This window comes from Winogradskyella thalassocola, assembly GCF_900099995.1.
Taxonomy (GTDB): domain Bacteria; phylum Bacteroidota; class Bacteroidia; order Flavobacteriales; family Flavobacteriaceae; genus Winogradskyella; species Winogradskyella thalassocola.
The window spans coordinates 1-57,671 of sequence record NZ_FNCZ01000001.1; the positions used below are offsets into that span (position 1 = coordinate 1).

General features: G+C 34.1%; 43 protein-coding genes (1 of these 43 running past the window's edge). 5 read left to right on the plus strand and 38 right to left on the minus strand.

The window, feature by feature from the left end:
* The coding region (locus BLT80_RS00005; protein ID WP_245710051.1) for a choice-of-anchor L domain-containing protein at window positions 1–2,135 on the minus strand (2,135 nt) is incomplete at its 3' end.
* A 184-nt stretch (window positions 2,136–2,319) separates the two neighbouring features.
* Between BLT80_RS00005 and BLT80_RS00010 the strand changes: the two genes are divergently transcribed.
* The 3 genes from BLT80_RS00010 to BLT80_RS00020 all read left to right on the plus strand — a co-directional run bounded on the left by BLT80_RS00010 (window position 2,320) and on the right by BLT80_RS00020 (window position 4,397).
* Entirely contained in the window at window positions 2,320–3,222 is a 903-nt protein-coding gene (locus BLT80_RS00010; RefSeq protein WP_092465549.1) for a NifU family protein, read from the plus strand.
* Window positions 3,223–3,297: 75 nt separating this feature from the next.
* Window positions 3,298–3,498: a dodecin family protein gene (locus tag BLT80_RS00015; protein WP_020894643.1), complete on the plus strand. Its 201-nt coding sequence runs from the start codon at window positions 3,298–3,300 to the stop codon at window positions 3,496–3,498.
* Between the two features lie 86 nt (window positions 3,499–3,584).
* Window positions 3,585–4,397, plus strand: coding sequence for a mechanosensitive ion channel family protein (locus BLT80_RS00020; RefSeq protein WP_092465550.1), 813 nt, complete (start codon window positions 3,585–3,587; stop codon window positions 4,395–4,397).
* Here BLT80_RS00020 and tsaB read toward each other — a convergent pair.
* The 23 genes from tsaB to BLT80_RS00135 form a co-directional block, all read right to left on the minus strand.
* A complete protein-coding gene (gene tsaB, locus BLT80_RS00025) occupies window positions 4,394–5,065 on the minus strand; it encodes a tRNA (adenosine(37)-N6)-threonylcarbamoyltransferase complex dimerization subunit type 1 TsaB (RefSeq protein ID WP_092465551.1) in 672 nt (223 codons plus the stop codon). The two genes, BLT80_RS00020 and tsaB, sit on opposite strands and share 4 nt — an antisense overlap.
* 15 nt (window positions 5,066–5,080) lie before the next feature.
* Window positions 5,081–6,391 (minus strand): efflux RND transporter periplasmic adaptor subunit, encoded by a 1,311-nt coding sequence (locus tag BLT80_RS00030; protein WP_092465552.1) that lies wholly within the window; start codon window positions 6,389–6,391, stop codon window positions 5,081–5,083.
* A 2-nt stretch (window positions 6,392–6,393) separates the two neighbouring features.
* Window positions 6,394–7,716 carry a TolC family protein gene (locus BLT80_RS00035; protein WP_092465553.1) on the minus strand — a complete coding sequence of 441 codons (1,323 nt, stop codon included), beginning with the start codon at window positions 7,714–7,716 and terminating at the stop codon, window positions 6,394–6,396.
* A gap of 145 nt (window positions 7,717–7,861) precedes the next feature.
* Window positions 7,862–9,019: an efflux RND transporter periplasmic adaptor subunit gene (locus tag BLT80_RS00040; RefSeq protein ID WP_092465554.1), complete on the minus strand. Its 1,158-nt coding sequence runs from the start codon at window positions 9,017–9,019 to the stop codon at window positions 7,862–7,864.
* A 110-nt stretch (window positions 9,020–9,129) separates the two neighbouring features.
* A complete protein-coding gene (locus tag BLT80_RS00045) occupies window positions 9,130–10,389 on the minus strand; it encodes an ABC transporter permease (RefSeq protein ID WP_092465555.1) in 1,260 nt (419 codons plus the stop codon).
* A gap of 1 nt (window position 10,390) precedes the next feature.
* Window positions 10,391–11,635, minus strand: a complete 1,245-nt coding sequence (locus tag BLT80_RS00050) for an ABC transporter permease (RefSeq protein WP_092465556.1) — start codon at window positions 11,633–11,635, stop codon at window positions 10,391–10,393.
* Window positions 11,628–12,329: an ABC transporter ATP-binding protein gene (locus BLT80_RS00055; protein ID WP_092466831.1), complete on the minus strand. Its 702-nt coding sequence runs from the start codon at window positions 12,327–12,329 to the stop codon at window positions 11,628–11,630. The genes BLT80_RS00050 and BLT80_RS00055 overlap by 8 nt, the downstream gene beginning before the upstream one ends.
* A gap of 159 nt (window positions 12,330–12,488) precedes the next feature.
* Window positions 12,489–12,731: a hypothetical protein gene (locus BLT80_RS00060; RefSeq protein ID WP_175455513.1), complete on the minus strand. Its 243-nt coding sequence runs from the start codon at window positions 12,729–12,731 to the stop codon at window positions 12,489–12,491.
* A 2-nt stretch (window positions 12,732–12,733) separates the two neighbouring features.
* Window positions 12,734–13,279, minus strand: a complete 546-nt coding sequence (locus BLT80_RS00065; protein ID WP_092465557.1) for a DUF420 domain-containing protein — start codon at window positions 13,277–13,279, stop codon at window positions 12,734–12,736.
* Between the two features lie 2 nt (window positions 13,280–13,281).
* Window positions 13,282–14,049 carry an SCO family protein gene (locus BLT80_RS00070; RefSeq protein ID WP_092465558.1) on the minus strand — a complete coding sequence of 256 codons (768 nt, stop codon included), beginning with the start codon at window positions 14,047–14,049 and terminating at the stop codon, window positions 13,282–13,284.
* The gene (locus tag BLT80_RS00075) at window positions 14,042–14,761 is read right to left on the minus strand and encodes a hypothetical protein (protein WP_092465559.1); all 720 of its coding nucleotides are present in this window, start codon (window positions 14,759–14,761) and stop codon (window positions 14,042–14,044) included. The genes BLT80_RS00070 and BLT80_RS00075 overlap by 8 nt, the downstream gene beginning before the upstream one ends.
* Before the next feature lie 154 nt (window positions 14,762–14,915).
* The gene (locus tag BLT80_RS00080; RefSeq protein ID WP_092465560.1) at window positions 14,916–15,362 is read right to left on the minus strand and encodes a cytochrome C oxidase subunit IV family protein; all 447 of its coding nucleotides are present in this window, start codon (window positions 15,360–15,362) and stop codon (window positions 14,916–14,918) included.
* A 112-nt stretch (window positions 15,363–15,474) separates the two neighbouring features.
* Window positions 15,475–16,476 (minus strand): cytochrome c oxidase subunit 3, encoded by a 1,002-nt coding sequence (locus tag BLT80_RS00085; RefSeq protein WP_092465561.1) that lies wholly within the window; start codon window positions 16,474–16,476, stop codon window positions 15,475–15,477.
* Between the two features lie 37 nt (window positions 16,477–16,513).
* Window positions 16,514–17,113 carry a cytochrome c oxidase subunit 3 gene (locus tag BLT80_RS00090; RefSeq protein ID WP_092465562.1) on the minus strand — a complete coding sequence of 200 codons (600 nt, stop codon included), beginning with the start codon at window positions 17,111–17,113 and terminating at the stop codon, window positions 16,514–16,516.
* Window positions 17,114–18,007 carry a heme o synthase gene (cyoE, locus tag BLT80_RS00095; protein WP_175455514.1) on the minus strand — a complete coding sequence of 298 codons (894 nt, stop codon included), beginning with the start codon at window positions 18,005–18,007 and terminating at the stop codon, window positions 17,114–17,116.
* Between the two features lie 157 nt (window positions 18,008–18,164).
* A complete protein-coding gene (locus BLT80_RS00100) occupies window positions 18,165–20,273 on the minus strand; it encodes a gliding motility protein RemB (protein WP_092465564.1) in 2,109 nt (702 codons plus the stop codon).
* A gap of 126 nt (window positions 20,274–20,399) precedes the next feature.
* On the minus strand, window positions 20,400–21,197 hold the full coding sequence (locus BLT80_RS00105) for an energy transducer TonB (protein ID WP_092465565.1): 798 nt from the start codon (window positions 21,195–21,197) through the stop codon (window positions 20,400–20,402).
* A 119-nt stretch (window positions 21,198–21,316) separates the two neighbouring features.
* Window positions 21,317–22,045, minus strand: a complete 729-nt coding sequence (locus tag BLT80_RS00110) for an energy transducer TonB (RefSeq protein WP_092465566.1) — start codon at window positions 22,043–22,045, stop codon at window positions 21,317–21,319.
* A gap of 66 nt (window positions 22,046–22,111) precedes the next feature.
* Window positions 22,112–22,462 carry a VanZ family protein gene (locus BLT80_RS00115; protein WP_175455515.1) on the minus strand — a complete coding sequence of 117 codons (351 nt, stop codon included), beginning with the start codon at window positions 22,460–22,462 and terminating at the stop codon, window positions 22,112–22,114.
* Window positions 22,463–22,466: 4 nt separating this feature from the next.
* Window positions 22,467–22,847, minus strand: a complete 381-nt coding sequence (gene gcvH / locus BLT80_RS00120; protein WP_092465568.1) for a glycine cleavage system protein GcvH — start codon at window positions 22,845–22,847, stop codon at window positions 22,467–22,469.
* A 60-nt stretch (window positions 22,848–22,907) separates the two neighbouring features.
* Complete coding sequence (gene sov / locus BLT80_RS00125) at window positions 22,908–30,236, minus strand: T9SS outer membrane translocon Sov/SprA (RefSeq protein ID WP_092465569.1); 7,329 nt, start codon at window positions 30,234–30,236, stop codon at window positions 22,908–22,910.
* The gene (ruvA, locus tag BLT80_RS00130) at window positions 30,236–30,817 is read right to left on the minus strand and encodes a Holliday junction branch migration protein RuvA (protein WP_092465570.1); all 582 of its coding nucleotides are present in this window, start codon (window positions 30,815–30,817) and stop codon (window positions 30,236–30,238) included. Before ruvA ends, sov begins: the two co-directional genes overlap by 1 nt.
* A 153-nt stretch (window positions 30,818–30,970) precedes the next feature.
* A complete protein-coding gene (locus BLT80_RS00135; protein WP_092465571.1) occupies window positions 30,971–33,250 on the minus strand; it encodes an NADP-dependent malic enzyme in 2,280 nt (759 codons plus the stop codon).
* Window positions 33,251–33,409: 159 nt separating this feature from the next.
* On the opposite strand from BLT80_RS00135, the gene BLT80_RS00140 reads away from it, so the two are divergent.
* On the plus strand, window positions 33,410–35,773 hold the full coding sequence (locus tag BLT80_RS00140; protein ID WP_092465572.1) for a DUF5686 family protein: 2,364 nt from the start codon (window positions 33,410–33,412) through the stop codon (window positions 35,771–35,773).
* Between the two features lie 2 nt (window positions 35,774–35,775).
* Here the strand turns inward: BLT80_RS00140 and BLT80_RS00145 are convergent, their stop codons facing one another.
* The 4 genes from BLT80_RS00145 to BLT80_RS00160 form a co-directional block, all read right to left on the minus strand.
* Window positions 35,776–37,515 carry an alpha-amylase family protein gene (locus BLT80_RS00145; RefSeq protein WP_092465573.1) on the minus strand — a complete coding sequence of 580 codons (1,740 nt, stop codon included), beginning with the start codon at window positions 37,513–37,515 and terminating at the stop codon, window positions 35,776–35,778.
* A gap of 12 nt (window positions 37,516–37,527) precedes the next feature.
* Window positions 37,528–38,466 carry a carbohydrate kinase family protein gene (locus BLT80_RS00150; protein WP_245710053.1) on the minus strand — a complete coding sequence of 313 codons (939 nt, stop codon included), beginning with the start codon at window positions 38,464–38,466 and terminating at the stop codon, window positions 37,528–37,530.
* Between the two features lie 14 nt (window positions 38,467–38,480).
* Complete coding sequence (locus BLT80_RS00155) at window positions 38,481–39,815, minus strand: MFS transporter (RefSeq protein WP_092465574.1); 1,335 nt, start codon at window positions 39,813–39,815, stop codon at window positions 38,481–38,483.
* Window positions 39,816–39,966: 151 nt separating this feature from the next.
* Complete coding sequence (locus BLT80_RS00160; protein WP_092465575.1) at window positions 39,967–42,597, minus strand: TonB-dependent receptor; 2,631 nt, start codon at window positions 42,595–42,597, stop codon at window positions 39,967–39,969.
* A gap of 166 nt (window positions 42,598–42,763) precedes the next feature.
* Here BLT80_RS00160 and BLT80_RS00165 point away from each other — a divergent pair, with 166 nt between their 5' ends.
* Window positions 42,764–43,786, plus strand: coding sequence for a LacI family DNA-binding transcriptional regulator (locus BLT80_RS00165; RefSeq protein WP_092465576.1), 1,023 nt, complete (start codon window positions 42,764–42,766; stop codon window positions 43,784–43,786).
* Here BLT80_RS00165 and queG read toward each other — a convergent pair.
* The 10 genes from queG to BLT80_RS00215 form a co-directional block, all read right to left on the minus strand.
* The gene (gene queG, locus BLT80_RS00170; RefSeq protein ID WP_092465577.1) at window positions 43,783–44,709 is read right to left on the minus strand and encodes a tRNA epoxyqueuosine(34) reductase QueG; all 927 of its coding nucleotides are present in this window, start codon (window positions 44,707–44,709) and stop codon (window positions 43,783–43,785) included. The genes BLT80_RS00165 and queG overlap by 4 nt on opposite strands.
* A 2-nt stretch (window positions 44,710–44,711) precedes the next feature.
* The gene (locus BLT80_RS00175) at window positions 44,712–46,043 is read right to left on the minus strand and encodes a cytochrome P450 (RefSeq protein ID WP_092465578.1); all 1,332 of its coding nucleotides are present in this window, start codon (window positions 46,041–46,043) and stop codon (window positions 44,712–44,714) included.
* 64 nt (window positions 46,044–46,107) lie between these two features.
* The gene (gene ruvB, locus BLT80_RS00180) at window positions 46,108–47,130 is read right to left on the minus strand and encodes a Holliday junction branch migration DNA helicase RuvB (protein ID WP_092465579.1); all 1,023 of its coding nucleotides are present in this window, start codon (window positions 47,128–47,130) and stop codon (window positions 46,108–46,110) included.
* Between the two features lie 183 nt (window positions 47,131–47,313).
* Window positions 47,314–49,110 carry a cytochrome c oxidase subunit I gene (locus BLT80_RS00185; protein WP_092465580.1) on the minus strand — a complete coding sequence of 599 codons (1,797 nt, stop codon included), beginning with the start codon at window positions 49,108–49,110 and terminating at the stop codon, window positions 47,314–47,316.
* 30 nt (window positions 49,111–49,140) lie between these two features.
* Window positions 49,141–50,199, minus strand: coding sequence for a cytochrome c oxidase subunit II (locus BLT80_RS00190; protein ID WP_092465581.1), 1,059 nt, complete (start codon window positions 50,197–50,199; stop codon window positions 49,141–49,143).
* Between the two features lie 24 nt (window positions 50,200–50,223).
* Window positions 50,224–51,591, minus strand: a complete 1,368-nt coding sequence (locus BLT80_RS00195) for a quinol:cytochrome C oxidoreductase (protein ID WP_092465582.1) — start codon at window positions 51,589–51,591, stop codon at window positions 50,224–50,226.
* Window positions 51,592–51,613: 22 nt separating this feature from the next.
* On the minus strand, window positions 51,614–52,174 hold the full coding sequence (locus tag BLT80_RS00200; protein WP_175455516.1) for a c-type cytochrome: 561 nt from the start codon (window positions 52,172–52,174) through the stop codon (window positions 51,614–51,616).
* Window position 52,175: 1 nt separating this feature from the next.
* Window positions 52,176–52,715, minus strand: a complete 540-nt coding sequence (locus BLT80_RS00205; RefSeq protein WP_092465583.1) for a DUF3341 domain-containing protein — start codon at window positions 52,713–52,715, stop codon at window positions 52,176–52,178.
* A gap of 8 nt (window positions 52,716–52,723) precedes the next feature.
* Window positions 52,724–54,457 (minus strand): NrfD/PsrC family molybdoenzyme membrane anchor subunit, encoded by a 1,734-nt coding sequence (nrfD, locus tag BLT80_RS00210; protein ID WP_092465584.1) that lies wholly within the window; start codon window positions 54,455–54,457, stop codon window positions 52,724–52,726.
* Between the two features lie 27 nt (window positions 54,458–54,484).
* Window positions 54,485–57,671, minus strand: partial view of a TAT-variant-translocated molybdopterin oxidoreductase gene (locus tag BLT80_RS00215; RefSeq protein ID WP_092465585.1) — the 3' portion only. 65 nt of this gene lie beyond the right edge of the window; only the last 3,187 of its 3,252 coding nucleotides appear in the window; its start codon lies beyond the right edge, outside the window; it ends in the stop codon at window positions 54,485–54,487.

Consider the following 57,671-nt stretch of genomic DNA (forward strand, 5'->3'; position numbering starts at 1 on the left):
AAACTTAAATGGTAAGTGACCGTGAAATCTGTGGCCGATTGTGTTCCTAAAATCGCTAAGGTTTGTGAGCTTAAATCGAAAGTCGCAAAACCATCGTTGCTCTCATCATCACATAACTCTAAATCTGAAACTGGGTTGATAGTGGGTTGAAGAGCTGAAGATAATGAGAATGAGGTTATATCAACACAAATCTGTGAAACATCCGCTAATCGCGCCCAAATTGTTTGAGGACTCGTTACATTGGTATAAAGACTAGGCAGTGCGTTAACATTATCTAAAGCATCTTGTTCTGTAAGGTGATAACTTATCGAAAAAACAGTTGGATCTTGGTCTCCCAATATATCATCATCGTTTACTGATAAATCAAATTCTTCAATCCCAGTAGAACTACAAACAACTAGATTAGGAGCCGGATTAGCAGTTGCGCCAGTTCTGAATTCAACAAGAATAGGTTCCGCAGAACCTGTACAAACACTTTCTAATTCGAAATCCGCGTAATAAACCCCTGGCTCCGTAACTGTAATTGTTGAGGACACTTCACCTGGTATAATCACATCATCTTTATACCAAACATGGGTTGCTAGCTCAAGTCTAGTATCTAAAACAACACCTGATCCATCACATGCTGCCGTACCTGCCTCAATAGTAATATCATCACCTAAACTACCACCTAAGTTAAAACTTCCTGCTTTAATAAAAACGCCAGAATCAAAAGCATTATCTCTATCATCTCCAATAACCAATTTAATAGTATAATTTTCACCAGGGACAACTGCAGATTGTGCTGTAAAAACACTTGTTCTCCCATCAAATGCTATTGGTGATCCATTATTAGGAGTATAAGCTCCAAAATAGCGTTCATTAATCCCACCACAGGTGGCACCATTATCGGGATGAATATTAGTCACCAAAATAGGTGTCGTTGAACCAGGTAATACTGCTAAATTAGAAACATTACCAGCGGCATCAGTTAGTAAAAAAGCAAAAGCATCCGAATAGGTACATTCAAAACCACCCATATCGTATTCTTCAGAAGCCATTAAAAATTCAAAACTTATACTATCCGCCAAAGGTGTAAAATCAAACTGAATATATGTTGCATTATGAGAATCAACACCTAACTCAGAATTTAAATCAGGATCGCCTGGCCAAACACCAGATCCATCACTTAAAGTTCCATTATTATTAGGTCCTCTAGCCTCACTAGCATCTCCACTTGTAAGTAACAACCCATCTTCAAAAGGAAAATCAATTCCATTACTCACAAAATATCCGATACCATTGGGCTCATCAACACTGTAGTTAATACCTGTTACGGCAACAATATTAGATACAGAAGCACATGGACTATCTATTAAAACATCTTCAATTAATTGCTCGGGGGTAAATGTCTCTTGGTCTATTACAACATTTTGCCCCAAAACAAAAACAGTAACTGTTGCTGTCCCTGAACATCCTTGCGGATTCGTATCTGTAACCGTTAATGTCACTGTATAAGTTCCTGCTGCACCAAATATATTAGTAACATTGGCACCTGTCGCTGTATTAGTGTCTCCAAAATCCCAATTATAAGTTGCATCTGTCCCATCTACTGAGAACAGTGCACTAGCAGAAAAATCAACAGATTGAAAAGGTAATATCCCAACAACACCAGCGGCATTGAGTGCAGGTATGGTATTATCTATAGATGCCATAATATCTTGACATGGAGTTGCACATAAGATATCCGCTTCCCAACCATTAATATTACCACTCCCATTAGACACAAATTCTATGGTAAGACACCCAGAAGCATTATCTTCTGTTGCAGAAATATTTCCAGGACCAGCTGTGCCTTGAAAAGTCCCTAATAATGGAGCTGTGACATCATCACCATCATAAATATACATTACGTCTGGTTGCGCACCTAGTTGTGTGGTAAATAGTGTAAAATCGAGAATAATAAACTCATTTGCATTTTGTGGACAAATTGTAGTGACCAAATTCTCATCATCACCATAATTTGCAAACTCACCACCAGAATCATAAAATTTATCTGGAGCACAACGCGTAAAAGTCCCATTTTGCATCAATATGTCTTGAGCAAAACCTATTGTTGAAATGAGGAAAATAATAAGATATAGGGTCTTTTTCATAAGTTAAAGCTTCAATTTATCAGCGCATAAATTCTTAAGTTCAATGTAACAAATAAACGCTTGAGTTTTCTTGAGCACGAAATTTAATGAATAAATATTAATTGACTTAAGATTATAGTTATAAAACATCATCCAATGGATGAACGAATCATGTTGATATTTCATACTTTTGCAAATAAAAAAGATGGCACAGACCAAAATTTCCATAGTCAATACTTCTAACGACAGTATAAAGAAGTTTGAAGCAGATCGATTTTTAACTAATCATAACAGTTTCGAATTTAACAACATAGATGACGCTAAACACTCTCCTTTGGCGCAACAATTATTCTATCTTCCTTTTGTAAAAAAAGTATATATCGCATCTAATTTTGTGGCGATAGAACGTTATAATATAGTAGAATGGAAAGATGTAGAAAATGAAGTTGCACAACAAATTGAAGATTATTTATCTAGAGATGGTGTGGTAGTTAGTGAAGATGCTATTAAACCTAAAGCGGCTGTAACTGTATATGCAGAAAGCACTCCTAATCCTGGTGTATTAAAATTTGTATGTAATAAAGTTTTAGTTCCAAATTTATATGAGTTCACCTCTATTGAAGACGCTAAACCATCACCTTTAGCGACGGCATTATTCCAATTTCCATTTGTGAAGAATATTTACATGGAAAAGAATTTTATTTCTATTACTAAGTTTGATATTATAGAGTGGGAAGACATCACGCTTCAATTGCGAGAGTTTTTAAAATCTTATGTTGAAGACGGAAAAACCATCCTAAACGATGATGCGCCAAAGCAATTGAAAAAAACGGAAGAAGCTATTGAACAAAAATTTGAAGCTTTAGATGATATTTCAAAAAACATTATAAATATTCTTGAAGAATATATAAAACCGGCTGTAGAAAGTGATGGAGGGAATATTGAATTTATTTCTTACGATGACGCAACCAAAAAAGTTGAAGTCTTATTACAAGGAGCTTGTAGTGGTTGTCCATCATCAACCTTTACCCTTAAAAATGGTATTGAGACTATGCTAAAAGACATGTTGAAGGATACCGCTATCACTGTAAATGCTATAAATGGTTAAAATTTTGTACCTTAAGAGTGACCTTATTGAGTTTTTAGTGTCTCAATTAATATAACCCTTAAAACATATACCATTATGGCAGTATTAAAAGTAATTGAAGTCTTATCTAACTCAGATAAAAGTTGGGAAGATGCAACAAAGAAAGCAGTAAAAGAAGCTTCTAAAACTGTGAAAAACATAAAATCTGTTTATGTAAATGAGCAGAGTGCTATCGTTAATGGTGACGACGTTACAGAATTTAGAGTGAATTTAAAATTGACTTTTGAAGTTAAATAAATTCTATTATCGCTAGTATTAACATCTAACTCGGTCTAAAAATTAGTCGAGTTTTTTTATTGAAAATTTAAATTTTAAAAATCAACATGGAAACACAAAAATGGATTGACTCAGGTTACAATTTTATTATTGAGTTTGGCCCTAAAGTTATCGGAGCTATACTTATATGGATTATTGGTAGCTGGGTGATTAAAATGATCGTAAAAGGCGCTTCTAAAGCAATGAATAAAGGCGATTATGACGAAAGCTTAAAAAAATTCTTATTAAATCTTATTAATTGGATTTTAAAAATTCTTCTCATTATTGTTGTCTTAGGCACAATGGGTGTTGAAACAACGTCGTTTGCTGCTATTATTGCTGCTGCTGGTTTAGCCATCGGTTTAGCGTTACAAGGTTCTTTAGGGAACTTTGCTGGTGGAGTTTTAATTATGATTTTTAAGCCTATTAAAATTGGTGATTTAATAGAAGCTCAAGGAGAAATCGGAGTGGTTAAAGAAATTGAAATCTTTACGACCAAATTGATTGGTCTTTCTAATAAAGAAATCATCATCCCTAATGGATCGCTTTCTAACGGAAACATTGTGAATTACACAACACAAGGTACACGAAGAGTCGATTTAGTATTTGGAGTCAGTTATGATGCAGATATCAAACAAACAAAAGATGTATTCAGCAAAGTGTTAGCGGCACATCCTTTAATATTAAAAGATCCTGCACCAACAATTGCTTTATCTGAATTAGCAGATAGCTCAATTAACTTTGTGGTAAGACCTTGGTGTAAAACTGAAGATTACTGGACTGTTTACTTTGAGATTACCGAAAATGTAAAAGAAGCATTAGATGCGGCTGGTATCGAAATACCTTATCCACATCAAGTAGAAATACACAAAGAAGGTTAAGCTTTCTTTTTTAAAGCTACAAAATCCTTTAAATAATAAGGTTCAAAATAAGCGACATCTACGGTGTCGCTTTTTTTATGCTTATTTTCTGCTAACAAAGCCATTTCATTTGCAGAAGGCAATTTTCCATCTATAAATACTGCATTAGGATGCTGAATTAGGCTTTTAGTCTTTTCTACACCACTTCCTACAAAATAAACTTTATGATCTTTAAGAAGCGTGTTAAAACTCTCTTCTGTGAGGATTTCGGCCTGTATTTCTCTATGTAATTCTAGGTTCGAATTATAGATTGCCGAATACACTTCCATACGTCTCGCATCTAACATAGGAATTATAAAACCATCTCTAAATTTAACTTGATGTGCTAAACTTTCTAAAGTTGAAATAGCAATTAATGGTTTATTTAATGCGAAACACAAACCTTTTGCAGAAGACACACCTATGCGTAAGCCTGTATAAGAACCAGGACCTTTACTAACGGCTACTGCATCAATCTCTGAAGGTTTTATTTTTGAAATCTTAAAAACTTCATCTATAAAAAGATGTAATGTTTCGGCATGGGAAAATCCTAAACTATTATCTTCTTTTAAAACTAAAGTCTCTCCATCCTTAGACAGAGAGACTGAACAATTTGTAGTTGCTGTTTCTATATTTAGCACTAATGCCATTAGCTAATGTATTTTTTATTCCTCGCTTTTAGTGTTAGAAGCGTCTAAGGAACTTTTATTTTTTACCTGAATTAAATCTCCTGGATTAAGGTCTTTAGAAACCATGATATATGGTCCTGTAATGATTTCATCATCTTTAGTTAATCCTGAAATGATTTCAATATTAGTATCATCTTGAATACCTGTCTTAACAACTCTTAATTTAGCTTTTCCATTCTCATTTACAAACACACATTCAAATTTTTGCTCTTCCCCATCATAATCTCCTGAGTCTGTGGTTGGTGTTTTTTGGTATGTTTTTTTGGTTGAGCTTGTATCTGTTTTAATCACAATAGCACTAATAGGTACCGAAATGGCATCTTTTCTAGTTTTTGTAATGATATCTACAGTTGCAGTCATTCCGGGTCTAAAAGGGGAATACGTTTCAGGTTTTCCTTCTGTTAGATCTTTATAAGACTCTTCTATTATTCTAACTTTAACTTTAAAATTAGTCACCTGATCTGCAGCCAAAGTACCAGCAGCAGAATTAGCAATAGCTGTAACGACTCCTTTAAATTTTTTCTTTAAGTAAGCATCAACTTCAACAATTGTAGAATCTCCAATGCTCACTTTTACAATGTCATTTTCATTGACATCAACTTCAACTTCCATGTTTTTTAAATTGGCGACTCTTAAAATTTCTGTACCTGCCATTTGTTGTGTCCCAACTACACGTTCACCTAGCTCTACACTTAAAAGTGAAATTGTCCCTGTCATTGGTGCATAGATTGTTGTTCTATTTAAATTGTCTTTAGCTTCATTCACCGTTGCTGCAGCACTTTGCACACTGTAATACGCAGAACTTTTACCTGCAACTGCAGTTTCGTAAGTAGCAATAGAGCGATCCCAATCTGCTTTAGAAATGACGCCTTTATTAAAAAGAGTTTTGTTTCTCTCGTAATCGGCTTTGGCCTGTTTTAAATTGGCTTCAGCTTGTTCTAAACCTGCTCTTACATTTTGATAAGACGCTTGAGTTCTACTAACCGCAGACTGAATTAAATCTGGGTTTACCCGAACCAACAAATCACCTTTCTTAACTTCTTCACCTTCTTTAAATGGCAACTCTAAAATCTCACCAGACACTTCTGAAGATATTTTTACTTCAACTTCTGGCTGAATTTTTCCTGTGGCAGATACGGTTTCAACAATATCTTTTAAAGTCACTTCTTTTATAGTAACTTCTTTAAAATCACCTTTTTCACCAAACCACCCCATTTTAGATCCTGCAACTACAATCAATAGTCCCACAATGAAAAGTCCGATAATAATTTTTACTGTTTTGCTCATAATTAAAACTTTAATTCAGTTGCTGGAATTCCGAAATATAATTCGAGAACCTTCAACTTAAAAATATAATCGTATTTAGCACGATTTAATTCGATGTTAGCATTGTCGAATCTTAGTTTAGATTGACTAAAATCGAAAGCATTGGTTAAACCAACATCATAACGTTCTTTAGCATAATCGTATGCTAATTGTTGTGATTCTAATGCTTTATTTGCAGCTTCAAAAGATTTTAAAGCCCCTTTTGCATCTACATAAGCCTGATATACTGTAGATTCTAAATTTAATTCTTCTTGCTCTAATTGGTATCTCGTACGCTCTAAATTAATCTGAGTTCTTTGTACATTACCTTTAACTGAAAACCCATTAAAAATAGGAACGCTAAGACTTAAGCCATAACCAATACCATCATTAATGTAAATTTGCTCATTAAAAGGAGTAGCATTCGCATCGGTGTAACGTGTATCATAGCCAAGGAACGCTCTTAAACTTGGCCAATATGACCCTTTTGCAATTTGAATATCTTTTTCTGCTAAAGCTACATTCTGTTCTGCTATTTTTATTTCAGACCTATTCGCTTTTGCATTTTCAATAATTTCCGATACTGATTTACTTGCGACTCCCTCATCTACAACATCGTAACCCTCATCTTCAATATCAAAGTTTTCGTAATCTTTAATTAGTAGTAACTGCGCTAAATTTATTAATGAAATTTGAATTAAATTTTCTGCATTTACGATATTCTGCTTCTCACTTGCATCTGATGCCTGAATTTCTAATAAATCACCTCTAGGAAGAGAACCAGCTTCAACCAATTGATTGGTACGTTCAATTTGTTCTTGAGTTACGGCATTCTGAGATTTTAAAACTTCTAGATTGGCTTTATTTAAGATGACGTTAATGTATCCGTTTGCGACAAAAAGTGAAATATCATCTTTCATTTTAGACAGTCTATAGTCTGCTGCTAATTTTGAAATTTCGGCACGCTGAACTTGTCTAATATTCTGTAATCCATCAAATAGATTATAACCAAGATTTATATTACCAGATGCAGAAAGAAATGTCGTAGTTGAAGAGTTTCCGGTTGTAGGATCAAAACTCAAACCAGTGTTATTTGAAACGCTAGCCCCAATATTAACCGTTGGTAAAAACCGACCTATCGCTGTTAATTTCTCTATATCAGTAACTTTTAGGTCTAACTCACTTTGCTTAACAGAAATATTATTTTCTAAAGCATATTCTACACACTCTTTAAGTGTCCATTTTTTATTTTGACCTTGTACTAAAACTCCAAAAAGAAGTAATGCTACTATGATTGTTTTTTTCATGTGTTAAAATCTATTTTTCACTATTGTCACATACTGTTCGCTATTAATCATTTCTATAAACTGATTAAATTTTGAACATGCTCGTTTCATGATACTTGTTTGTCTATATAAAACTTAAAGTGTTACACTAAATTTCAAAAAATTATTACTGAGCGTATTTAGGCACGCCTTGTATTTGATTCCAAACTTTTATTTTATCAGTTTTTGATATACCACTTTTCACTTCTACAAAAATACCATCACTAATACCTAATTCCACATCTTTTCTTTCAAACTTTTGATCTCCAACGACAATCTCTACGTAAGGCTTTTTTGTATCCTTATCATATTGTACTAAAGCTTCTTTTATTGCTAAAACATTTTCTGCTTTTTCCAAAATAATAGAGGCGTTAGCGCTTAGACCCGCTCTAATAAATGTTGAATCCATTTTTTTAAGAGACCCCTTTATTTCAAATTGAATAGCACCGTTTTCTGCCACACCTTTTGGAGCAATGTAATCTAAAACCGCATCAAATGTTTTATCTTCAATAGCACCAACAGTAATCTCTAATGGTAAGCCCTCTTTAATTTTACCAACTTCACTCTCATCTACTTTACCCTCAAAAATCATTTGTTTTACATCTGCTAAAGACGCAATTGAAGTTCCTTCGTTAAAGTTGTTTGCTTCAATAACTTGGTTTCCTGCTTTTACAGGTACATCTAAAACCATACCCGAAACAGTTGCTCTTACTTGTGTCTGTGCTATATTTCCTAAACCAGATGTGGTTCCTGTTTTAATAATATCATAATTCTGATTCGCAGAATTTACATTAATCTTAGCTTGCTCTACACTTTGCTTGGTTTGTAAATACGAATTATTTACACCTTCAAAATCATTAGCAGAGATCACACCTTTTTCAAACAACGCCTTTTGTCTATCGTAATTAGACTGTTGTGTTTGTAAATTTATTTGTGCCGTTCGAAGCGCTGTTTGGTTTGTTGCAATACTATTTTTTGCACTTGTTAGAGACGATGCATTAGGTATCACCTTAATTTGTGCGATAAGATCTCCTTGTTCAACATATTCGCCAGCTTCAATAAAAACCTGTTCGATAACACCAGAAATATTCGGTTTAATTAATATTTCTTCTTTTGGAACAATACTTCCTGTGGCTACAGTTTTAACTATTATGGTTTCTTCAGTAGGTGATTCAGAAGTGTATGTAATTGGATCTTCTTGATTCTTTTGCCATAAATAATATAGTGATATTCCAAATACAGCCACTATAGCTATTAATATAATTATGGTTTTAGTTCTTTTCATGTGTTTAGATTTATTGTTTTTAAATGGTCACATGCTGTTCGCCATTTATCACTTCCTTTAAGTGATTAAATTTTGAACATGCTCGTTTCATGATTGTGATTAATATATGTTTATTCTATTCTTAAGGCATCTACTGGTTTCATCTTTGTGGCACTATTTGCAGGAATTAATCCAGCTAAAACACCTGAAACTATTAATATAATTAAAGCTGTAAATACAACTTGCATACTTACGCTTGGATTTGCAAAATTATCTACTGGTCCGGCATTATCTAAAATGGTATTCATCACCCAAATTACCAATGCAGCAAATGAAATACCCACCATACCAGACAGTATCGTTAGTATTAAACTTTCTTGTAAAATTTGTGATTTTATACTCCAAGGACTTGCTCCTAAGGCACGTCTTACTCCAATTTCTTTGGTACGTTCTTTAACGACGATTAGCATAATATTACTGATACCAATAATTCCAGACATTAACACTAGAGCTCCTACAAAATACCCAACTAAAGATAATATAGAAAACAAGCCATTGACGCGACCAAATTGTTCTGACAAATCAAAATGACCAATAGCACGATCGTCTGTTGGATCCACTTTATGTCTAAATTTCATTAAATCGAAAACTTGCTGTTTTAGCGTTGTGATGCTTACATCATCAACTGCGGTTATAGCCATCCAACCAACATTTTCTCCCCTATTAAAGGCCTGACCAAACGTTGTAAACGGGATATAAATGGTACTTGCATCTTGCTCACCATCCCCTTGACTATTGCTCATTTTAAAGGTACCAACGACCAAGAAATTCACACCATTAATTTTAACGTAGGTTCCCAAGACCTCTTCATCTTTATCATAAAGCCCTTTTTGAACACCTGTACCAATGACACATATTTTTCGTTTAGCATCAATATCTGAATAACTAATAAAACGACCTTCAAGAATATCCATGGGCTGTTGTTTTATATACTCAGGGTAATCTCCATAGATCTCAAATGCACCTGTTTTTGTACCTCTAGTAACATTATTTGCTCCATTAAAACCACCTAATTGGTTTCTAGGTGACACGTATTTTAAATTAGGAATCTCTGTTTTAATTGCGGCAATGTCATCTATTTTATAATTAAAAGACCGTCCTTTTGGCAAACCTTTGTAAGGCTTTGAGGTACCTTGCGTCCACATAAACATAGAATTGGTAGCAAAATCCCCAAAATCTGCTGTAACTCCATTTTTAAGTCCATTAGTTAAGGCTAGCAACAATACTAAGATGGTGATGCCCCAAAATACACCAAACGCCGTTAAAAACGTTCTAAATTTATTAGCACTTAGCGCTTCTAGTATTTCATCCCAACGGTCTCTACTAAACATATTATTCGTCTCTTAATGCGTCAATTGGTTTAATCATTGCGGCTCTATATGCAGGAATAAAACCTGCCAAAGCACCTGCAAAAACTAACAAAAACACTGTGGTTAGGGCAATATTAAAATCTACTTGAGGGTGTTTAATAAAGTCACTTTCAATTAATGGCCCTACAAGTTCTAATAACCCCAGTCCAAAAATTAGCCCAAATAAACCAGAGAACATCGTTACAAAAACAGCTTCTTGTAAAATCATACCAACAATAGACATTGGCATTGCTCCTAAGGCTTTTCGGATTCCGATTTCTTTAGTACGCTCTTTTACGATTATAAGCATAATATTACCTACACCAACAATACCTGCAATGATAGTTCCAATACCTACAAACCAAAATACAGCTCTTATGGTCGCTATTAATGAATAGATTTTCTGAGCTTCTTCTAGGGTGTTATTTACTCTTACAGCACTTACATCGTCTGGTGCAACCGTATGAATCTCTTTGATTTTTTGTTCTACTCCTAAAGCAATGGCATTAGATGTGGCTACGGCGTCATCAAAATTATCTGCCATTTTCACCGTAAATGCCATGTTTCGAATATTCTCTCCAGCATTAAACACTTTTTGAGCTGTAGTCAAAGGAATATATACCTGACCTTCTTCACGATCTCCACCTGGATCATAAAAAACTCCGACCACCTTAAAATTCATTCCGAAGACTTGAATGTTTTGATTTATTGGATCTTCCCCTTTAAAAAGGTCGGTTTTTATTTTATTCCCAATAACGGCCACTTTTTTACTTTCATCAATATCAGATTGACTAATAAATCGACCTGAACCCATATCTGCATTCTCAATAAACTGATTATCTGGCATGGTTCCTCGAACACGGTAATTTCCGGTTTCATTGTTATAAGTAACGGTTCCACCCCAAATCATATAATCTTTAGTGCGATATTCGAAATAATCATCATACTCGTTTTCAACAGCGTCGAAACTAGAATTTTTAAGTTGAATATAACGTCCTGGATTTAAACCTTTATAACCTTTTGTAGTGACACCTGTCCATACAGAAATTTTGTTTGTTGCATCTTGTTCAAATTGCGATTTTACGCCATTAGCAATACCTTCACTAAAACCAAGAAGTATAACCAAAATAAAGATACCTGATGCTACGGATAGTCCTGTTAAAAACGTTCGCAATTTATTTTTGCTCAACGTTTCAAATATTTCTTGCCAACGTTCTAAATCAAACATGTGCTGATGCTCTAATTTGTTTTACCGGACTATCGTCAATAATTAAACCGTCTTTAAGATTAACGATACGCTTAGTCATGTGCGCAATATCATCTTCGTGAGTAACGATTAATATTGTTTTACCTTCATCGTTAATACCTTGAATAAGCTCCATAACCTCATACGAGGTTTTAGTATCTAACGCACCTGTTGGCTCATCAGCTAACAATACTTTTGGATCACTTGCTAATGCTCTTGCAATTGCCACACGTTGTTTTTGACCACCAGAAAGCTCGCTTGGTAAATGATGTGACCATTGTGCTAAACCTACTTTTTCGAGATAATGCATTGCTCTTTCAGTACGCTCTTTTCGCTTTACTCCTTTGTAGTATAAAGGCATAGACACATTGTCTAATGCGCTTTTGTAATTGATTAAATTAAACGACTGAAAAATAAATCCAAGAAATTCATTTCTATATTTTGCCGCTATTTTTTCATTAAGATTTTTAATAGGAACACCATCAAGAATATACTGACCTTCATCAGCCTCATCTAACATCCCTAAAATATTTAATAATGTAGATTTTCCAGAACCTGAAGAGCCCATAATTGAAACTAACTCACCTTCTTTTACATCAAAATTTATACCTTTTAAAACGTGTAGGGAATTGTTTCCCATATGGTAAGATTTGTGTAAATCCTTTATCTGAATCATAATGTGGTTAGTTAGCTTTTGCAATTTTAATAAAATTCGTAAGGTTTTCATCCCAACGAATTGTTAATACCTACTAAACAGATAACTACTACTAACTATTAGTTGGGTAGATTCTTTTAATAAATAAACTATTTATAAGACTCCGAAACTAAATATATGTTACAGATTTTGCTCTGTATTTTCAGACTTATCTGGTCTACTAAATTTTCTATAAATAATGAAACCAATAGTACCAACCAAAATATAAGGTACAGCCATTAAGAAAACGATACCATCATTTATACCTTCTGCCATATTTTGATCCTCACCACTCTCTAAAACGGCCCTACACATAGCACATTGCGCATTTGTTTTTAGAACAAAAAGTAGAGCGATAATCGATAAAACAATCTTACGTACCATAATTAAATATAATAAGGTGAAATCATGATGTAAACTACAACACCAGTTACGGCAACATATAACCACATTGGAAAAGTAATTCTAGCTATTTTTCTATGACGTTCTATATCATTAGTGATTCCTCTTACGTAAGTAATTAATACAAACGGAATAATAACAATAGATAATACAATGTGAGTAATGAGAATAAAGTAATAGATATATTTAATCGCACCTTCTCCTCCAAATTGTGTGGAATCCGAGGTCATATGATAAGCAACATACATCACAAGAAAAATGACAGAAGTCCATACGGATGTCGTCATTAAGTTTTCATGAAGTACAACGTTTTTTTTCTTAATTGCAATAAAGGCAAATATCAAAAGTAGAGCGGTAAATCCATTTATCGTGGCATAAATTGGAGGTAAAAAAGTTAAAGGCTGCACATCAAACCCTAAATCTTGTAATTTAACTCGAGATAAAACGGCAACTACAATCGGAATTATTATTGATAACACAATAATCCATTTATTATACTTCTTAGCTTTAACATGATTGACTGTCTCCATAACTATTCCTTTAATAATTTAGCTATATCTTCCTTTAGAATTGTTATTTCTTGAGGAATCCCATCCTCATCTACTCCAGTTGCTTCTGAAATTAATCCATTATAGAAAATCTTAGGGTTTCCAAAATCATCAGTTCTAGATCTGATATACCCTTCTTTATCTATTAAGGCAAAATTCCCTGAATGTTCAAAACCTCCTTCTACGCTATCGTCTTTGGCTGTATATAAATTAAAGCCTTCATTAGCTAGTTTATAAATATCCGTTTCATTTCCTGTTAAAAAATGCCAGTTTGGATTTGTTACGTTATATTTTTCCGCATAAGCTTTTAAGACCTCTGGAGTATCTATTTCTGGCGAAATGGTAAATGAAGCGATTCCAAAATTCTCAAATCCATTAAATTGATTCTGCACTTCTACTAAATTCCTGTTCATTATGGGACAAATAGTAGGACATGTCGTAAAGAAAAACTCTACAACGTAAACTTTACCAATATAATCTTCATTGGTAATTGTAACTCCATCTTGATTTGTAAAACTAAATGCTGGTACTTTTTTAGGTTCCCCATTAATTTCTAAATAGACCAAGTCACTTTTATTCTGTTCCGCGTTTTTTGCTTTAGAATTAGAAGTTGAAACGTCCTTACTTCGGCTTTCATCTCTTATAATATCTCCTTCACTTACACGGTCTATAATTTTAGGAATAAATATAATCCCAAATACTAGAATTATAAACGTAATTCCAACATACGAATAATTTGTTTTTTTACTCATTATCTTGTTTTAATTCTCTATTTCTTCTGGTATCAGAATCCTCAAATTTTCCATCTCTCTTTTGACGGTATTCTGTAAATAAAATCCTTACATCATCACTCATCATGTTCTTAATTTCTGCGACTTCTATGGTATTATAAGAATAGACACTAAAGGCTGGCTTATTGTCTTCTACTTGTTTTTCATCTCTTCCGTCTAATCTACCACGTTGCTTTAATTCATTATCTATAATGAAAACGTGATTTGTTGATAGATCTTCAGACAAAGGTTCTTTATATTTTAAGGAACTAAAGAGTGTTTTAATTTCGCCTTCTGTACCATAAACGTAGTGCCAATACTTTAAGTCTTCGTAAGTGTTAATTTCTGTTTTAAGCACCTTTATATCTTCTTCCGTGCCTTCTGGAACAACAATTACAATTTGAAATTTTTTAAATCCTTTAAATTTATCATAGACCAATTCTTTGAGATTTGAAGCTTCAATATTTTTAGCTAAAGGTGTTTTTCCTAAAAATCCTAATATAGTAATGTGATCTTTTAAACGAATGGAATCCGCATTATCTGACATAAAATATTCTATATCAGATACATTTTCATTCACCACATTTAAAGGCTCGTAATTGTGCTGTGCAGGATAAAGCATTAATAAAAAGGCAACTGGTAAAAAGAATAAAATACCGAGAACGATATAACGTTTTGTCTTATTTTCTTTCATCTTTTAGAAATAAAAACTGTTATGTAGTAGCATTTTATACTTTTTAATGCCTTAAACAATTAGATTGCAAAAATAGAAAAGGTGGCTTATAAAAACCACCTTTTAATTGTATTTAACACTTTGCCTAAACACAGTGTAAAAGTATATATTTTTCTTAAAAATTATGCTTAATTAAAGCATCGTCTCCGTTGTATACATTGAATACATAACCACCTTCTTGTAGTAAGATAAACATTAAATAGCATATTAAAAAAACCGCAGTCCACACTACCATTTTTCTCATACTACCTGTTTCGTCTCTCATGTGCATAAAATCCCATGTAATATAATAAGCCTTAACAATTGTTAATACAATAAAAATAAGGTTCAAAGGCTTCATGTACACTATTGGTGATAATATAATATTACCTAAAGTTGCAAAGAATCCTCCTTCTAATGGATCCATCCAAGTATGCATAAATACATCTGGCTTGTAGATACCTAAAACAACTTCTACAATTGTTATAAGCGTTAGAAAAGCTAAAACTCCCCAAATCTTTTCTGTGTTGGATTTAAATTTCCAACGTCCTCTAAATATTTCTAATTTATGTTCGTGTGCCATAACTTAATCTTAATATCATGTGTGTTTCTATTAATAACCTAATATAGGACACATGCTGTTCGCTATTAACTATTTTATTGAGCAATAAAACTTTTTATATGCTCGTTTCTTTTTATACTAAATAGAAGAATGTGAATACAAATACCCATACTAAATCGACAAAGTGCCAATATAGCCCTACTTTTTCTACCATTTCATAACTTCCTCGACGCTCGTAAGTACCAAGAATAACATTGAAGAATATGATAATATTAATCACAACCCCAGAAAATACGTGGAATCCGTGAAAACCAGTGATAAAGAAAAAGAAATCGGCAAACAATGTCGTACCGTATTCATTAACTTCAAGGTTTGCACCTTTTACCACCAATTTACCATTCTCTTTAATTTGCTTAAGCGATTCTGCTCTAGACAATACCGTTTTATGACCATTTTCATCTAAAAACTGATTTCTTACCAAAACATTCTCATTAGCCTCTAAACCTGCATATATTTCATCAACAGTATAAAGTGGTAATGTACCTTCATCAACAAACCAAAGTCCATTTTTACGCTCATGATCGACACGATCACTTTCTTGCGCTATAGCTAAATCTTCAATTGATACGCGTTTAAATTTCTCTACACCATCGACCGTAACATACTCGCCAAACTGTAAAATGTTTCCACCATTAGTTTGAACCGCACCATAATCTCCTTGAATAAAGGTTGCCCATTCCCAAGCTTGCGAACCAACGAATACAGCTCCACCAATAATGGTTAAGAACATATATATAGTTACTTTGGCTTTATTCATATGATGGCCAGCATCTACTGCTAACACCATCGTTACTGACGACATAATAAGTACAAACGTCATAAATGCCACATAAATCATTGGCAATTCTTGACCATGCAAAAATGGTACGTGTGTAAACACCTCATCCGCAATTGGCCATTCGTTTATAAACTTAAACCTTGAAAAACCATAAGCGGCCAAGAAACCTGAAAATGTTAATGCATCAGATACAATGAAAAACCACATCATCAATTTTCCGTAACTTGCTCTAAGAGGCTTATTGCCTCCACCCCAAGTTTTTTCTTCTGTACCAGTACTAGCTACTGTAGAATCCATAGAATTTATTTAAATTTTTAAGATTGGACAAAAATAATCAAATTATATATCTAAAAAAATATAAAAACAAAAAGAGCACAAGCCAAAGCATATCTACGAAATGCCAAAAATTGGCTGCTAGTTCAAAACCCAACATATTGTTGGAGTTATACTTTTGTTTAAAATGATTATAAATTACGACAAGCAAACATACTAAGCCAGCAATAACGTGCGTTATGTGCAATATTGCGATAACATAAATGTAAGACATCGTAATATTACTTGTTGGACCCGTAAAATTATAACCGTCTACTATAATTTGGCCAAAACCTACAAACTGGCTATAAACGAACCCAATACCTAAACCTAGTGTAGCTAATAACCAAATGGTTACCATCTGCATTTTATTTTGTTGTAATGCGCGTTTCCCTAAAACAAAAGTCAAACTACTTAACAAAATAAGCACTAAACTTATAAAAAAAGCATCTGGTAATTGAAAATCTACCAACCAATCTTCATTCAATCGTTGTTTACTACTAACAATAAAAGCACTAACCAAGCCCGCAAAAGACATAATTAACGCACCAATAGCAAACCATAGCATCATCTTTCTAGAACGTGCTCTTTTAATTTGAGGTGATCCTTGTGTTAAATCCATTTATCTTAAAAATTTATCTGCAACATATATTATTTGCAATAACGTAATATAAAACACACTAGATAGCATGAGTTGTTTAGCCGCTTTTATAGAACGTTCTTTAAATAGCCTAACAGCATAAACCAACATTACCAAGCCAAGTATAAAAACGAGTATAGCCCCTACAATTGATAGTTTTAAATCACCTGTATAGCCGAACACTGGAATAATAGATACAATAATCGTCCAAACACTATACATTATAATTTGTACAGCAGTTCCCTTATCTGGTTTTCCAGTTGGTAACATGTGGAAACCACCTTTTTTATAATCTTCGTGTAAAAACCACCCAATAGACCAAAAATGCGGAAATTGCCAAAAAAATTGAATAGCGAATAATGTTCCTGCCTCAATTCCAAAACTATTACGAGCCGCAACCCACCCTAACATAAAAGGTATGGCTCCTGGTAAAGCACCAACAAACACAGATAACGATGTTTTCGTTTTTAAAGGAGTATAAACACTTGTATATAAAAAAATGGAAATAGCCCCATACATCGCCGTTTTAGGATTAATAATATATAACGTTACTAATCCTAAAATTGTAAATGTTGTTGCTATTATAAATGCCGTATTAACAGACATTCGCCCTGCAGGAATTGGTCTGTTTTTGGTCCTTTCCATTAGCGCATCTAAGTCACGCTCAATGATTTGGTTATAAGCATTAGATGCACCAACCATAAAGTAACCACCAAAAGCTAATAGTGCAAGCGTTGTAAAACTTATCGTTTCTGCACCAAGAAAATAGCCCGCAATAGAAGAGAACACGACACTTAAGGACAATCCCATTTTGGTGATTTCCTTAAAATCTGTTATCACAGAAACTGTTGATACCGAAGATTTTGTATAACTCAAACTATACGATTTTTGATCTTTTAAAAGCGATTGCAAAGATAGTTTGAAAATTGATTCTTACCAACGTTAAACTTTAGTTTTATTAATTTATGAATCTAGCATCTGAATTACCTGATCAAAAGCGCTTTGACAACTAAGAAACTAAGCTCTCACGATTTTAGAAATCATTATACCAGTTAAATAAATCTGTCCGCACACCAATACTGAACCAAAGCGTATTAGATTCCATTGTCGATGCCGTTATAGCATCAGGATTAAAATCTCTATAAACAATATTGGTAAATACTTTAAGGTTCGTTGCGGGATTTAAAAGATAACCCGCTTGTATTTCTGTCATAAAGCTATTGGTTTTATTTCCTTGACCCACGGTTATACCGGTATCGGCATTTCGATCATTATAATCCCTATAAATATTACCTCCATAAGAAAAATTGTCTTCGTCGGTATTAAAATCAAACCCACGTTGCCCAATTATAAACTTGGCATCTCCAAACCAACGCTTATAATTATAACGACCAATTAAGACTAACTCTTTAAAATTAGCTCCCCAAAGGTGTGCCATTGGTTGATTAAAATTCGCATAATTAAGAATTTGTGTATTATGTGAATAGGTATAAGGTCTCACTCTGTTATATTCCGCTTGAAGCAATAAGTTATCAACATCAAAAGCATTAAAATACTTCGCCCCTAACTGAAATCCGAATTTATTTTTCCAACTCTTTTCACCTGCTTTAACCTCACTTAATGAAAACTCATCCAAAATAAACTGGCCGTAAAGGTTTACTTTATTATTCCATTTGTATTTAGAACTAAGACCAAGAATTGCATTTCCGGCTCCTTGACCAGTTTGAAATTCGATAGCTCTAAAAAATATAATAGGATTTAAGTAATTAATATCAAACCCTCTTCCATTAGTATCTGACCAAACTACGGATTCAAATAACCCAATGTTTAATCGCTTAGAAACATTCCAGCTTAAGTAATGATTTGCCATGTATTTAGTCAGAAAAGCTTTGTCCTCTATAACTTCATCCCTAACATCTTTTAACCACATCCAAGTACTCGTATATTTTATTTTCCAGAAGGTCGCATTCAACTTTAAAAATGGATAAGGACTTGAAACATCACTCTGTAATAAAGAACGATAACCGTCTCCTATAAAGTTTTTTCCATGACCAAATTGAATGTTTAAAAAATCTGCGGGAGTATACGACATGTACGCTTCAGCGACAGGATAATCATACGCATCCTCTTTAAAACGTTTTCCAATTCCTCGACCTGGAATAATAGCAGGATCTGGACCAAAAGCTTTTAAGCTTTCTGCATATTGATTAAAATAATCTGCAAAACGACCTTGACTCTCATAAACCGAAGCCGTTAAATTAAAACGTTTTCCTAAACCGGCTTGAATATTAACACCTCGTGTGTTATTCCAAGTCGAACCAAAATCAGCTTCGGTGTCTTTACCGACTTGTAAATCTAAAATAGGATCTACAGTAAACCAATAATCATTAGTTTGTATTTCTACCAAATGTTCATTATATACTTTTCTTCCTAACCAAGAATCAGTTTCCCTTGCTAGGCTTTCTTTTTCGGATTTAATATCATAATATCTTGCAACATCACTATACACAAAAGGTTTCGCCGCTGTATGACTGTTAGTACCAATCGCATTCATTTCATCATCAAAACGTGCATAATACGAATGTGTAAACGGTATATTTAACTCACTATCATATTCTGATTTTTCGTAGACTTTTAAATTCTTTGCGATGTCATCAAATTCATTAGACAAGGTTGCATTTAAACTATCTTTTCCCGTAAGTTTAACCTCATCTGTAGGTAATACAATATTTTCCACTGGTTGAATTAAAGGTATGGCAATGCTAATACTATATTGAACAAATGTTGGGTTACCGTTGTAGGTTGCTGGTTGTATTTTTGGAAGCAAATCAAAAACCCGTTTGCTCTCAACTTTTAATTCATCATAAATAGCATCTGTATAGATAGCCTTAAATTCACCTTCTTTATTGACTTCAAATAATATTTTAACGTCACCAACGTAGGACTCATCAACTACTATTTGAGGTATTTTAAAATTTTCGTAAATAAAAGTATTTAGCGTAAAATTGAAACAGGATTTCAATTGTTCTACAGCAACGGAATCACATTGCTGAAAGACAGGAGATTTTTCGTAAGACAATAAGGTTTGAGCATAACCAAAGGTGGTCGTTAACAGAATAGCAAATAGCACAATGCGCTTCATAAAGGACTAATTTTTAATGTGTGAAAGATACTTAATTTTTTTAGTAACCTAGAAATCAAATGAGGTATAAAAAAACCGTTACTCAGAGAATAACGGTTATGTTTATTTAACTAGTAATTCGACTCACTAATTTCTTGCGTCAAAAACTATAGGTAAGGTATAAATGACACCAACAGGAACTTGACGCTGTAGGCCTGGTTCCATTTTAGGAATTTTATTAATGACACGATTAGCTTCTTTTTCTAAAGCAGGATGTGGCCCTCTAATTTTAATATCTGTAACATTACCGAATTTATCTATGGTAAACTGTGTAGATATTTTTTGCCTTCCCGAAATACCATATTTAGATCCAATGTCTACATTAAATTTATTTCCTATTAATTTCGTGATTTGGTCCGACATACATTTTCCACGATCATCATTAGTAGTGTATTTCTCACACCCAGGATAAACAGGAACTTTTTCAATTAATGTGAATGGCACAAATACAGGTTCATCTATTATTTTATCATCAATAAGATGATCAATATCAATAGGCTTATCAACAAAAGGCGTTGGATCTGTAAAAATAAGGTTTACTGGGTCTTTTAGCACAATATCATCTGGCACTTCGGTAATCTTAGTGGTTAATACGACACTTCTTACCTGCTCCTTTTTAATTTCAGGAGTGATCTCGGGCTCTACTCTAAACTTATCCACATAATCAATAACCGCTAATTCATTGTCTGGGTAGGAGTCAATGACAATGACCTTCTGTTGAAACTTCATTTCAAAAAGTGCATACGTACCCAATAAACAAAGAATCAGTCCTATTTGGAAATATAGGCTTGAGTTTTTTTGTAAATTTGCATCATGCTTTTGTGATTTCTTTGCTTCAGTAGTGCTCTGACCAGCAACACCGAAGTCTTTGTTAGAATTTTTCATAATATCTATTATTTAAATGTTAATATTATGTCAAAGTCACAATAAGCATACCAAAACGAAAATCCCGCTCAATTAAGTTTGAACGGGATTTTTATATAAGAAAAATTTCTTTTTTCGTCTTAGTCTTGTACTTGGAAAACAATAGGAATAGAGAATGGCATTACCACAGCTTTACCTCTTTGTTTACCTGGTTGCATTTTAGGCAATTGACCTATAACACGTTTTGCTTCTTTCTCTAATCCTGGGTGTGGACCACGAGCTACAATACTAGTTATGTTACCAGATTTATCAACTTTAAATTGAACGAAGATTCTCTTTTTACCAGGTGGTAATCCTAAATCTCCAGCTAAATCTGTGTTGAATTTTTTTCCAATAAATTTATTAACCTTATCATTCATACAGTCTTTTTTAGCTGCATTTCCTTTTTCCTTTTCACAACCTGGAAAAACCGCAACATTTTCAATAACTGAGAATGGCACCTCTAAATCCTCTTCCACTTCTGCTACTTCAACTTCTTCAACTTCAACAATTTCTGCTTCCATTTCGGTTTCAGTCGATTCTATAACAGTTTCTTCTACCTCTTCTTCATCTTCAACAACCTCAATAATTTCTGGAGCTGCTGGTGGCGGTGGTGGCGGTGGTGGCGGAGTTACAATTTGTTCTGTAATTGGCACTTCTTCGTCTAATTCATCATCTAAATTTAACGAGTCAGCAATAACATCTACTTTATCGTAAGTTTTATAATTGATTGCCAAATAGGTTATCCCCATCATTAACGCAAGACCAACAGCAAAAAACAGCGAGCTGTTTCTACTTACATCCGATTTCAGATTCTTTTTAGGTTCCATAATATAATTTTTTAATACAACTTCGCTAATTTAACTAAATAATAGTAAAACAAACAAGGCTTTGGGTTAATTTAATTTAGATATATTTATTTTACTCGCAATTAGCGTACCAAAAATGGCACCAATACTATTTGCAATTAAATCATATGTATCGTAAGTTCTGTTAGGATTAACAAGATATTGTAATAACTCTAGTATAAAACCAAGAAAAATAGCTGCAAAACAAACTATAAAAAGTAATCGTCCCTTTTTATTAGGATTAACATATAATACCCACAGCAATGTTAATCCAAGATACGCAACAATATGAAATATCTTATCATCGAATGAAGTTCCAAAGCTCGGCACTCCATGCAGCGTAATTAAGCTCGCAATAACCAATGCCAACGTATAAGCTACAGACACTAGTAATAGCAATTTTTTAACCACTAATAAGAGCTTTATAATCGTCTGCAGATAATAAATCTTCTATTTGAGAGGCATCTGAAAACTTTAATTTAATCATCCAACCGTCGCCATAAGGATCAGAGTTTACCTTTTCAGGTTCGTCTTCTAAACCTTCATTAAATTCAATAATCTCTCCTGATAATGGCAAGAATAAATCTGAAACTGTTTTAACAGCTTCCACGGTACCAAAGACTTCTTCAACGTCTAATGTTTCATCTAAAGTATCTACTTCTACATAGACAATATCACCTAATTCGCTTTGAGCGAAATCGGTAATACCAATTGTAGCGATATCTCCTTCAATTTTGATCCATTCGTGGTCTTTAGTGTACTTTAATTCTGATGGTGTATTCATCTTTAATATGATATATTAATTATAAAGCAAATGTAAATTTTTAATAGCTTCAATTCAAACTTAATTGCCAAAATTATAACGCAACGTAATTCCTGATCTTAAAGATGTTTGTGGGAAGGATGTTGAAATTGCAAATTCTGAGAACGTATAATCAAAATAGAAAATAGCCGTTAGGTTCTTACTAAACGCGTAATCTGCATTGTATTTAAGTCCCCAAATGGTTTGACCTGCCGTAATTTGATTATTCTCTAAATCTAAATATCTAATAATCGTTTTGTTATCTCTTACGGTGACATCCAAACTCATATTTAAATCTGCTACAATAATTTGTTTTGGTCCCGCAAGTTGCGATCGAATTCTTAAATCTTTAAAGCGGTACCCTAATCCAAGTGTGTATTCTTTACCTTGAATTTCGGTCATTAAATTATTATCAAAACTTAGGGATAAGGTTCTATCTGTTTTTACTTCCGCTAAGACCTTAACCGAGTTTTTCATTTCAAAATCTAAACGCACTAAAGGACTAAACTGTTCTTCTAAGTTAATGTTGCTATATAGGGTTTCATTCTTAAAATTTCCTGCTTGGTCTAATGCATCTGCATTTGCAGGAGCTATAAAACCTAAATCTTTATCGTACTCTACATAATCTAAATTTGTTCTAAACTGATTTATAGTATAACGCGATCTGTAACCATGCTGAACTGAGAAACGCTTAAAGGTTTTCTTAAACCAAGGTAATTTCATCAACCCTGTATATTTTAAGGTCCAATTCGGAATAGGAATATCTCTAAATGCATTGGTGCTTACTTTTTCTGGATCAGTACCTTGATAAGCTGATAAGAAAGCTGGTAATAACACACGTTGGCTATTTTTACCAAACCCTTCTGGGTACCCTTCTGCATCGGTGCCATATGGCGTTGCCCCGTAGAAGTTTCTTGCTAAACGGTTAGCAATAACTAATCGGTTAGCCCTAAAGTCATTAAAAGCAGCCGATTCATTTTCATCACTTTTGCTAAATGCTGTTTTAATTAATGCGGTTGAAATCATAAAATTCCCAAAAGAATTAGTGATTAAATCTTCATAGGTATCACTTAAACCATCACCATCATTGTCTATTGTTCTAAAACTTTCCGAGATGTTTTCAGCATAGGTTCTGTTTCCTGTTAAGTCTATTTTTAAATCGCGCATTGGCTCTACGTTGACCGAATAATCGAGCGTCTTATTTTCTATCTCTGTGTATTGCTGATTAAAATCTGGAAACGTAGTTAACCATCCATTATTAGCCGCCAAACTTCTTATGTCTTGTTGACTACCAAAAGTATAACCTAAAGTAGGTTTTAATGTCCCAACAAAACCAGGTGTTGGTAAGTAACCCGGTAAATATGTTCCGTTATTTTCAGCATAACTAAATTGAACTCTCTTCACCATAGTGGCCACATCAATTAAGGTATTGTATGCTTTTTCTCCTGTACTTGGCTTATTAGGATCATCTGCTTTTGCATCTTTGTTATCTTCAGCGTCTGGTGTCCCAGAGCGCTTTCTTACTGCTGTGGTTCTTGTTCTTCCTCTAGCATTTTGATTCCCCTTTTTAACTAACCCTAAAGTTTTGTAAAGGGTCTCCATATTTAAGGTCGTATTAATATTGTGCGTATTAGAGTTCTGTATTGAATTCCCTAAATTGTAAGTGTTATAAACCCCTAAGTTATCAGGATCTTCAACTTGTAATCCTTCATTTAAATCTGATCCTTTTTGCCATTGAAACGCTCCATTATAAGCATAGGTTGCCCTTAAGAAACTTAAAACTGGTATTTTATATAGCGGTAATTCATAATTTACTTGAAGCTGTTGTGTTTGGTAATTAGGATCCCCAAAATCAAAAAAGCCATCCCAAACATCGAGTTCTGGATCTTGCAATCCGTTAATACGATCGTCAACAAAATAATTACGAACAATATTAGTATTAGATGCATTAAAGTTTAAACTCAAGGCATCTGTAAGATTATAGTTGATGGCATACTGAAAATCGAAGGTGTAATTTCTTCTGAATAATTCTTCGATACCAATATTACCAGCTCCTAATTCAACCTCTCTAAATTTCTGTTTGTTGAACTGCCTATTAATATCTGTATTTACAGAAAAATTAGATGGTAATAGATTAAGATTGAAATCCTTTAATATTTTCCAATTTTTACCAGTAAATAATGAATCGTTCTTTTTAAAAGGTTCAAATTTTAAAGGCTCAAAGGCATAATTATAATTGGCTCCAGCTCTTACGGTTTGATCTAAGGCATTTTCAATTTCAAAATCACGATGTTCTACTTTGTTATAAGAATAATTAAATGTTAGATTTTCTACATCGTAAACACGAGGTTTAGAATCTCCTGTTTTTTGTTTTCTTACACCTATAAAGTTAATGCTTTTACGTTTCGTATAATCTTCAGATTGTTCTCGTATACGATCTTGTTCTGCATTAGAACTTGCTGCGTCTAATCTTGAATCTAATGTAAGGTCATTATAATACTGATCGAACTTAGGTGTCACCATTTCTTCACTCTGGGCATAGTTAAAAGGTAACTGAACACCCCATTTTTTTGGTAATAATTGACCTAATTGCACATTAGTTACTACATCGTATTGAGCTACATCTTCTAAACTTCGTTCACTTGGTCCCTGTTCTATACCTCCAAAACCTATTGTGCTTCTTCTACCTGTAGCGCTAACACTTGCGAAATCTGCAATTTTAGTATCCATGCTTAAAACAGCTGCCCAACCTCCTTCATTTTCCATGTCAGACATACGCAACTCATTAAACCAAAACTCACCACAAGAATTCATCCCCGTAGATCCAGAGTTTTTAACACCAACCATTAATACTCTAATATCTCCAAAATTTGGATTTCCTTTAATAGCAATACGTTGTTGCTTCTGCGTACCAACAATATCATTATATGGCGGGTCTAAAGTCGTTAATGCGGTTTCATCAAGCACACCATCTACCACATTGTAAAATGTAGGATCTTCATTACTTAAAGTCCCAGCAGAAATACCAAGTGCTTTAATTTTTTGTAAAAACTCTAAAGGAATATTTATCTCATTTTGCTCTGGCCAAACACGTTCTCTAGAGCTACCTTCTGCATCAGAAGACGGTAATAATGGTACTTCTATTTGGTAATAATTCTGAGTAAAATCACTACCCATTCTTATAAAAGCAATCATTTCGCCAGGTTCTAGCATAGAGCCTTCTTGAGCTTCTGCGTGTGTAAACATTCGTAGTTTTTTATACTGACGCATATCTACATTAATATTTTTATACACTCCACGCGAGTCCGTTGGTCTTAAATCACAAGCTTGAAGCACTAACGATTGTTCGTTCTGCCTTACAATAGTATTATTGTTATTTAGCTCTTCTTGCTCAACTCCTGGTGGACGTTCATAACCTGCATTATCTTGTACACCAACAACACCTACATTAAACTCGGCATTTGGACTATTATTTGCATCGTTATTATCTAAATCTAAGGTATAACGTCTCCAATCACTACGAACTAAATCTAAGGTTGCAAAACGCAATACTGTATTCTGAGTAAAATTAGACATATATAAACGCGCAAAACGAACTGATCTAATATCAGAAATTCCACCAATTGGTTCACGAATATCGCTTTCTGCAATAGGAATTCTAAATTGATACCATTTTACATCATTCCTAACGTCACCATTAGGTAAAACAACTTGAACATTTTCCTTAACGTCATTAATATAAGGGTTGTCTATATTTAAACTAGAAGGCGTAATATTTACCTCATACTGAAAATAACTATCAATAGTATTCATGGTATTATCCCTATTGATATCTTCTACATCTGGTTGTGTTGTAGAACCTCTATTCGTATCTGTAAAAGTCTCTGGCGTGTTACCTTCTGTACCGTTATATTTTTTATAGCGATTAAAAATATCACCATCTGTATTTAAGTAATAATTGTAATTATCATTTGATGGATCTTCTCCAAATTCTGCCCCAAATTCTGCAATCTCTTCTGCATCATTAAAACCATCAAAACCTACATCTTGATTAGTACGTTCTGCTCCTGTTGTTCCGAACGTATAGATTAGTGACTGGTTTTGTGGTACAACACCACCAAAATCAGTTCGAACTAAAGCTGATACATCACCATTTTCTGGTAAGCCGTTTTCAAATTGCTTTTTACCATCCTTCAAAATATCCTCTGAAATATTACCAAGATTTATGAATAATTTCCCTCCCGTATTTCCTGGATTATCTAGAAATGGATCTTGTACCCAAAATTCAATATATTCAACATTGGCTTGTTCAAAATCGGTAGATGTGATTTGCCTTGTAATACCTGCCCAACTTTTTGTTGGATCTAAAGCATTACCATTAGCTGCAGCCGGATCAAAATTATATGGACCACGTTCTGAAGGGTAATATGCTAAATCTAATGTATTTATTACCGAAGATTGCCCTTGCACGATATCTTGATTGAAAATCTCTTCAATAAAAATACGACGTGTATATAAATCCGAAACGTCATTATCTGTTATGCCACTTGGGCGTTGGTTACTATAAAAAATAGGATCAATAGTGTACCAGTTTAAAAGTGCTCTACCATAACCGCTTTCAATACTATTGGCATCACTTCCTGAAATCGTAGTTGGTAAATCCTTCGGTCTACTCGATAAAGTCCAAGACAACGGGCTTAATAAATTTATAGCTCCTTGCGTCCCTTCAAAATCATCAATGTAGGCGGTTGGTTCATTATTAAAATCGGCTCCACTTGAAGCACCAGGTAATAGATATGCAAATTCACCTCTTACTGAAAGATCAGAAGGAACATCTGTATCTATGTTTGGTAGTTTATTAACCATTCGCGTTAAAAACGGAACCTCTGTGGAGTAGTTTCCATTAAATCCAAAAATGGTATTGTTTATTGGTTCCGAATTAAAATTGGCCTTTTGTGTTATTGGTCGTTCATTAAGGTTTAACAAGGTTGCCCCTAAAACAAAATTCTCATTAAATTGATGTTCAACATTAATCCCTGTAAATCGTTTTGTCTGCTGACCAAAAACAGCATTATTTTCTACTGATACGTTAATTGGAGTATTAGATGCTTTTAAAGCTTCGTCTAAAATTTCTACACGTCCTAATTGATAGTTCACGGTGTAATCGACTCCTTCTACAAGTGTACGACCACCTGCAGTAACTGTTACCGAACCTCTTGGCACGTTAAAAGCACCTATAGGAATACCACTATCTCCACCACTACTTTTAAAACGCCCTTTTATTTGAAACTTATTCTTTTCCGCTTCATCTAAAGCTGCAGTTTTGGTAGATTTATAAAGTATATCGTAAACGTATTTTTTTTGGTTTTCGTTAAAACCACTTTGAGTATCTGAAATATCTTCATAATCTGAAGCGTTGTTATTCGCATTTCCATCGTCATCTAAAACATCGAATAAATAACGTCCGAAAGGCTCCGTTTTCGTAAAGATAATTTTACCATTCTGACTCAATACCGTCTGTCCTTCGACATAATCAAAGAAACCATCCCCTTGCTCTTGCGGATCGCCATTATAATTTAATTTATCTAAATGGAAGAGTCGAATCAGTGGTGTCTCTCTAATTTCGGTATCGTCACTGGTATTAACAGTGTTATTATCAAAGGTTGGAAATGGGACTTCAACTCCACCAACAACTACTGGTGTTATATAATTTAATGCAGAGGATTCTGTATAAAAGATATTTAATTTAAAATCTTCTTGACTAAGTTGAAATGCTCCGGTATCGTAAATGTTTTTCATCATCAAATCCCAAATAGGTTGATCAACCGAAGTCACCGCACTTTTAAGCATTTTCAGAATTAAACTTTGATTATTTACGACCTCATTACCAGATGTATTATCTACCGTCGTAGCATCGACACCATCATTAGCAAATTCACCTACTTGGAACACTTCACCACCAATGGTATATTGAAATGCAACAGCCAAAACTTCATCATTTAGTAGACGTTGATTTAAAGATATATATCCTAATTTTTCATTTAAAACATACTCTTGTCCTTCAGTTAACTTTCTTGCAGATTCTAATTTACCGTAATCAAAACCTTCATTAACATTAATATTTACACCTCCCTGTGTGTTAGTTATATTACGAACTGCTTCGGTCAATAATGATCCTGGACCTCCAATATTCGTTGGATCAAAATCATTATTTTTATTATTAGGTTTAGCCCCTGGGTTATTCACAAAACCTGCTGGTATAGGGTTAAGTCCAATGTTTTCTGCAGTAGATTCCCCTAAATCTTGAAAGGCTACAATATTCCTAACATTCTCAGTTTGATTATTTCTGTTTGTAACCCAAACTTCAACTCTTGTAATTTGAAGTCCTTGGTTATCTATAAAAGGATACTGTAATAACGATTTATCATACGTTTCGCTAAAATGCTGCGCTAAAAAGAAGTGTCTATTTTCATCGTAATCTCTCGCAAAAAACTCGAACTCCTCAACTGTTCCGCCTCCTTCTGCTACAACTGACTTAGACTGCGACTGCTGTTCTGAAAACACAGCTGTAACTCTAGTTTTACCAAATTGTAATTCTGTTTTTACACCAAAAAGACTTTGTGCACCTGTAATCAATGAGCTATTAAGTGGCATACTTACATTACCAACTTCGATCTTACGGATAATATCATCTTCGGTTGGAGTGTATTCTAATTTTACAATCTGTTGAAAATCAAATGTAGCTTCAGTATCATAATTTGCCGTTACTTGAAGTCGCGTTCCAACTTTACCTAATAAGCTTAAACTAATTCTCTGATCAAAATCAAAGGTGAAATTTGTTCTATTTCTTGGAGAAAAAGAAGGATTATCTTGTTTTGAGAATAACACACCCAAATCGACTTCCACAGACCCCTGTGGTATAACATTTATAGTGTTACCCCCGAATATGGTTTCAAACAAACCTGAATTCACATAAAATTCTGGCAATAAATTTTTCTGATCTTCTTCTGAACCCTCTTTTTGTCCAGCTTTAGCATCAGCCATTTTTTTATAATAGGCTTTTAATTTTTCTTGCAGTACCAGTTCTTGGAATTCCTCTGAAGTTAAAATTAAAGGATAGTTAATATTGAAATTTCCGATTTTTTGAGAATAGACATAACGGTCTAAAACAGGATCATAAGTATATTTTGAAATAATACTATTTGGATTTGGCATGTTTAATTTTCCAAATGCAAACGTGGTCTTAGTAGAATCTTGTTCTGTTTCTGTTTCTTGAGCAACAACTAAATTACCAATTAGCATTGTAAAAGCTAATATGCATAAATATCTATAGGAGAAGCGTTGCTTATGTAGAGTTATATTCAATTGCATTATAAGTTTTTTAGAGCTTCTTTAATAATTTGCTCCACTTGGGCATCTGGTTGGGCTTGTAAAATTTTATCGACAACTTTTTCGGATTGTTTTTTATTAAATCCTAAAACATCTAAAGCAGATAACGCTTCTTCTTTGTGTGTATTGTTTGGTATTGAAGAAAGTTCGTCTAGTCCATAGACTTTTAACACTTTATCCTTTAAATCAATAATAACACGTTGTGCTGTTTTTAACCCAATACCTTTTACACTCTGAATTAAAGCTACATCTCCACCTGCAATACCTTCTTTTACTTGATCTGGAGATAGTGATGACAGCATTGTACGTGCTGTATTTGTACCAATACCACTTACAGAAATTAATAGTTTGAAAATTTCGCGTTCAACATTAGACGAAAATCCGTATAAACTATGTGAGTCTTCCCGTACTTGAAGATACGTGTAAAGTCTTAAATGCTCTTTGTCTGGAATTTGAGAATACGTATGTAATGAAATATTAATAAAATAGCCGACACCATTGCAATCTATAACAACGTCTGTTGGATTTTTTTCTACAAGTTTACCCTCTATGTGTGTAATCATTTATAACGAAATGTTGAAAAACCAAATGTAATAAAATTATTTTCATTAGAACATATAGAGACGTAGTATGAAAGCTATATATAATTATAGACTACTTTCAAGAAATAACGCATTCTAAAGTCAATGATATAAACCTAAATTTTAAACGTATGCCTAGTGTCTTTTCTCTCGTTCTTGAGCATCAATAACTGCAATTGCTGTCATATTTACGATTTCGTCTACACTTGCTCCTAATTGTAAAATATGAACTGGCTTGCGCATTCCCATCATAATTGGCCCAATTGACTCACTGTTATTGAGTTCCTTCAATAATTTGTAGGTAATATTTGCTGCATCTAAATTCGGAAAAATAAGGGTATTTACTTTTCGACCTGCTAATTTTGAAAATGGAAAAATATCTTGTAGCATTTTTGCATTAAGTGCAAAATCAGTTTGCAATTCACCATCAACCACCATTTCTGGATAAGCTTTATGCAAATAAGCTACGGCTTCTCTCACTTTTTCTGCTCTTGGATTCTCTGAAGACCCAAAGTTAGAATACGAAATCATTGCGGTTACGGACTCTATTCCAAACATTTTTGATACTCGTGATGTCATACGAGCAATTTTAGCCAAATCTTTAGCCGTAGGATCAATATTTATAGAGGTATCGCTTAAAAACATTGGACCGCGTTGGGTCATCATTACATTAGTCGTTGCAACTCTTGTAACTCCGTCCGCCATACCAATTAACTCTAACATTGGTCTAACCACAGAAGGATAATTACGAGAATACCCCGTAACAAGTGCATCAGCATCTCCTTCATTCACCATCATTGCCGCAAAGTAATTACGCTCTCGCATTTTCTTTTCGGAAGAATAAATAGTAACTCCCTGACGTTTTCTTTTTTTCCAATAAGCCTCCGCATATCTATTTTTACGTTCGGTCTCTTTATCTGATTTTGGATCTATAATTGCAACATCATCGGCAATAAATTCAATCTCCTCCATCAATTCTAAAATGACTTCTTTACGACCTAAAAGGATTGGATGTGCAATGCCTTCTTCGTATGCAATTTGAGCGGCTTTTAAAACATCTAATTGATCTGCTTCTGCAAAAACCACACGTTTTGGATTTGTTTTTGCTCTACCAATCAACATACGAACTAACTTATTATCTGAACCTAAACGTTCTAATAATGAGTTTCTATAACGATCCCAATCTTCTATAGGCTCTTTAGCAACTCCACTCTCCATGGCTGCTTTTGCAACCGCTGGTGGCACTACTGCGATTAATCTTGGATCAAATGGTTTTGGAATGATATACTCTTTACCAAACGTTAGTTTTGTTTCCGCATAAGCGATATTCACTTGTTCAGGAACAGATTCTTTAGCTAAATCAGACAACGCTTTAACAGCCGCCATTTTCATAGCTTCGTTAATTTTTGTTGCTCTAACATCTAAAGCCCCTCTAAAAATAAAAGGAAATCCTAAAACATTATTAACTTGGTTAGGATGGTCACTACGACCAGTTGCCATAATAATATCATCTCTAGTATCTATAGCTAATTGGTATTGAATTTCTGGATTTGGATTTGCCATGGCAAACACAATTGGATTTGCCGCCATAGTTAACAACATCGCTGGTGTTACGATATCAGGTTGTGACAAGCCTACAAACACATCCGCATTTTGCATGGCCTCTTCTAGAGTATCGATTCTACGATGCGTTGCAAATTCCGCTTTTTCAGAAGTTAAATTAGTTCTATCATCCCTAATAACACCTTTACTATCTAACATTACTATGTTTTCACGCTTAGCTCCAAAAGCCTGATATAAACGTGTACACGAAATTGCAGCTGCGCCAGCTCCACTAACAACTATGTTAACTTCATCTATTTTCTTTTTAGAAATTTCTAATGCATTTAATAATGCGGCTGCCGAAATAATAGCCGTACCATGCTGATCATCGTGCATGACAGGAATATCTAATTCTTCCTTTAAACGACGTTCTATTTCAAAGGCTTCAGGTGCTTTTATATCTTCTAAATTAATACCTCCAAAAGTTGGTGCAATATTTTTTACCGTTGCAATAAAAGCTTCTACATCTTCCGTATCAACTTCGATATCAAACACATCAATATCTGCAAATATCTTAAAGAGCAAACCTTTACCTTCCATAACTGGTTTAGAGGCTTCTGGTCCAATATTTCCTAAACCTAAAACGGCGGTTCCGTTAGAAATAACGGCAACAAGATTTCCTTTGGCCGTATATTTATAAACATTTTCTACATCTTTAGCTATCTCTAAACAGGGCTCTGCCACACCTGGAGAATACGCTAAAGATAAATCGCGTTGTGACGCGTATTTTTTAGTAGGTACAACTTTAATTTTACCAGGAGTAGGTTTGGCGTGATATACTAAGGCTTCTAAACGTCTGCTTTGTTTGCTCATAATTTGAATCTGTTGGCTATTAAATAAAGTTCATTTAATATAAGCTGCAAATATAAGAAAATGAAAGCTTGTCACAGATATCAAGATTTTTATAAATTAGTGTTCCCTTTTAATAATTTCTTTATTTTTTCACTAAATTATTAATCTAACCTTTACTAAATGAAAAAAGCACTAGCATTATTAATCGTTATTTTAACCTTTAACACCTATGCACAATCCTTAAAAAAGTTCAAACTTATAGATGAAGACAGTGGTATTGTCATTCCATTTGCAAATATTATTTTTAATGATACGTCTTATAAAGGGACTGCAACGGACATTGATGGTGTCTTTTTTGTCAACGCTGACATTAAAAAAATCACCATAAGTTATGTGAGCTATGAAACAAAAATCTTAGAAATCGCCAATATAAAAAGTGAGACCATTACACTTAAGCAAGCCGTTAGTGAATTAGATGAAGTGGTTATTGATAGAGAAAATCCTGCGCATCGTATTATTAGATTAGCGGTAGCCAACAAAGACCTTAACAATCCTGAAAATCTAAACTCCTTCACCTATAAATCTTATGATAAAGTTTATGTAGATATCAATGAAAACCAAGACTTAAATGATTCGCTTTCAGAGGATACTTCTTTTTTTAAAGACTCTTATTTTTTTATTACAGAAACCATTGCCAAGCATAAATATCTAAAACCAAGATTTACTGAAGATAGTGTTATTGCGAGAAGAACATCAGGTTTTAAAAATCCTAATTTTGCTGTTTTAGCCAATAGTTTTCAACCCTTTTCTTTTTACGACGATCATATTTCCCTTTTTGAGACAGACTATCTTAACCCTATTTCGAAAGGCAGTACGAAAAAATATAAATTCAGATTAAAAGACGAATATGTAAAGGGGCAAGACACCGTATTTGTTATTTCTTTTGAACCTAAAGCGAATCGCAACTTTGAAGGTTTAGAAGGATTACTTTACATCAATTCTAATCAATATGCAGTAGAAAGCGTTGATGCATCAACTTATAATTCCGGAAAAATTGATTTTACAATTCAACAGAAATATAAATTTATAGACAACGATTATTGGTTCCCTGAACAGTTAAATTTCGTGATTATTCTGGGCGAAGGCTTTGGCAGTTTTAAATACGTTGGGAAGAGTTATCTGTCCGAAATCACCACAAACACACCATTAAAAAAGAAAGATTTTCCATTGGTTTCGCTCACCTTATCTGAAGATGTTGAAGGTAGACATTCTCAATACTGGGATCAATTTAGAAAGGACACGCTAGATGCAAAAGAACGGCGTACCTATGTGTTAATAGACAGTATTGGAGACAAAATGAAATTAGACAAGTTTTTAAAATGGGCACCTAGTTTAGTTAAATGGCGCATACCCTTTAAATATGTTGACTTAGATCTTAAAAGCCTCGCTACCTACAATAAGTACGAAGGTGCAAGATTAGGACTGGGCTTGTATACCAACGACGACATTTTTAAACATTTGTCTATTGGTGGTTATGGTGCTTATGGATTTAAAGACCATACTTGGAAATATGGAGGAGAGGTTTCAGTTGATGTGCCTGGAGACAAAGATATTTCTGTAAGCTTGAAATACAAGAATGATTTACGCGAAACAGGAACCTATTCTGGAAATACGATTGATAACCCGTTTGTACAACGCAATTGGATTGCAAGTCAAATGGATGCTATAGAATCCTTTAGTATTCATACAGAGATGAAACTTTTACGAAATATGAATTGGGATTTAGGTTTTAATACTGCTGATGTAACACCGCTTTATGATTATCAATTTATGAAAAACGGACTACCAATGACCAAGTATACCAATTCTGAAATCAATGTTGGTATTGGCTATCATGTTAACGAAGAACTCGTAAGAAACTTTGGTGTTACAACAAGACTACCGAGCGATGCACCGGTTTTTAAGCTTATGTATTCGAGAGGATTAAAAGGTGCTTTTGATAGTGATTTCAGTTATAATAAATTACGATTTACTTTAGACCATAGCTTTATAACTAAAGGACTTGGAAAAACAACATATCGCTTAGACTTGGGTTATATAGATAGTGCGCTTCCTTATGGTCTACTATTTACCGGTGAAGGTACTTTAGATAAAAAAATTCCTTTTGTGGTGAAGGATTATTTTCAAACTGTAACACCTTATGAGTTTTTATCGGATCGTTATGCAAACGTATTCACAACACATAATTTCGGCAGATTATTTAATAATAAAGGCTTGTTTCAACCCGATGTTTTACTTTATAATAATCTGGGAATTGGAAGTTTAGACCATACGTCCTACCATCAGAATATTGAATTTAAAACTAAAGATGAGTTATTTTTAGAAACAGGTTTAGAGCTTCAGAATATTATTAAAATTCCGTATTTAAATATTGGTTACTTAGGAATTGGTGTGGGTGCTTTTTATCGTTATGGATATCACAACCTTGATAAATCCAGCGATAATTTTGCTTTTAAATATTCCGTTGGATTTACTTTTAAATAGAATTAAAAACTCATAACTCTATTCTCATTTCCTTCATTATATGTTATAATAAACTTATAAGTTTTAAGATTTCCTTGTAATTGAGCAAAATCTCCATTATTAGACCATTTGATATCTATTTCATTATCCAATGAATTATTAATTTTTACAATTCCCAAAAATGCTTTTGAAGTATTTCTTAGTCTAATTAATTTAAGTTGATTTATAACAATATCTGTTTTAAGTCCGTCTTCAATATCTTTTGGTGATAATGTTGTTCTATTTATTTCTTTATGACCACCTGTACCGCCTTCGTCCGCAGCTTTATAATTGTTTTTTCCAGCAAAAATATCGAGATACCATATCTGTGGAATACCAGGCATAAATAATTGAATTGCTCTTGCTAACAATAATTTTTGATCATCCTCACCTAAAGCACTAAAAAACGTTGCATTAACTTGATAATACGAGATTTTATTTCCAGACGGATCGTAAAGGTTTTTTACACGCCCACCTCGCTCTAAAACAATATTCATAACGTCCTCAATCTCTTCATCCTCAAGTAATCCTTTATTATATTTACCATTAACTTCTTTTCCTTTTAAATCTAAAACAGGAATGCCGTCATGGCAACCTAACATATTAACGGTTTTGTATCCTTTATCGATGATTTCGTTAGCCCATTTTAAAATGGCTTTATTTGTACCTTTCTCTAAGGTATGAATTACTAATCCTGGCAAGAAAAAATCATAAATTTGATATCCCTTTTTCGCAACCTCATCATGCAAGTTTAATCCGTATTCTGCGTGTATTTCTGGTAAAAGTATAAGATCATTTTTCTGCGCTATTTGGTTAATACGTTCTAAATGATTCCATGTTCCTGGTTTATTAAAAAAATTAGATTCCCCAATTTCTTTATGTAAATAAGCAAAAGCATCTAGTCTTAGAATTTTACACCCAAAGCTTTTTACTTTAGCCAGGGTTTCTCCATAAAAATCCCAAACCAATTCAGAATTTGCATTAACATCCATCTGCCCTAAATAGGTGCAATTTCTATCTACAACTTTTGATATTTCGGATTTCAAATGATTGCTTTCTCCAAAGTCAATGGTGTTTATCTTTCGATTTTCATCTATAGCCTTATTGACTTTTTCTACTAATACTACTTTGTTGACATTATTAAATTCTTTAATATCCTCTAAATCAGCTACCGATATTTTATTGTAAGTAATTTGCTGATAGAACGTATTCCAGTATGGCTGTTTTGAACCATCTGGAAATGGGACTTTTAATATAGGTAAACCCGATTTTCTCATAAATAATTTATCGAGAAATTCTTTATGAGGAATTACAATTCCATCCTTATTTTTTACACCATGACCTTCCCAAAAGGTATTCCAGTTAATAAAAAAATCTTTGTATTTAGAATCGTTACCATGCTCTAATAAATCCTTAAATTGTGGTGAAGCGACTGATAAGTGGTTTAGAACAATATCAAATTTCAATAAGATATTGAGAGCCTCTAATGCTTCTAAATCTTCTTCTAAAACAAGTTCTTTGTTGAGGTTATAATCAATAACAGAAAATCCTCGATCTAAATCACTATTAAAAAATGTAGGTAACACATAGAATAAAGAAAAGGCATCTTTAAACTCTGGCATTTTAAGCATTTTAATAGTATCGCTTAATTTTTGACCTATACTATCTGGATAAGCATTAAGCATTACACCATTAAAAATCTCACGGTTATCTTTTTTATGCATGGCAGTCTCTTACTATAATAGTTTGGATAAAATATCGATATTGTCAGGCAATCTTCCTACATTTTGAAGTTTTAAAGCTGCTAATTGTAAAGCGACTTCTAAACATTCTTTTGCTGGTTTTTCTTTTATATAAGCAAACAAAAATCCTGACCAAAATGCATCACCAGCTCCAGTTGCATCCATAACATTTTCAACTTTAATTGCTGGCATCTGAATAGTTTCTTTTTCTTTTTCGGCAAGTTTAACCCCTTTGCTTCCTAATGTTAAACATATTGTATCAACACCTTCATTATGAAAAAAATCAAAGATTTCGCTATGAGGCAATGTTCTCCCAAAAAGTCGTAACATATCATCTTCGCTAATTTTTATTAAAGGATTAAATTTACAATAAGCTTTAATTATACTTAGCGCTTCTTCTTTATTTTCCCAAAGTTCATCTGCATAATTAATGTCTATACTTAATTGGCAACCTAAATTAAAGGCTTCTTCTGCCTTTTTTAAAATAGTTGTTTGCGCTGGATTTTTACTCAGTGCAAAACAAGTGGTGTGAAAAATATTTGTTACCGATAATAATTCTTTTGGAATTTGGCTTTCTGAGATACGATAATCCGCTTCTCGATAAGGTATAAAATCTGGCGTACTTTGAGTTCTCGATACAAATATGACACTAGTTGGCGTTTTATCAATTTTAAAAATCGATTCTGTATTAACACCAACTTCATTTAATCGTTCAAAAACGTATTCACCAAAGCCATCATCACCAATACTGGCTACCATTCTAGAATTTAACCCCAACCTTGCCGAATTCATGGCCACATTTGTGGGTGAACCTCCTAAATACCTGTGATAATCTCTTGTGTTGTTAATAAGAACATCTTTTTGATGCCCGATAAAATCAATCAATACCTCGCCAACACACAAGATATCTATATTTTTAATACTATTTTTCACAATAAATTTAATTCTTAATTATCAATAAGATTTTCTTGTACATAATCTTTTGGCTGCTTAAGGCGAATTGCTAATACTCCCGCAATAAGAAAAAATACTCCTCCAAATAATATCGCATTTACAGCACTATTATTTAAAAGATTCTTTACTATAGGTCCAAATGTTACGGTTTGTATTCCCATTGGAATTACTATCATCATATTTAAAATCCCCATATAAACACCTCGTCTCTCTTGAGGTACAATTTTAGAAACCATAGTATATGGAATACCCATCATTGCCGCCCAACCAATCCCAAATAAAATCATTGGTATTAGCACTAACATTGGATCTTTTATATACGGAATTGATAACATCGCTATTCCTGTTAAGAACAGACTTAAGACATACACTTTTTTTCCACCCCATTTTAAAGCTAAAGGCACTAATGCTAATGCAAAAACTATAGTGGAAATATTATAAGTTGTATTCATTTTAGCCGCCTGACTCAATGCTTGTGATTTATTAAAACCAATACTTTCCTCAAACATTGGCGAAATAAATTGCCAATATATAAAAAGCGCATACCATTGAAATAAATAAACTCCTGCCAGCTTCCACATAAATTTTGGCATATCCTTAATAGCTTCCCATATTTCTATGAAAGGAGTTTGTACACGTTGTGAAAAAGGTAAGGCTTTGTGTTTTTTAATTTCTTCTAACTCTTCAGCTTGTGGAGGAATTTCTGGTGTTTTTAAAACTGACCAAAGTATAGTAATCACTGATAAAATTGCACCTATAAAAAATGAATAGTATAACCAATTAGGAATAGATTTTACCGTTTCATCAACAACTTCTTGTCCTCCAAACCAATCTTGAAAAAGAAAAATAGAAGCATTGGCTAAAACGATACCAGCACCAACAAATAAACTTTGCATCTGATATCCAAAACTTAATTGCTTAGTTGGTAATTTATCTCCAACAAAAGCTCTATAAGGCTCCATTGCCATATTGTTACCAACATCTAAAATCCATAATAAACCAACTGCAAACCATAATGTTGGACTATAAGGAAAAGCAAACAAACACAAACTACCTATAAGCGCACCTATTAAGAAAAAGGGTTTTCTTCTTCCCCAACGTGGCGACCATGTCTTATCTGAAATTGCACCAATTATAGGTTGTACAATTAAACCTGTTACAGGTCCTGCTAAGTTTAATAAAGGCAAATCTTCTGGCAGTGCTCCTAAAAAAGAAAAAATAGGATTAACTGCTGTTTGTTGCAAACCAAAACTGAACTGAATTCCAAGGAATCCTACATTCATATTAAAAATTTGCCAGAAACTTAAACGTGGTTTTTTCTTTAACATTAGCCTTACTTTATTTAAAAGTATTATTTACTTAACTTCAAAATGAACCGTTTTAAGAAAAAAAGAGTCAGTGATAAAATATCAACACCAACTCTTTTACCAATCAATCAATCAATCTTAAAAATTAACTTACTCAAATATTAATACTTAATTAAAATTTATATTGAAGAGACAATGTAGAAGAACGACCACTAATTGACCGTGCTCTTACTAAACGATTATTACCGTATGCACCATCCCCATTTCCTTCAACCTCTGTAATACCAACGGTATCAAATAAGTTGTTTACACTTAACACTAAAGATAAACCTTCTGTTAAACCAGCTCTACCGATTAAATTAAAATATGCATATCCTGGCATAACTAAATCATTATCATCTTGAGCGTAAGACTTTGAGGTACCTAATACACTTAAACCTACAGAGTGCTTACTATTATTACCAAAATTATATGACGGTGCTAAATTATAAACAAAGTCTGCCTGTCTTCTTGGAGTATTGCCTTTGTTATCTCCACCATCAATTTCAGCTTTAGTCCAAGTTAAAGAACCATTGATAGAAAAATTATTACCAAAAGCTAAAGCTGTTTCTGCTTCAATACCTATGGCTTTAAATGGATTACCTACTTCTCTATTTAGTTCATTACTTAATCCTTCTTCTGTTTTACTCATAAAACCTGTTAGATTAAGTACTCCGTTTTTAAGTCTTTTCTTATAACCTGCTTCAAATTGTGACAATTCATCAAATTGAACGTCTGCTTTACCATCTGTACCATAACTATTTCGATCTGCTGCTCTACCTGACGCACCTGAACTATATCTTGCAAATACGGCCGAACCATCATTAATTTTGTAATTTAAACCCGCAGAATATGAAACAAAATTATAATCATCATTAATAATTTGACCGTCTGCACCTGATATAATTGGTACAACTTGCTCAATACCTTGTATTATACCATCTCCATTATAATCATACTCGTCTTGGCTAGTTGGTCCAGCTGCTATGTTACCATTTACTTTAACGTTCTCAAAACGTACACTTCCATCAAAATTTAATTTATCAGTAATATCAGCATCAACACCAACGTAAGGAGAGTTTACTGTATGTACTGTATTGTATTTACGTTGACAACAGTTACCCCAAACCGGAGTACCGTAAGAAAATTGGCCGTTTCTTGAAAAACCATCAAAATCAGCTAATCTAGCTTCTCCGCCTCCCTTAACCTCAGAAAGAAAAGAGCTCCATTGCCATCCAATTTTAGTGTTTTGAGTGGCCGTAAATAAACCAGCAGTAACACCAACGTTATCACCAAGCTTTTTAGACACTTTTACATCACTAAAAAAATTACTTAAATCTTCTACTGTTACATCAAACATATGTATAATTTGAGCCAAACCATTTGAAGGATTAAAAGCTTCTCTAGCACCATCTGCATAAACTAATGGTTCAGCGCCAGCTCCTGCAGCATCTCTTGCCATTGCTTCAATTTCAGCAACTGTACCAACAGCAGCAGTAAATGGGGCAACCCATTGTCCGCTATTGCTAGAGTATCTTGCTTTTCCTGATAATTTCCAATCGTTAGGTAAACTAAATGAAAATTCAGCTCCTAAAGATTTTGAGATTGGGTTATTACCATTTCTAACATCATTCGTGTGATTTTCCCCAGTAAAAGGAGATGTACCAGCGCTTTGTTGTAAATATGCTGAATGTGCAGAATCTGAAGTAATATCAAATCCTGGAAGATTAGAAAAAGTAGGATCATCATTACCACCTTCTAATAACATTGGCATTGGTAAATACATTACTGACTTGTCATTTAAAAATTTCGCATAAACACGCACATAACCACTGTCAAATCTTTTTGTAATATTTGCTTTAAACTGACCACCTTTGTTTCCTTGGTATCCAATTTCTCTTGGCCCTTCACCATTTCTCATAAAACCACCAAGATGATAAGAAAGTCCGTTACCTAATGGCGTTCCGTATTCAAAATCTAATCTACTAGTTTGATAATCTAAACCAAATGTAGTCGCTATTGAACCGCCTTCAGTAGTACCTGTTTTACTAATCATATTAATGATACCTGCTGGACCATTAGATGTTTGTGTAGATGCAGAACCACCTCTTATAGCTTCAACTCTACCAATGTTAGAGTCAATTCTTAAAAAGTTATCAGAATTTCCAAAAGACGTATCACCAAATAAATTTAATGGCAAGCCATCTTCTTGAATTTGAAAATATCTTGACCCTCCAGAAGAAACTGGAACTCCACGAACATTAAAGTTAGCGTTTCCTTCACCACCCGAAGATTCTGCACGTATACCTGGAATATTTCTAAAAAGCTCACCTGCACTTCTTGGTGCTGCTTGCTCTATAAGTTTAGCATCCATTGTAGAGACAGATACACTTGATTCTAGTTTAGATTTAGGGTTTACAACTCCTGTTATTACCACTTGATCTAAAGATTCAGAATCTTCTGCCATTATAACATCTACAGTAACATCAGCACCATCTATAGTAACTTCTTTTTTAAATGTTGCAAAACCGAGATACGAAGCTACTAAAGTATAAGTTCCGTTTTCAATATTTGTAATTACATAATTACCATCAAAATCAGAAACAGCACCTTTAGTTGTACCTTCTATAATTACATTAACACCTAATAAAGGCATACCTTCAGTATCCTTTACACTACCAGAGACATTACTTTGTGCAGATACCATGACAGTAATCATGGTAAAAAGTAAAAGTAAACTCCACTTGTTTTTAATTGATTTCATCCGTTCAGTTGTTTAATTAGTATTTTTAACGTTGATTATTTATCGAATTTACATTTATCATGCAAAAAAAATGAAAAATTCTTATCGAAAACGTTTTCGATTTAACGAAAACGTTTTCGATTCATACTTTCTTTTACTATTTTTAGACTTAATAATTATATATACTATGAAACAGGTAACACTAAAACAAATCGCAGAAACATTAAATTTATCTGTATCAACGGTTTCAAAAGCATTAAAAGATTATCCAGATGTCAGCAAGAAGACTAAACGTTTAGTAAAAGAAACTGTTGAACTGCTAAATTATAAGCCAAACGCTTTCGCTGTTAACCTAAGAACCAAAGAATCTAAAACGATAGGTCTTATCATTCCTGAGGTTGTACATCACTTTTTCTCTAGTGTTATAAAAGGTATTATTGCTAAAGCCGAAAAAAAAGGTTACCTGGTAATCATACTTCAGTCTAATGAATCTTATGAGCTTGAAAAGAAACAACTCGATTTATTATCGAGCAAAAGAGTTGATGGCATTCTAATATCCCTTGCCAACGGTACAGCCGATTTTAAACATCTTAATGATCTAATTTTACATGAACTACCCTTGGTTATGTTCGATAAAATCGCAAAAATTGTTAACTGCTCTAAAGTTATAATCAATGATAGAAAAGCAGCTTATACAGCAACTAAATATTTAATTGATTCAGGCTGTAAACGCATAGCACATTTTAGAGGACCGCTATTACCTCAAAACTCTATTGATCGTTTTCTAGGTTACAAAAATGCTCTTATTGAACATGGCATTAGTTATGATCCTTCTTTAGTTTACATTTTAAAAGACATGAGTTATGACGAAGGTGTACACTTTGCTGGACAACTTCTTAAAGATCATAATGACGTTGATGGTATATTTATAAATACCGATCTAGTTGCCATTGGTGCTATTACAGAATTTAATAGAATTGGGGTTAAAGTTCCTGAGGATATATCGATTGTTGGTTTTAGTAATTGGTTCATGTCTTCTGTAATATCTCCAACATTGACTACAATTGATCAACCAGGTTATGAAATGGGTAAGGAAGCCTTCAAACTTTTATACAAAGAAATTAAAAGACGAAAGGAAAATTTACCAATAAAATTTAAAACCGTGGAGTTAGAAACAAAACTCATTAAAAGAGCATCAACTAGAAATTAAGGTTTTAAAAACTCAATATTCCTCTCCAAACCAGCAAATTTAGTCCGCTTTACAGCCGATTTCTGAAACACTTTTTTAAAGGTATCTTCTGTAATTTCTTCCCAATCCTTTTTAGTCATGTCTAATAATTGAGGATGCGGATTAAATAAAGGCTCATTGTGTGGCTTACTAAATTTATTCCAAGGACAAACATCTTGGCAGACATCGCAACCAAACATCCAATCGTCAAATTTACCTTTAAATTCTGAGGGTAGATTTTCTTTAAGTTCTATAGTGAAATACGAGATACACTTACTACCATCAACCACATAAGGTTCTGTGATGGCTTCGGTTGGACAAGCATCTATGCATTTAGTACATGTACCACAATGATCAGTTGTTGCGTGGTCGTATTCTAACTCTAGGTCTATGATTAATTCAGCAATAAAATAGAAGGAGCCTATTTGTTGGGTTAATAAATTAGAATGTTTCCCTATCCAGCCTAATCCCGACTTTGCAGCCCAAGCTTTATCTAAAACGGGTGCTGAATCTACAAAGGCGCGTCCACCCACTTCTCCTATTTCATCTTGAATAAAATACAACAATGACTTAAGCTTATGTTTTATGACATGATGATAGTCGTTACCATAAGCATATTTGGAAAGCTTATAAGAAGTATCCGTTTGAGTTTCTGAAGGATAATAATTCAACAATAAAGAAATTACACTTTTTGAACCTTCAACAAGCAATGTTGGATCTAAACGCTTATCAAAATGGTTTTCCATGTACTGCATTTCGCCATTCATGTTCTTATTAAGCCAAGCTTCCAATCTCGGAGCTTCGGTTTCTAAGAATTCTGCTTTACTGATACCGCATGACAAAAATCCGAGGCGTTTGGCCTCTGCTTTAATAATCTCACTGTATTTGGCTTTATGGTTTAACACGACTATCGTTTTTCAAACTTTAAAAAAGCATTTTTAGGCTTTAGCGTAATTAATGGTGTGATATCAATGGCGTCAAAATCTGGAGTTATTTTAAAACTAGAAACCAATTCTGAAACGGCAATAATCATTTCAAACATGGCGAAGTTATTTCCTATACATTTTCTTGGACCTGCTCCAAAAGGAAAATAGTGTGATGAAAATTTACGTCCACCTTCATTAAAGCGTTCGGGTAAAAACGCATCTGGTTGTTCCCATAATTTAGGATGACGATGCATTTCATAAACTGAAAATAAAAGATTGCATCCCGCTTCAAAATCCAGGTCATTAAAAGTATCAACTTCTTTATTTACCCGATCTATAAAATATACAGGAGGATACAATCGCATGCCTTCCTCTATCACTTGCTGACAAATTTTAGATTGGGTTACCAAGTCCATTAAATCATCGCTATCTGCAAGAATTGTATTTCGCTCGTTAAAGATTTTTTCTTGCCATTCAGGATGTAACGCTAAAAGTTGTGTTATAAAAGTGAGTGCATTAGACGTGGTTTCATGACCTGCTGTAAACAAAATTAAGATCTCATCAATCAGTTGTTCTTCTTCCATTGGGTTGCCATCCTCATATCTTGCATCTAACAACATATCTAACAAATCATTCTCCGTTACTCCTGATGTTCGTCGTTCATTGACAATACGTTTTAATATTTGTCTAGCTTCACCTGTTAAATCAACATGTTTTTTAATTTCGCCACTAACGTTGAACCACCAACCCAAATACGGTTGGCGTAACTCTTTTACCAACATTTTTTGTGCAGCTTCTGTAATATATTGAAGCCTATTAATGTCTTCTTGATTGGCTGCACTACTAAACAAAGATTTTACTACGGCTTGAAATGCCAAATCATTCAGAATCGGAAATATATCAATCACCTCATTCGGTGTAATCTTGCTATATTCTGAAAGAATAGCATTTTTGATACTGCCTAAAAGGTTTGCTAATTGCTTTTTATGAAAAGCAGGCTGAATGAGTTTACGTTGTTTTTTCCAGTGGTCTCCTTCTGCAGTTAACAACCCAGTACCAACATATTTTACTAAATCTTCGGTCTGGATTTTAGATTTGGTGTAGTTTTTCTGATTCTTTTGAAGTACATATTCTGCAAATACAGCATCGCGAACAAAAACAACACTATTTTTAAATCCGATCTTTAATCTGAAAACATCGCCTTGCTCTTCAAAATTTTGATGATGAAATGGTAGCGGGTTTTTTAAAATCTCTAAAGAATGTTTAAAGAATCGACTTAAAGGAACTGTAGGTATGTTGCGCTCTGATTTCAATATATAACTAAGGGTATTTAAATTAAGTTTAAAACAGGTTAGTACATTTAAAATCTACCCGTTTTTAAAATAGACCTCCTTGTGTAGGACCTTTTACCTTGCCCAAATGTTTATAGGCTTGTTCTGTAACTTCACGTCCACGAGGTGTTCGCATTATAAAACCTTGCTGAATTAAAAAAGGTTCATAGACTTCTTCTATGGTTTCGGTACTTTCACTCACAGCCGTTGCGATGGTGCTGATACCAACTGGTCCGCCTTTAAATTTTTCGATGATCGTGGTTAATATCTTATTATCCATTTCATCCAATCCATAAGCATCCACATTAAGTGCTTTTAGAGCGAATTTGGCAATTACGATATCAATTTTACCATTTCCTTTTATTTGTGCAAAATCTCTAACACGTCTTAATAAGGCATTGGCAATTCTTGGTGTACCTCTACTCCGTCCTGCAATTTCTATAGCAGCTTCCATTGAGATTGGCATATTTAAGATTGATGCACTACGCTGTACAATTGTGGTTAAGAGTTCCGTTTTATAGTATTGTAAACGACTTTGAATTCCAAATCGAGCACGCATTGGTGCTGTCAACAATCCTGAACGCGTAGTAGCTCCAATTAAGGTAAATGGATTTAAACTTAATTGAACTGTTCTAGCATTTGGACCAGACTCAATCATAATATCAATCTTATAATCTTCCATTGCAGAATATAAATACTCTTCTACAATTGGACTTAAGCGATGAATTTCATCAATAAAAAGCACATCACGTTCATCAAGATTCGTTAACAACCCCGCTAAGTCGCCTGGCTTATCTAAAACAGGCCCTGAGGTCACTTTAATACCAACATTCAACTCATTGGCTAGAATATGTGCTAAAGTCGTTTTTCCTAGACCTGGAGGCCCATGAAATAAGGTATGATCTAATGCTTCTTCCCTAAGGTTTGCAGCTTGCACAAAAACTAACAAATTTTCCAACACCTGATCCTGACCTGTAAAGTCTTCAAACGTTAAGGGTCTTAATTTCTTTTCGACATCTAACTCGTCTGGTGTAAAGTTATCGCTGTTTGGGTTTAAGTTTTCGTTCATAGTACTTCCCGTTAGAACGGGAATCATATTAAATTACACTGCGTTTAGAAATATAGGTTCTTCGCTTCGCTCTGAATGACAACAAAGTCAAAACAAATATAAAGAAAAAGACCTTTGGAAACTATAAGCTATCCAAAGGTCTTTTCTAATCTATTTGAGGTTCCTTTTTTCAAAGGAATATATTTAGTGTTGTAATTCCTCTTCACCTTCCATTAAAGGAACATTCTGAGGTACAAAATCTACATCATGACCTGGCTTACTGTAATCATAAGACCAACGGTAAACATGAGGAATCGCACCTGGCCAGTTACCATGAATATGTTCTACTGGTGTAGTCCACTCTAAAGTTGTAGACTTCCAAGGGTTTTGCACAGCTTTCTTACCATAAAACATGCTAATAAAGAAGTTATACAAATAAATGATTTGTGCTAAACCACCGATAATAGCAAATATGGTAATGATAACATTGGTATTCGCTAAATCATCAAATAATGGGAAGTTTGAATTGGTATAGTAACGTCTTGGTAAACCAGCCATTCCTATAAAGTGCATTGGGAAAAATACTCCGTAGGCACAAACTGCTGTTATCCAAAAATGCAAATATCCTAAGTTTTTGTTCAGCATACGACCAAACATTTTTGGGTACCAATGGTAAATCCCAGCAAACATTCCATAAAGTGCAGATATACCCATTACTAAGTGGAAATGCGCAATTACAAAATAAGTATCATGAACGTTGATATCTAAAGCACTATCACCTAATATAATACCTGTTAATCCACCTGTAATAAATGTCGAAACGAAACCAATAGAAAACAGCATGGCCGGATTCATTTGCAGATTTCCTTTCCATAATGTTGTTATCCAGTTAAAGGCTTTTACCGCTGATGGTATTGCAATCAATAATGTTGTAAATGTAAATACAGATCCTAAGAAAGGATTCATACCAGAAATAAACATGTGGTGACCCCAAACAATTGTAGATAAGAATGCAATTGCTAAAATTGAAGCAATCATAGCTCGATATCCAAAGATTGGCTTACGTGAGCTTGATGCCATAATTTCCGACACTAATCCCATTGCTGGTAAAATAACAATGTATACTTCTGGGTGACCTAAGAACCAAAATAGGTGTTCAAATAAAACAGGTGATCCACCTTGATAATGCAATACTTCACCTTGAATAAATATATCTGATAAGAAGAACGATGTTCCGAAACTTCTATCCATTATTAGTAATAATGCCGCAGATAATAATACTGGGAATGAAACCACCCCTATAACAGCAGTTACAAAGAAAGCCCAAATTGTAAGTGGTAATCTTGTCATAGACATTCCTTTAGTACGAAGGTTGATGACTGTAACAATATAATTTAAGGATCCAAGTAATGACGATGCAATAAAGATAGCCATAGATACCAACCATAAGGTCATACCTAATCCTGAACCCCCTGAAGCCATTGGTAAGGCAGATAACGGTGGATAAATTGTCCAACCTGCAGCTGCTGGTCCTGCTTCTACAAATAATGAACTTATCATTATGATACATGATAAGAAGAATAACCAATAAGATACCATATTAAGGAATCCTGAAGCCATATCTCGCGCACCAATTTGCAATGGAATTAATAGGTTACTAAATGTACCACTCAAACCAGCTGTTAATACAAAGAATACCATAATGGTTCCATGTATCGTTACTAAGGCCAAATAAACATCAGCATCCATAACTCCGTCAGGAGCCCATTTACCTAATAATGCTTCAAATAAAACGTTTGGCTCTTCTGGCCAAGCAATTTGTATACGGAACATTATAGACATTAAAACACCTATAACACCCATTAAAGTACCTGTCACCAAATATTGTTTAGCAATCATCTTATGATCTTGGCTAAAAATGTACTTAGTTACAAATGTTTCTTTGTGATGATGTACGTCGTGTTCTTCGTCGTGAACGTGTGTATCTACTGTTGCTGACATAATCTGTTTATCTTTTTCTTAAAACCTTTGTTAATTTAATGAATTTGGGAATGTTTTTTGGTCTTTCATCCAGGCATCAAATTCTTCTTGAGTTTCTACAATAATCTTCATTTGCATATTGTAGTGCGATTTTCCACAAATTTTATTACATAATAAAAGGTAATCAAATTCGTAAAGTAATTCTTGACCCGATTCTTCAATCTCAGCTTTTCTATCCATTCTAAGCTCATTAATGTTCTGAACTTTTTCAACAATATCCGGATTTTGACGCATGTCTGCTGTAGTCACTGTTGGTGTGAATGCAAATTGAGTTACCATACCTGGCACACAGTTCATTTGTGCTCTAAAATGAGGCATATATGCTGAGTGTAAAACATCTTGAGAACGCATTTTAAATACGACTTGTTGACCCACTGGTAAATGCAATTCTGAAACCACAACATCATCCTGAGCATTTGGGTCATCCTCGTCTACACCTAATATATTAGCACGATCGATATCAATTAATCTTACGTTGGCCTTTCCAAGAACGTTATCACCACCACTATATCTAGCTGTCCATTTGAATTGTTGTGCATATAATTCAATAACCATTGGATCTTCATCTTCGTCGACATTCATAATGTCATTCCACGTGAATAGACCATAGATTATTAAACCAGCCAAAACAATCACCGGGATAACAGTCCAAATAAACTCTAAAGTGTTATTGTCCGCATAGAACAACGCTTTTCTTCCTTTCTCACCTTTATACTTATAAGCAAAATAATGTAAAAGAAATTGTGTAATTGTTTGTACTACAAAGATTACCACCATAGAGATAATCATAAGATTATCAACTTCTGAACCATGCTCAGATGCCGCATTAGACATAAGTGGTAGATCCCCGATATACCAAAAACACAAGATAGTAATCACATAGATGAATCCTAGGAAACCTATCATTAAGTAGCCATTGATCTTGTTATCGTGGTCGTCTGCAACTTGTGTATTAGTCGTGCCAACCTGAGCTAGATCAAATATTTTAACCATTTGCCATAAGGCAACAGCTACAAAGAGTACAATTATAATTGTTAATAAAGCAGTCATTATCGTTTCTGTTCTTATTTAAAATTAATAATGGAAATGTTCACTTTCCTTAATAAAAGGATTTCCTTTTGCTAACAATGGATATTTGCCAAGTGAAGTAAACACTATAAGCATAAATAAGCCACCGAATAATAATATAGATCCAATTTCTGGAATTCCTATGAACCATCTATCTCCAACAGTTGCAGGCATAATCATATTGAAAATATCTATATAATGTCCAAATAAAATTACAATACCTGCCATCACTACAAACCATGGAATACGCTTATAATCGCTATTCATTAATAGTAATAATGGGAATAAGAAATTCAATGCAACCATACCAAAGAATGGTAAGTTATAATCTTCAATACGTGTTACAAAGTAAGTTACCTCTTCTGGAATATTTGCATACCAGATTAACATAAACTGAGAGAACCATAAGTATGTCCAGAAAATACTGATACCAAACATAAATTTAGCTAAATCATGAATATGACTATCATTTACGAATGACAACAAACCTTTAGACTTTAGGAAAATTGTGATTAAAGCAATAACCGTGATACCACTTACAAACATACTTGCAAATACATACCATCCAAACAACGTACTAAACCAGTGTGGATCTACACTCATTATCCAGTCCCAAGACATCATTGATTCAGTATAAATATAGAATACAAGGAAACCAGCAGCTATTCTAAAATTCTTTTTAAAATATGTATTGTCATTAACATCAGCATTATCCTGTGCTACAGAGAATTTTCTTGAGAAATGACGGTATAATGACCATCCTGCAAGGAAAATTAAACCTCTAATAAAAAACCAAGGTTTATTTAACCAACTTTCTTTATTTTGAATAATTGTATCATTAGCAACAACGTTTTCATCCATCCAGATAAAAATATGACTGTCTGCTATAAAAGCAACAGCTAATACAAGAAGCCCACCTGGTAATACATAAGATGTAATACCTTCCATGACTCTAAATAGTACTGGAGACCATCCTGCTTGGGCTGCATATTGAATTGCATAAAATGCTAATACACCTAATGAAATCATAAAGAAAAAGAATGCCGCAACATATAATGCTGCATATGGTCTGTTGTGTAACTGGTGTAACACATGTTCTTCATGAGTCATTTCATGACCTTCAGCTTCAGCTTCGGCATCATGTGCTTCCTCAGCATGACCCTCCTCAGCATGTGCTGCGGATACATTGTGTTCTTCACCATGTGATTCGGTAGCATGTTCAGCTCCATGATGATCCTCATTCGCTAGAAACTCAGTTATATTGCCTTCATTAACACTGTACGCATCCATAAAGCCATAACCAACACCTAATGCTCCTAGAATCATTAAAATGAAAGCTCCTGTTCTTAATCGATTTGAAATTTTATATTCCATTTATATAATCTTTATCTAAATCTTACTTTTCTAAATCTGCCTTAAGCTTCTCAACATAAGCAACTACTTGCCAACGTTCTTCTTCGTTCAATTGGTTAGCATAAGAACCCATTGTGTTTTTACCATAATAAAGCGTATGATAAATACTACCTGTTGTAATCGCTCTACCTATATCTGCATAACTTGGTACACCTAAAATCTTTTCACGTTGTACCAATTTACCTTTACCATCTCCTTTATTACCATGACAAATACCGCAATAAATACCGTATAATTCACCAGCTCTATCGTAATCTACTTGTGTAGAATCTAATGGACTAGTTAAATTTGCCTTGGCAAACATAAAACCATCATTAGTATTTTCAATTTCAAAAGGCATAAAATCTCCTCTTGGTATAGAGCCTTCGGCAGGTAATTGAGCTTCAACTCCATTTGCGAATGCATCAGATTCTTGATAGGCTTCATAACCAATTGACTCGTACATGTTAGGCATATACTGATAGTTTGGTCTAGAGTTCTTTTGGCAAGACATAAAGCTAACCAACACTACTAATACAACTATATATTTTGTGGCTGTCTTCATATTAATGTGCATCTTCATCTTTGTTAACAATGTTTATCTCAACTGCACCTGTATTTTTCAACAAGTTTGTTAATGATTCTTCGTTATTATGAACTGCAATTTCCATTAAGAAATGGTCATCAGTAGTTCTTGGATCTGGATTCTCTGCTTTCTTAAATGGCCACATTCTACTTCTTAAGTAAAATGTAATTACCATTAAATGCGCCGCAAAAAATACGGTAAGCTCAAACATAATAGGCACAAAAGCTGGCATGTTTTCTAAATAACTAAAGCTTGGTTTACCACCAATATCTTGTGGCCAATCTTGTATCATTATAAAATTCATCATTACCGTTGCGACAGTTATACCTACACAACCATATAAAAATGCTGTAATAGCTAAACGCGTTGGTGCTAATCCCATTGCCTTGTCTAGTCCATGAACCGGAAAAGGTGTGTATATTTCTTCAATGTGATATTTTTCTGCCTTTACCGTTTTAACGGCTGACATTAAAACATCATCATCGGTATAAATAGCATGAATTACTTTCGAAGCTTCCATAGACTATATTAGTTGTTTAATAAGTTTTTAGCTTGTCCTGACCAATCATCACGTTCTGCTCTTCCTGGGAAAGAACCTGTAATTTCGTCTAACAAATCATATTCTCTTTTTGTCATTTTACTTACTTGTGCATAAGTAAAGATACCAATGTTATTAAGTACCTCTTCCATTTTTGGACCAATACCACTAATAACTTTTAAGTCATCAGCTGTTTGTATTGAAGCGTCGAATCTACCAACACCTTCTAATAAATTACCTAATTTCTCAGTATTATCTTGAAGTGGTTTTGAAGCCGTTGTTTCTTCAGGAATCTTAAAATTAGAGGTTCTAGAATCAGCACCGGTACCTGAAAGTGTTTCACCACTCTCTCTTATGCGCTTATAACGCTCACCTGATGATTTCAAGATAGTTTTTACTTCCGCTTGTGCAATCACTGGGAATGTACGAGCATATAATAAGAACAATACAAAGAAGAAACCAATAGTTCCGATGAAAATTCCGATATCTACAAAAGTTGGTGAAAACATTGTCCAAGATGATGGCAAGTAATCTCTATGTAACGATGTTACAATAATTACGAAACGCTCAAACCACATACCAATATTCACTACGATAGAGATAAAGAACGAAAACATAATACTTGTTCTTAGTTTCTTAAACCACATAAACTGTGGAGAGAATACGTTACAAGACATCATTGCCCAATATGCCCACCAGTAAGGACCAGTTGCTCTATTTAAGAATGCGAATTGTTCATATTCTACACCAGAATACCAAGCAATAAATAACTCTGTAATATATGCGACACCAACGATAGAACCTGTAAGCATAATTACAATGTTCATTAACTCGATGTGTTGTACTGTAATATAATCTTCTAGGCTACACACTTTTCTCATAATAATAAGAAGCGTGTTTACCATTGCAAATCCTGAGAAAATTGCACCCGCTACGAAATACGGAGGGAAAATGGTAGTATGCCATCCTGGAACGATTGACGTGGCGAAATCGAAAGATACAATAGTGTGTACAGAAAGTACTAATGGTGTTGCTAAACCAGCAAGCACTAGAGATACTTCTTCAAAACGTTGCCAATCTTTTGCACGACCCGACCAACCGAAACTTACTAAAGCATAAATTTTCTTTTGGAAAGGACGAACAGCTCTATCTCTTAACATTGCGAAATCTGGTAATAAACCGGTCCACCAGAATACTAATGATACCGATAAATACGTAGAGATTGCAAATACATCCCAAAGTAAAGGTGAATTAAAGTTTACCCATAGCGATCCAAATTGATTTGGAATTGGTAATACCCAATACGCCAACCAAGGACGCCCCATGTGAATAATCGGAAACAAACCCGCTTGCACTACCGAGAAGATAGTCATGGCTTCAGCAGAACGGTTAATTGCCATTCTCCATTTTTGACGGAATAATAATAGTACCGCAGAAATCAGTGTTCCTGCGTGACCTATACCAACCCACCAAACGAAGTTAGTAATATCCCAAGCCCAGTTGACAGTCTTGTTAAGACCCCAAACTCCAATACCCGTAGATACTGTATAAATAATACAACCTATTCCCCAAAGGAATGCGACCAACGCAATACTGAAAACAATCCACCATGCACGGTTGGCTTTGCCTTCAACAGGTCTTGCGACATCAACTGTAACATCGTGATACGATTTTTCTCCAGTTACTAAAGGTCTTCTAATAGGTGCTTCGTAATGAGACGCCATAATTATATACTTGTTTCTTAATTTAATTTACGCTTTTGATGTATTTCTCACCTTTGTCTGATAGATTACGTTAGGTTTTGTACCTACGTACTCTAATAGATGATACATACGATCGTCTTCTTTTAATGCTGTAATTTGACTCTCTTTGTCATTAATATCTCCGAATATCATAGCACCGTTTCCACAGGCTGCTGAACACGCTGTTTGGAATTCACCATCTTTTACAAGGCGACCATCACGCTTAGCATCAAGAATAGTTTTCTGTGTTTTTTGAATACACATAGAACATTTTTCCATCACACCACGAGATCTTACTACAACGTCTGGGTTTAATACCATACGACCTAAATCGTCATTCATATAGTAATCAAACTCATCATTCTTATTATATAAGAACCAGTTAAAACGACGTACCTTATAAGGACAGTTGTTTGCACAATATCTAGTTCCTACACAACGGTTATACGCCATGTGATTTTGACCTTGACGACCATGTGCTGTTGCAGCAACAGGACAAACAGTTTCACAAGGAGCATGGTTACAATGTTGACACATTACCGGTTGAAATACCACTTGTGGACTTTCAGCAGGATTTTCTAATTCACCAAATTCACTTAATGAACTACCTAATCCTGAAATATTATTTTTCTTATCTAAATCGTCTTTGAAAGTATCTTCAGAAGAATAGTAACGGTCAATACGCAACCAGTGCATATCTCTACTACGTCTCATTTCAGATTTACCAACTACCGGTACGTTGTTTTCAGCGTGACATGCAATTACACATGCTCCACAACCTGTACAAGCGTTTAAGTCAATAGATAAATTAAAGTGATGTCCAATAGAACGATCAAACTCATCCCATAAATCTACATCTGGAGATGTTACGGGTGTTTCTATATGATTAAGAGACACTTGAGGAACAGAATTCCAATGTTTCTTATCTTTTGTATTAAATATCTCTAATGTAGTTTCTTTGATGATATCACCACGCCCCATTAAAGTATTATGCAACTGCACACAAGCAAATTCATGCTCACCAGCTACTTTACTAATTGTTACTTCTTGAACTGAATTAAAGCCTTGGTATAATGGGTAAGCATTAACACCCGTCTTCATTTCATCTTTTAGTGCATTGGATGTTCTTCCATAACCAAATGCTAAACCAACAGAACCTTTAGCTTGTCCTGGTTGAATTAATACTGGCACTTTAGAAACCGTAACACCATTTACTGTAACATCGACATAGCTTCCGTTAAGACCACCATTAGCAACGTTCTCATTAACTAAACCATAAGCTTTAGCATCAGCTTGAGATACCGTAATATAGTTATCCCAAGATGCTCTAGTAATAGGATCTGGAAACTCTTGTAACCATGGGTTATTAGCCTGCTGGCCATCTCCCATACCTACTTTAGTATAAAGCGACAATTCTAAGTTACCATCTTTAGCAGAAGCTGCTAGAGCTCTTGCTGCAGTACCACCTGTTAAAACAGATGCTGCATCTACGTTATTACCGTTATTTACAGTCGTTGTAGACGTTGTGGTATTATATTCGTCTTTATCTTCTTCTTTTATACCAACTCCTACAGCAACATCATGAATAACTCCGCCTAAAAACGTTCTATCCTTTTTATCCGCTAATTCTGTTGTTGTAGAGGTCGTTGTTGTTGAACCATTAGAACCGCTTACCGAAGTACCGGTTACAAAAACACCATCTTGAACAGCTTTATTAAATGAAGAACCATTTAATATCCCTTCTGTCCAAACAGATTTTAAATAATCTCTATAAGAACCAGACGTTTCTGTCCAGCTCATTAGCACCTCTTGAAACTGCTTCGTATCAAATAACGGACGAATTGTTGGCTGCATCATTGAATAATGACCAGATTTAAATTCGAAATCACCCCAAGACTCTAAATTGTGAGGCGTTGCAGCAATATACTGACAGTTCGTTGATGTTTCGTCTTGCTTCATTGAAAACGCAACCGATAATTCTGTCTTTGCTAATCCTTCTTTGAAATCTGAAGCATTTGGTAATGTATACATTGGGTTTACACCATTCATGATGATTGCTCCAACTTTACCAGCCTTCATATCAGCTACTAATTGTGTAACTGCTTTATTACTTCCAAGTCTTGTTTTAATTGTTGTTTTAGGATCAAAAGCTTTACTTCTTAAATGCTCATTAATTTCTAAAACTGTTGTCTGAGCATTCACATCCTGAATCCCAGAAACAACAACACCATTACTACCAGCTTGACTTAATTCTTTTGCTGCATCTTTTACCGCTTTATCTAAAGCTTCTGGCAAAGATCCTGGTAATGCAACACCTGTTACATAACTATAAAGTTTAGCAAGTGCTAATTTTTGTTGACTTGGTGTTAATGGTACACGCTTATCTGCATTGGCACCTGATAAAGACATGTTCGATTCAAAATGAATATGTCTAGACATTTTTCCATTGGCAGGAATACGCTTTTTAGCATAAGCCGACTCAAAACCACCACCTTGCCAATCTCCTAAGAAATCAGCACCAACAGCAACAATTGTCATGGCTTTTGAGAAATCGTAATTAGCCATTCCTCTTGTGCCATACTTAGCTTGGTATGCATCTAAAGTTGCAGACTCTGAAACCGCATCATAAGCAACGTGATTAACGTTACCATATTTCGATTTAAAAGTTGCAATTAATTTATTTGTTGACGGACTCGGCAAAGATTGTGTTAACAACACAATTTGCTTACCATTAAGTCCATTTAATTTTGAAGTTGTTTCAGAGAAAAAAGTATCCCAAGATATTGCAGAATCCCCTTTCATTGGTGACTTCACCCTAAGGTTATCATACAATCCTAAAACTGATGCATTAACTCTAGCATTTGCAATACCATTAGAAGCTGCATCCGTATTATTCTCAATCTTAATAGGTCGCCCTTCTCTTGTTTTTACTAAAACACTAGCGAAATCAAAACCATCCGCAATCGTTGTTGCATAGTAATTGGCAACACCAGGAATAATCTCCGTTGGTTGCACTATATAAGGAATGGATTTAATCACTGGTCCTTCACATGCTGCTAACGAAGCTGCTGCAGTACTAAAACCAACGTATTTTAAGAAATCACGACGCGATGTAGATGAAGACTCTAAAGACTCTTTATCTCCCAAAAATTCGTCTGTCGGAATTTCTTCCACAAATTCATTTTGTTGAAGCGCC

Bases quoted from the DNA above. Each gene is read 5' to 3' on its own strand.
- BLT80_RS00010 (WP_092465549.1), top strand. From the start codon at position 2,320: ATGGCACAGACCAAAATTTCCATAGTCAATACTTCTAACGACAGTATA.
- BLT80_RS00015 (WP_020894643.1), top strand. From the start codon at position 3,298: ATGGCAGTATTAAAAGTAATTGAAGTCTTATCTAACTCAGATAAAAGT.
- BLT80_RS00020 (WP_092465550.1), top strand. From the start codon at position 3,585: ATGGAAACACAAAAATGGATTGACTCAGGTTACAATTTTATTATTGAG.
- tsaB (WP_092465551.1), bottom strand. From the start codon at position 5,065: ATGGCATTAGTGCTAAATATAGAAACAGCAACTACAAATTGTTCAGTC.
- BLT80_RS00030 (WP_092465552.1), bottom strand. From the start codon at position 6,391: ATGAGCAAAACAGTAAAAATTATTATCGGACTTTTCATTGTGGGACTA.
- BLT80_RS00035 (WP_092465553.1), bottom strand. From the start codon at position 7,716: ATGAAAAAAACAATCATAGTAGCATTACTTCTTTTTGGAGTTTTAGTA.
- BLT80_RS00040 (WP_092465554.1), bottom strand. From the start codon at position 9,019: ATGAAAAGAACTAAAACCATAATTATATTAATAGCTATAGTGGCTGTA.
- BLT80_RS00045 (WP_092465555.1), bottom strand. From the start codon at position 10,389: ATGTTTAGTAGAGACCGTTGGGATGAAATACTAGAAGCGCTAAGTGCT.
- BLT80_RS00050 (WP_092465556.1), bottom strand. From the start codon at position 11,635: ATGTTTGATTTAGAACGTTGGCAAGAAATATTTGAAACGTTGAGCAAA.
- BLT80_RS00055 (WP_092466831.1), bottom strand. From the start codon at position 12,329: ATGATTCAGATAAAGGATTTACACAAATCTTACCATATGGGAAACAAT.
- BLT80_RS00060 (WP_175455513.1), bottom strand. From the start codon at position 12,731: ATGGTACGTAAGATTGTTTTATCGATTATCGCTCTACTTTTTGTTCTA.
- BLT80_RS00065 (WP_092465557.1), bottom strand. From the start codon at position 13,279: ATGGAGACAGTCAATCATGTTAAAGCTAAGAAGTATAATAAATGGATT.
- BLT80_RS00070 (WP_092465558.1), bottom strand. From the start codon at position 14,049: ATGAGTAAAAAAACAAATTATTCGTATGTTGGAATTACGTTTATAATT.
- BLT80_RS00075 (WP_092465559.1), bottom strand. From the start codon at position 14,761: ATGAAAGAAAATAAGACAAAACGTTATATCGTTCTCGGTATTTTATTC.
- BLT80_RS00080 (WP_092465560.1), bottom strand. From the start codon at position 15,362: ATGGCACACGAACATAAATTAGAAATATTTAGAGGACGTTGGAAATTT.
- BLT80_RS00085 (WP_092465561.1), bottom strand. From the start codon at position 16,476: ATGGATTCTACAGTAGCTAGTACTGGTACAGAAGAAAAAACTTGGGGT.
- BLT80_RS00090 (WP_092465562.1), bottom strand. From the start codon at position 17,113: ATGGATTTAACACAAGGATCACCTCAAATTAAAAGAGCACGTTCTAGA.
- BLT80_RS00100 (WP_092465564.1), bottom strand. From the start codon at position 20,273: ATGAAGCGCATTGTGCTATTTGCTATTCTGTTAACGACCACCTTTGGT.
- BLT80_RS00105 (WP_092465565.1), bottom strand. From the start codon at position 21,197: ATGAAAAATTCTAACAAAGACTTCGGTGTTGCTGGTCAGAGCACTACT.
- BLT80_RS00110 (WP_092465566.1), bottom strand. From the start codon at position 22,045: ATGGAACCTAAAAAGAATCTGAAATCGGATGTAAGTAGAAACAGCTCG.
- gcvH (WP_092465568.1), bottom strand. From the start codon at position 22,847: ATGAATACACCATCAGAATTAAAGTACACTAAAGACCACGAATGGATC.
- sov (WP_092465569.1), bottom strand. From the start codon at position 30,236: ATGCAATTGAATATAACTCTACATAAGCAACGCTTCTCCTATAGATAT.
- ruvA (WP_092465570.1), bottom strand. From the start codon at position 30,817: ATGATTACACACATAGAGGGTAAACTTGTAGAAAAAAATCCAACAGAC.
- BLT80_RS00135 (WP_092465571.1), bottom strand. From the start codon at position 33,250: ATGAGCAAACAAAGCAGACGTTTAGAAGCCTTAGTATATCACGCCAAA.
- BLT80_RS00140 (WP_092465572.1), top strand. From the start codon at position 33,410: ATGAAAAAAGCACTAGCATTATTAATCGTTATTTTAACCTTTAACACC.
- BLT80_RS00145 (WP_092465573.1), bottom strand. From the start codon at position 37,515: ATGCATAAAAAAGATAACCGTGAGATTTTTAATGGTGTAATGCTTAAT.
- BLT80_RS00155 (WP_092465574.1), bottom strand. From the start codon at position 39,815: ATGTTAAAGAAAAAACCACGTTTAAGTTTCTGGCAAATTTTTAATATG.
- BLT80_RS00160 (WP_092465575.1), bottom strand. From the start codon at position 42,597: ATGAAATCAATTAAAAACAAGTGGAGTTTACTTTTACTTTTTACCATG.
- BLT80_RS00165 (WP_092465576.1), top strand. From the start codon at position 42,764: ATGAAACAGGTAACACTAAAACAAATCGCAGAAACATTAAATTTATCT.
- ruvB (WP_092465579.1), bottom strand. From the start codon at position 47,130: ATGAACGAAAACTTAAACCCAAACAGCGATAACTTTACACCAGACGAG.
- BLT80_RS00185 (WP_092465580.1), bottom strand. From the start codon at position 49,110: ATGTCAGCAACAGTAGATACACACGTTCACGACGAAGAACACGACGTA.
- BLT80_RS00190 (WP_092465581.1), bottom strand. From the start codon at position 50,199: ATGACTGCTTTATTAACAATTATAATTGTACTCTTTGTAGCTGTTGCC.
- BLT80_RS00195 (WP_092465582.1), bottom strand. From the start codon at position 51,591: ATGGAATATAAAATTTCAAATCGATTAAGAACAGGAGCTTTCATTTTA.
- BLT80_RS00200 (WP_175455516.1), bottom strand. From the start codon at position 52,174: ATGAAGACAGCCACAAAATATATAGTTGTATTAGTAGTGTTGGTTAGC.
- BLT80_RS00205 (WP_092465583.1), bottom strand. From the start codon at position 52,715: ATGGAAGCTTCGAAAGTAATTCATGCTATTTATACCGATGATGATGTT.
- nrfD (WP_092465584.1), bottom strand. From the start codon at position 54,457: ATGGCGTCTCATTACGAAGCACCTATTAGAAGACCTTTAGTAACTGGA.